The 55,546-nt window shown below is 73.8% G+C and carries 54 protein-coding genes and 3 pseudogenes (2 of these 57 cut by a window edge); 22 read left to right on the top strand and 35 right to left on the bottom strand.

Annotated elements, in window-relative coordinates; genetic code table 11:
* From L3X23_RS02375 to L3X23_RS02365, 3 pseudogenes are all read right to left on the bottom strand, one after another.
* A pseudogene (locus L3X23_RS02375) lies at positions 1-434 on the bottom strand (IS21 family transposase) (its annotated part extends 151 nt beyond the left edge of the window); the annotation flags it as partial.
* 120 nt (positions 435-554) lie between these two features.
* Positions 555-962, bottom strand: a pseudogene (locus tag L3X23_RS02370) (IS5 family transposase); the annotation flags it as partial.
* 67 nt (positions 963-1,029) lie between these two features.
* Positions 1,030-1,383: pseudogene (locus L3X23_RS02365) on the bottom strand (helix-turn-helix domain-containing protein); the annotation flags it as partial.
* Positions 1,384-1,598: 215 nt separating this feature from the next.
* On the opposite strand from L3X23_RS02365, the gene L3X23_RS35065 reads away from it, so the two are divergent.
* Complete coding sequence (locus tag L3X23_RS35065) at positions 1,599-2,162, top strand: DUF222 domain-containing protein (protein WP_255733873.1); 564 nt, start codon at positions 1,599-1,601, stop codon at positions 2,160-2,162.
* Positions 2,047-2,772 (top strand): DUF222 domain-containing protein, encoded by a 726-nt coding sequence (locus tag L3X23_RS35060; protein ID WP_308116859.1) that lies wholly within the window; start codon positions 2,047-2,049, stop codon positions 2,770-2,772. The genes L3X23_RS35065 and L3X23_RS35060 overlap by 116 nt, the downstream gene beginning before the upstream one ends.
* A 759-nt stretch (positions 2,773-3,531) precedes the next feature.
* On the opposite strand, the gene L3X23_RS02355 is transcribed toward L3X23_RS35060, so the two are convergent.
* From L3X23_RS02355 to L3X23_RS02345, 3 genes are all read right to left on the bottom strand, one after another.
* Entirely contained in the window at positions 3,532-4,287 is a 756-nt protein-coding gene (locus tag L3X23_RS02355; RefSeq protein WP_093087748.1) for an IclR family transcriptional regulator, read from the bottom strand.
* Between the two features lie 73 nt (positions 4,288-4,360).
* The gene (locus L3X23_RS02350; protein ID WP_237190471.1) at positions 4,361-5,764 is read right to left on the bottom strand and encodes a GntP family permease; all 1,404 of its coding nucleotides are present in this window, start codon (positions 5,762-5,764) and stop codon (positions 4,361-4,363) included.
* On the bottom strand, positions 5,761-6,249 hold the full coding sequence (locus L3X23_RS02345) for a gluconokinase (RefSeq protein ID WP_237197914.1): 489 nt from the start codon (positions 6,247-6,249) through the stop codon (positions 5,761-5,763). The genes L3X23_RS02350 and L3X23_RS02345 overlap by 4 nt, the downstream gene beginning before the upstream one ends.
* 177 nt (positions 6,250-6,426) lie before the next feature.
* Here L3X23_RS02345 and L3X23_RS02340 point away from each other — a divergent pair, with 177 nt between their 5' ends.
* Complete coding sequence (locus tag L3X23_RS02340; protein ID WP_237190470.1) at positions 6,427-7,125, top strand: FadR/GntR family transcriptional regulator; 699 nt, start codon at positions 6,427-6,429, stop codon at positions 7,123-7,125.
* Positions 7,126-7,131: 6 nt separating this feature from the next.
* Here the strand turns inward: L3X23_RS02340 and L3X23_RS02335 are convergent, their stop codons facing one another.
* The gene (locus L3X23_RS02335) at positions 7,132-7,698 is read right to left on the bottom strand and encodes a TetR/AcrR family transcriptional regulator (protein ID WP_237190469.1); all 567 of its coding nucleotides are present in this window, start codon (positions 7,696-7,698) and stop codon (positions 7,132-7,134) included.
* Between the two features lie 113 nt (positions 7,699-7,811).
* Here L3X23_RS02335 and L3X23_RS02330 point away from each other — a divergent pair, with 113 nt between their 5' ends.
* Together L3X23_RS02330 and L3X23_RS02325 are read left to right on the top strand one after the other, a co-directional pair.
* Positions 7,812-8,741: an LLM class flavin-dependent oxidoreductase gene (locus tag L3X23_RS02330; RefSeq protein ID WP_237190466.1), complete on the top strand. Its 930-nt coding sequence runs from the start codon at positions 7,812-7,814 to the stop codon at positions 8,739-8,741.
* 203 nt (positions 8,742-8,944) lie between these two features.
* The gene (locus L3X23_RS02325; protein WP_237190465.1) at positions 8,945-9,229 is read left to right on the top strand and encodes a hypothetical protein; all 285 of its coding nucleotides are present in this window, start codon (positions 8,945-8,947) and stop codon (positions 9,227-9,229) included.
* 10 nt (positions 9,230-9,239) lie between these two features.
* On the opposite strand, the gene L3X23_RS02320 is transcribed toward L3X23_RS02325, so the two are convergent.
* Positions 9,240-9,983: a GAF and ANTAR domain-containing protein gene (locus tag L3X23_RS02320; protein ID WP_237190464.1), complete on the bottom strand. Its 744-nt coding sequence runs from the start codon at positions 9,981-9,983 to the stop codon at positions 9,240-9,242.
* Positions 9,984-10,165: 182 nt separating this feature from the next.
* On the opposite strand from L3X23_RS02320, the gene L3X23_RS02315 reads away from it, so the two are divergent.
* From L3X23_RS02315 to L3X23_RS02305, 3 genes are read left to right on the top strand one after another with little or no spacing between them, the layout of a single operon-like run.
* Complete coding sequence (locus tag L3X23_RS02315) at positions 10,166-10,813, top strand: HemK2/MTQ2 family protein methyltransferase (RefSeq protein WP_237190463.1); 648 nt, start codon at positions 10,166-10,168, stop codon at positions 10,811-10,813.
* Positions 10,806-11,003 carry a CDGSH iron-sulfur domain-containing protein gene (locus L3X23_RS02310; protein WP_237190462.1) on the top strand — a complete coding sequence of 66 codons (198 nt, stop codon included), beginning with the start codon at positions 10,806-10,808 and terminating at the stop codon, positions 11,001-11,003. The genes L3X23_RS02315 and L3X23_RS02310 overlap by 8 nt, the downstream gene beginning before the upstream one ends.
* Positions 11,000-11,986, top strand: coding sequence for an iron-containing redox enzyme family protein (locus L3X23_RS02305; protein ID WP_237190461.1), 987 nt, complete (start codon positions 11,000-11,002; stop codon positions 11,984-11,986). The genes L3X23_RS02310 and L3X23_RS02305 overlap by 4 nt, the downstream gene beginning before the upstream one ends.
* Positions 11,987-12,085: 99 nt before the next feature.
* Here the strand turns inward: L3X23_RS02305 and L3X23_RS02300 are convergent, their stop codons facing one another.
* Positions 12,086-12,919, bottom strand: coding sequence for a DUF1206 domain-containing protein (locus L3X23_RS02300; protein WP_237190460.1), 834 nt, complete (start codon positions 12,917-12,919; stop codon positions 12,086-12,088).
* A gap of 14 nt (positions 12,920-12,933) precedes the next feature.
* Positions 12,934-13,614 carry an HAD family hydrolase gene (locus tag L3X23_RS02295; protein WP_374204811.1) on the bottom strand — a complete coding sequence of 227 codons (681 nt, stop codon included), beginning with the start codon at positions 13,612-13,614 and terminating at the stop codon, positions 12,934-12,936.
* Positions 13,615-13,676: 62 nt separating this feature from the next.
* Between L3X23_RS02295 and L3X23_RS02290 the strand changes: the two genes are divergently transcribed.
* Positions 13,677-14,687, top strand: coding sequence for a TIGR03557 family F420-dependent LLM class oxidoreductase (locus L3X23_RS02290; protein ID WP_237190459.1), 1,011 nt, complete (start codon positions 13,677-13,679; stop codon positions 14,685-14,687).
* Positions 14,688-14,902: 215 nt separating this feature from the next.
* Here the strand turns inward: L3X23_RS02290 and nrfD are convergent, their stop codons facing one another.
* The 3 genes from nrfD to fdh all read right to left on the bottom strand — a co-directional run bounded on the left by nrfD (position 14,903) and on the right by fdh (position 20,261).
* A complete protein-coding gene (gene nrfD, locus L3X23_RS02285) occupies positions 14,903-15,850 on the bottom strand; it encodes an NrfD/PsrC family molybdoenzyme membrane anchor subunit (protein WP_237197912.1) in 948 nt (315 codons plus the stop codon).
* A gap of 92 nt (positions 15,851-15,942) precedes the next feature.
* Complete coding sequence (locus L3X23_RS02280) at positions 15,943-16,977, bottom strand: 4Fe-4S dicluster domain-containing protein (RefSeq protein ID WP_237190451.1); 1,035 nt, start codon at positions 16,975-16,977, stop codon at positions 15,943-15,945.
* The gene (gene fdh, locus L3X23_RS02275; protein ID WP_237190449.1) at positions 16,974-20,261 is read right to left on the bottom strand and encodes a formate dehydrogenase; all 3,288 of its coding nucleotides are present in this window, start codon (positions 20,259-20,261) and stop codon (positions 16,974-16,976) included. Before fdh ends, L3X23_RS02280 begins: the two co-directional genes overlap by 4 nt.
* A gap of 219 nt (positions 20,262-20,480) precedes the next feature.
* On the opposite strand from fdh, the gene L3X23_RS02270 reads away from it, so the two are divergent.
* The 6 genes from L3X23_RS02270 (at position 20,481) to L3X23_RS02245 (ending at position 26,728) form a co-directional block, all read left to right on the top strand.
* Entirely contained in the window at positions 20,481-20,753 is a 273-nt protein-coding gene (locus L3X23_RS02270) for a hypothetical protein (RefSeq protein ID WP_237190439.1), read from the top strand.
* 204 nt (positions 20,754-20,957) lie between these two features.
* A complete protein-coding gene (locus tag L3X23_RS02265; protein WP_237190437.1) occupies positions 20,958-22,268 on the top strand; it encodes an acyl-CoA dehydrogenase family protein in 1,311 nt (436 codons plus the stop codon).
* Between the two features lie 103 nt (positions 22,269-22,371).
* Complete coding sequence (locus tag L3X23_RS02260) at positions 22,372-22,821, top strand: Rrf2 family transcriptional regulator (RefSeq protein ID WP_237190435.1); 450 nt, start codon at positions 22,372-22,374, stop codon at positions 22,819-22,821.
* Between the two features lie 82 nt (positions 22,822-22,903).
* Positions 22,904-24,208 (top strand): acyl-CoA dehydrogenase family protein, encoded by a 1,305-nt coding sequence (locus L3X23_RS02255; protein ID WP_237190433.1) that lies wholly within the window; start codon positions 22,904-22,906, stop codon positions 24,206-24,208.
* A gap of 152 nt (positions 24,209-24,360) precedes the next feature.
* Entirely contained in the window at positions 24,361-25,395 is a 1,035-nt protein-coding gene (locus L3X23_RS02250) for a helix-turn-helix domain-containing protein (protein ID WP_237190431.1), read from the top strand.
* Between the two features lie 76 nt (positions 25,396-25,471).
* Positions 25,472-26,728, top strand: coding sequence for an acyl-CoA dehydrogenase family protein (locus tag L3X23_RS02245; protein ID WP_237190430.1), 1,257 nt, complete (start codon positions 25,472-25,474; stop codon positions 26,726-26,728).
* Positions 26,729-26,761: 33 nt separating this feature from the next.
* Here the strand turns inward: L3X23_RS02245 and L3X23_RS02240 are convergent, their stop codons facing one another.
* Positions 26,762-27,916, bottom strand: a complete 1,155-nt coding sequence (locus L3X23_RS02240) for a lipase family protein (protein WP_237190428.1) — start codon at positions 27,914-27,916, stop codon at positions 26,762-26,764.
* Positions 27,917-28,037: 121 nt separating this feature from the next.
* Between L3X23_RS02240 and L3X23_RS02235 the strand changes: the two genes are divergently transcribed.
* From L3X23_RS02235 to L3X23_RS02225, 3 genes are all read left to right on the top strand, one after another.
* Positions 28,038-28,724, top strand: a complete 687-nt coding sequence (locus L3X23_RS02235; protein WP_237190426.1) for a response regulator transcription factor — start codon at positions 28,038-28,040, stop codon at positions 28,722-28,724.
* Between the two features lie 176 nt (positions 28,725-28,900).
* Positions 28,901-30,169, top strand: a complete 1,269-nt coding sequence (locus L3X23_RS02230) for a HAMP domain-containing sensor histidine kinase (RefSeq protein WP_237190424.1) — start codon at positions 28,901-28,903, stop codon at positions 30,167-30,169.
* A 118-nt stretch (positions 30,170-30,287) separates the two neighbouring features.
* Complete coding sequence (locus L3X23_RS02225) at positions 30,288-31,034, top strand: phosphatase PAP2 family protein (protein ID WP_237190423.1); 747 nt, start codon at positions 30,288-30,290, stop codon at positions 31,032-31,034.
* On the opposite strand, the gene L3X23_RS02220 is transcribed toward L3X23_RS02225, so the two are convergent.
* From L3X23_RS02220 to L3X23_RS02200, 5 genes are all read right to left on the bottom strand, one after another.
* Complete coding sequence (locus L3X23_RS02220; protein WP_237190421.1) at positions 31,031-32,482, bottom strand: LCP family protein; 1,452 nt, start codon at positions 32,480-32,482, stop codon at positions 31,031-31,033. The two genes, L3X23_RS02225 and L3X23_RS02220, sit on opposite strands and share 4 nt — an antisense overlap.
* Positions 32,463-33,284 carry a polysaccharide deacetylase family protein gene (locus tag L3X23_RS02215; RefSeq protein ID WP_237190419.1) on the bottom strand — a complete coding sequence of 274 codons (822 nt, stop codon included), beginning with the start codon at positions 33,282-33,284 and terminating at the stop codon, positions 32,463-32,465. Before L3X23_RS02215 ends, L3X23_RS02220 begins: the two co-directional genes overlap by 20 nt.
* Positions 33,285-33,383: 99 nt before the next feature.
* A complete protein-coding gene (locus tag L3X23_RS02210) occupies positions 33,384-34,340 on the bottom strand; it encodes a cytochrome c oxidase assembly protein (protein ID WP_237190417.1) in 957 nt (318 codons plus the stop codon).
* Between the two features lie 10 nt (positions 34,341-34,350).
* The gene (locus L3X23_RS02205; protein WP_093087929.1) at positions 34,351-34,503 is read right to left on the bottom strand and encodes a hypothetical protein; all 153 of its coding nucleotides are present in this window, start codon (positions 34,501-34,503) and stop codon (positions 34,351-34,353) included.
* 93 nt (positions 34,504-34,596) lie between these two features.
* The gene (locus tag L3X23_RS02200) at positions 34,597-36,582 is read right to left on the bottom strand and encodes a glycosyltransferase family 39 protein (protein ID WP_374204810.1); all 1,986 of its coding nucleotides are present in this window, start codon (positions 36,580-36,582) and stop codon (positions 34,597-34,599) included.
* A gap of 255 nt (positions 36,583-36,837) precedes the next feature.
* On the opposite strand from L3X23_RS02200, the gene L3X23_RS02195 reads away from it, so the two are divergent.
* On the top strand, positions 36,838-37,152 hold the full coding sequence (locus L3X23_RS02195) for a BMC domain-containing protein (RefSeq protein ID WP_237190415.1): 315 nt from the start codon (positions 36,838-36,840) through the stop codon (positions 37,150-37,152).
* Between the two features lie 21 nt (positions 37,153-37,173).
* On the opposite strand, the gene L3X23_RS02190 is transcribed toward L3X23_RS02195, so the two are convergent.
* From L3X23_RS02190 to L3X23_RS02155, 8 genes are read right to left on the bottom strand one after another with little or no spacing between them, the layout of a single operon-like run.
* On the bottom strand, positions 37,174-39,420 hold the full coding sequence (locus L3X23_RS02190) for a helix-turn-helix domain-containing protein (RefSeq protein ID WP_237190413.1): 2,247 nt from the start codon (positions 39,418-39,420) through the stop codon (positions 37,174-37,176).
* Positions 39,421-39,443: 23 nt separating this feature from the next.
* Positions 39,444-40,475, bottom strand: coding sequence for an alcohol dehydrogenase catalytic domain-containing protein (locus L3X23_RS02185; protein WP_237190411.1), 1,032 nt, complete (start codon positions 40,473-40,475; stop codon positions 39,444-39,446).
* Positions 40,475-41,863 (bottom strand): malate dehydrogenase, encoded by a 1,389-nt coding sequence (locus tag L3X23_RS02180; RefSeq protein WP_237190402.1) that lies wholly within the window; start codon positions 41,861-41,863, stop codon positions 40,475-40,477. The genes L3X23_RS02185 and L3X23_RS02180 overlap by 1 nt, the downstream gene beginning before the upstream one ends.
* Positions 41,860-42,489, bottom strand: a complete 630-nt coding sequence (locus L3X23_RS02175) for a BMC domain-containing protein (protein ID WP_237190393.1) — start codon at positions 42,487-42,489, stop codon at positions 41,860-41,862. The genes L3X23_RS02180 and L3X23_RS02175 overlap by 4 nt, the downstream gene beginning before the upstream one ends.
* Positions 42,486-43,328, bottom strand: coding sequence for an ethanolamine utilization protein EutJ (gene eutJ, locus L3X23_RS02170; RefSeq protein ID WP_237190388.1), 843 nt, complete (start codon positions 43,326-43,328; stop codon positions 42,486-42,488). The genes L3X23_RS02175 and eutJ overlap by 4 nt, the downstream gene beginning before the upstream one ends.
* A 1-nt stretch (position 43,329) precedes the next feature.
* Positions 43,330-44,730, bottom strand: a complete 1,401-nt coding sequence (locus L3X23_RS02165) for an aldehyde dehydrogenase family protein (RefSeq protein ID WP_237190386.1) — start codon at positions 44,728-44,730, stop codon at positions 43,330-43,332.
* A 24-nt stretch (positions 44,731-44,754) separates the two neighbouring features.
* A complete protein-coding gene (locus tag L3X23_RS02160; RefSeq protein WP_237190384.1) occupies positions 44,755-45,078 on the bottom strand; it encodes a BMC domain-containing protein in 324 nt (107 codons plus the stop codon).
* A gap of 15 nt (positions 45,079-45,093) precedes the next feature.
* The gene (locus tag L3X23_RS02155; RefSeq protein ID WP_237190382.1) at positions 45,094-45,372 is read right to left on the bottom strand and encodes a EutN/CcmL family microcompartment protein; all 279 of its coding nucleotides are present in this window, start codon (positions 45,370-45,372) and stop codon (positions 45,094-45,096) included.
* 199 nt (positions 45,373-45,571) lie between these two features.
* Here L3X23_RS02155 and L3X23_RS02150 point away from each other — a divergent pair, with 199 nt between their 5' ends.
* Together L3X23_RS02150 and L3X23_RS02145 are read left to right on the top strand one after the other, a co-directional pair.
* Positions 45,572-46,582 (top strand): hypothetical protein, encoded by a 1,011-nt coding sequence (locus L3X23_RS02150; protein ID WP_237190380.1) that lies wholly within the window; start codon positions 45,572-45,574, stop codon positions 46,580-46,582.
* Between the two features lies 1 nt (position 46,583).
* The gene (locus L3X23_RS02145) at positions 46,584-47,570 is read left to right on the top strand and encodes an HAD family hydrolase (protein WP_237190378.1); all 987 of its coding nucleotides are present in this window, start codon (positions 46,584-46,586) and stop codon (positions 47,568-47,570) included.
* Positions 47,571-47,728: 158 nt separating this feature from the next.
* Here the strand turns inward: L3X23_RS02145 and L3X23_RS02140 are convergent, their stop codons facing one another.
* The 5 genes from L3X23_RS02140 to L3X23_RS02120 all read right to left on the bottom strand — a co-directional run bounded on the left by L3X23_RS02140 (position 47,729) and on the right by L3X23_RS02120 (position 53,504).
* Complete coding sequence (locus tag L3X23_RS02140) at positions 47,729-50,212, bottom strand: pyruvate, phosphate dikinase (RefSeq protein WP_237190376.1); 2,484 nt, start codon at positions 50,210-50,212, stop codon at positions 47,729-47,731.
* 8 nt (positions 50,213-50,220) lie between these two features.
* Positions 50,221-50,841, bottom strand: a complete 621-nt coding sequence (locus L3X23_RS02135) for a hypothetical protein (protein WP_237190373.1) — start codon at positions 50,839-50,841, stop codon at positions 50,221-50,223.
* 71 nt (positions 50,842-50,912) lie between these two features.
* Complete coding sequence (locus L3X23_RS02130) at positions 50,913-52,343, bottom strand: hypothetical protein (RefSeq protein WP_237190369.1); 1,431 nt, start codon at positions 52,341-52,343, stop codon at positions 50,913-50,915.
* A gap of 52 nt (positions 52,344-52,395) precedes the next feature.
* Positions 52,396-52,815 carry a PEP-utilizing enzyme gene (locus L3X23_RS02125; RefSeq protein WP_237190366.1) on the bottom strand — a complete coding sequence of 140 codons (420 nt, stop codon included), beginning with the start codon at positions 52,813-52,815 and terminating at the stop codon, positions 52,396-52,398.
* Between the two features lie 233 nt (positions 52,816-53,048).
* Positions 53,049-53,504, bottom strand: coding sequence for an acyl-CoA dehydrogenase family protein (locus tag L3X23_RS02120; protein ID WP_237190364.1), 456 nt, complete (start codon positions 53,502-53,504; stop codon positions 53,049-53,051).
* 76 nt (positions 53,505-53,580) lie between these two features.
* Between L3X23_RS02120 and L3X23_RS02115 the strand changes: the two genes are divergently transcribed.
* Entirely contained in the window at positions 53,581-53,763 is a 183-nt protein-coding gene (locus tag L3X23_RS02115) for a DUF1508 domain-containing protein (protein ID WP_237190363.1), read from the top strand.
* Between the two features lie 100 nt (positions 53,764-53,863).
* On the opposite strand, the gene L3X23_RS02110 is transcribed toward L3X23_RS02115, so the two are convergent.
* The 3 genes in view from L3X23_RS02110 to L3X23_RS02100 are tightly spaced (at most 43 nt apart) and all read right to left on the bottom strand, a layout consistent with a single transcriptional unit that may run on beyond the window.
* On the bottom strand, positions 53,864-54,664 hold the full coding sequence (locus tag L3X23_RS02110; RefSeq protein WP_237190362.1) for an alpha/beta fold hydrolase: 801 nt from the start codon (positions 54,662-54,664) through the stop codon (positions 53,864-53,866).
* Between the two features lie 43 nt (positions 54,665-54,707).
* Positions 54,708-55,412 (bottom strand): maleylpyruvate isomerase family mycothiol-dependent enzyme, encoded by a 705-nt coding sequence (locus tag L3X23_RS02105; RefSeq protein WP_237190361.1) that lies wholly within the window; start codon positions 55,410-55,412, stop codon positions 54,708-54,710.
* On the bottom strand, positions 55,409-55,546 hold the 3' end of the coding sequence (locus tag L3X23_RS02100; protein ID WP_237190360.1) for a (2,3-dihydroxybenzoyl)adenylate synthase. Its footprint extends 1,527 nt past the window's final position; 138 of the gene's 1,665 nt are visible here — the last part of the coding sequence; its start codon lies off the right edge, out of view; the stop codon is at positions 55,409-55,411. The genes L3X23_RS02105 and L3X23_RS02100 overlap by 4 nt, the downstream gene beginning before the upstream one ends.

Below are 55,546 nucleotides of genomic sequence, written 5' to 3'. Positions count from 1 at the left end.
CACCACAGGTTCGTCCGGCGCCCGCCGATCCGTGGGCCCTCCGCCCAGTCCCACTGCAACCACAGACCCGGCTCGGGCACCCACGGCCGCAGCACCCGCCGCTGCCCGGCGCGCAGCCGCGCCTTCGTCTCGGCCACCGCGCGACGGGTGGTGCGCTCCCCTCCGGTGAAGCCCATCGCGACGATGCGCTCATGCACGATGTCGGCGCGCACCCGCCCGTTGGAGCGGGCCACCAGCTCCTCGATCTTGGCCAGGTAGGCGTCGATCGGTCGGGCCCGGTGCTCGCGGGCCACCACCGGCTCCCCGGTCGCGCGCAGCGCCACGTATCGGGCCACGGTGTGGTGGTCACACCCCGCCAGCTCGGCCGCCGCACGGTAACTGCCCGTGAGGTCGTAGGCCTCGAGAATCTCCACGATCTCCTCGCTCCGCTTCACCGGCAGACCCTCGCCGCCGGTCATCTGCTGTGGATCACCGGGGAGATATCTGGCCGTCAGCGGGGAGAACGCCGGCCATCACCGGGGCGGTAAATGGCCGCCTATGGGGAGCTTGGACTGGCCGCTGTCACCGCGGTCGGTCGGCGAGGGCCCCGTTAGCTCGCCGCGGCGTTTGGCCCGCACGCTCACGCTGTCCACCGCCGCGCGCGACCAGTCCAGCAGGTCCTGCTGGGCGAGGCGGTCGAGCATCACCCGGTGCAGCTCCGCCCAGACCCCGGCCTCCTGCCACTCGCGTAGCCGCCGCCAGCAGGTCACCCCGGACCCGCAGCCGAGCTCGGCGGGCAGAGCGTTCCAGCTGATCCCGGTCTTGAGCACGAACACGATCCCGGCCAGGGCAGCCCGGTCCGGCACCCGCGGCCGCCCCGTCCGTCCCCGCTTGGGCTTGCGCTGTTGCTTGGGCAGCAGTGGCTCCACCAGTGCCCACAGCTCGTCGCCGACCAATCGCTCGACACAAGATCGTCTCACCATTGCCGGACATGATCAGCTACCCGCGGCGATCCACACAGGACCGACACTCCGACTTCTGAAACGAGGTCTTACGCGGCTCGCGGCGGGCGACACCGGTCTCGCGGAAGATCCGCGCCAACGACGCCGTCGAGGGCACCGAGGCCAGGCCCATCGCGGCCATCTTGTCGTGCACGCTGATCGGGCCGTGGTCGAGCCCGGACGCCTCGAGCGCGGCCCGCACCGCGACCGCCTGGGCTTTGACCTGCTCGGTCAGCGTCGACGGACTCGACCGCGGCCGCCGCGACCGGGGCTCCAGCACGGCCGCTGGCCCCTCGGCTCGGACACGCTTGCGCAGCGCGTAGAACGACTTGCGGGAGATGCCGTGCTCGAGGCAGAACGTCGAGACCGCCCCGCGCGGCGCGTCGTCGGGCCACTGCGAGATCGCAAGTCGGACACGGGGATCGATGGGTTCCTGGGCGGGCACCGCCGCAGCCTCGCGGCCGAAGTGTCACCACCAAGAACACCCACAGTGTCACCGATGTCCTGATGCAGACTCGTCACCTATGTCCTGAGACATGGCACGGCGAGACATGACGACTGCTCCAGCTCTTCGAACATATGTTCGCTTTGTGTCGGTTGAGCTGCTATGATGGCTGCATGACCACGACCCTCGCAGACCCTCCGACGGTGGCGGGTGTCGTGTCGTCGCGCGAGGAGCGGGCCGCGGGGTTCGCCCGGATCGAGCGGCTGGTCGCGCTGCGGAACCGGATCGACGCCGAGATCGCCGAAGAGGTCCGGGCGGCGGCGCAGCGGGAGGTCGAAGCTCGGCTGGAGGAGGCGCTGGTCGATCCTGAACGGGTCGAGGCGAGCATCGTCGGGCAGCTCGGGCTCGCCCTGCGCATCTCGCCGACCCGGGCGCGCACCCAGTTGCGACTCGCCCGCGATCTGCACGCCGGGCTGGACAAGGTGCGGGAGGCGTTCGCGGCCGGGGAGCTGGACGAGCGTCGGGTCGCCGCGATCGTCGCCGCCGCCCGACACCTGAGCTCTGACGAACGGACCGAGCTGGATCAGGCGCCTCGCCGCGCACGATCTGCCGCTGCTCGGGGTGCGGCGGATCGCCGACCTGGCCCGGACGGTCGCGGCGGCGGTGGCGCCGGAGACCTTCGCCGAACGAGCCCGGGCCGCCCGCCGGGATCGGCACGTCACGATCTCTCCGGCTGAGGACGGGATGGCGGTGTTGCGGGCGCTGTTGCCGATGGAGCAGGCCATCACCTGTTATGCGGCGCTGCGCAAGGCGGTCACCGAACACTGGGTCGGCGCCGAGCCGGTCACCCGCACCCGCGGACAGATCATGGCCGACACACTTGTTGCCCGTCTCACCGGACAAGCCGCCACCACGCCCGCTCAGGTGGAGATCCAAGTCCTCGTACCCGTCGAGTCGCTGCTGGACCCCGACTCGCCGCTGCCCGCGGAGATCCCCGGGTTCGGACCCACCGACCTCCTCGACCACGCCACCTGCGTGGGGTGGCGGCGGCTGGTCACCCGGGACGGCATCGTGATCGGCGGTGAGTCCCGTCGCCGCGGCTTCGGCGGGGTGCTGGCGGACTGGATCCGGGCCCGGGACCGGGGCCGGTGCACCGAACCGGGCTGCGACGCCCCGATCGCCCACCTCGACCATCGCAGGCGCTGGTCCGAAGGAGGGCCGACGAGCCTGGGCAACGGCCGCGGTGCCTGCGCCTTCCACAACCAGGTGCGTGAACAACCCGGCTGGCACCTCACCGACCACACCACCACGACCCCCACCGGCCGCCGCTACACCCTGCGCTCATAGCCCGGCGCCCAGAGCGCACACCTTCCGCACGCCCACGTCCTCCACGTGGCGGATTCCGCAGCTGCCCGGGCACGGCTGCGCGCTCGTCGCCGCGGGCCTCGACGAGCCGGCGACCCTCTGGTGTGTACCGCGCAGGCCGGCAACGGCGCCCGCGTGCGACTGGACCCGCGAGTCCCCCACCACGGACACGCGAGTCGGACAGACTTCGAGGCGGCGACGTCCGGTCCGCGCGCCCTGGCGGCCGACTCGCGGGCCGTCAGCGTCCGGCTCGCCGGCGTCCGACTCCCGGGCACCCCGTCCGACTCGCGAGCCCTGGTGTCCGATTCCCGACCGCCCCGTCCGACCTGCGAGCCCTGGCGTTCGACACGCGAGCCCTGGTGTCCGACACGCGAGCCATGGTGTCCACATCGCGTGTCCATAGTGGGGACTCGCGGGTGTGAGGTGCGGGTCTCGCGGGGTCAGACCGTGTCGGGGTGGGCAGCGGCAGCGTCGTCGCCGGCGGTCTCGAGGACCAGAGCGGGGAGGCCGGGCGGTGGGCCAGGCCGGGACGGCCGCGAGCAGGCGGGCGGCGACCAGCCGGATCTCGCCGATCAGCGGGGCCGCGGAGCTCGGCGCCGAGCGCGACGAGCGCCGCGGTGCGCGAGCCCGGCTCGGCCCCGTCCTCCCGCACGCGCAGCCGCGCCTCGTGTCGGCGTCGGGCACTCGGGTGGTGCGGGACAGGCCGAGCGCCGCGCGCCACACCGCGCCGGTGCGGCACGGTCAGGCGGGCGCGCTGCTGGACAGGGAGCGGGCCGCCTGGATCAGGGCGGCGACTCGGCCGTCGTCGATGGTCTCCGGCATCCGGTTCACGGTGCCGACCAGGGCCAGGGTGGCGGCGAGGGCCCCGTCGACGCCGTAGACCGGTGCGGCCACGCAGCGCAGGCCGTCCGCCTTCGCATCGCTGAACGCGACCCCCTGCTTGCGGATCGCCGCCCGCCTGCCCAGCAGCGCCTCGCGCTCGGCCTCCGGCACCGCGCTCGTCGCCCGGGCGAGGGCGCGGTCGTCGGAGAGGTGGGCGAGGAAGAGCTGCCCCTGCGCGGTGCCGATCGGCATGGTCGACCCCACCGCGAGGGAGATCCGGATGAAGCGGCTCTGCTCGTCGTGCACCCGGGCGACGAGCGGCCCGCTGCCACCCCACACCGACAGGGTGGAGGTCTCGTGCACCGTCTCGGACAGCTCCCGCATCACCGGGTCGGCCCGCTCGATCAGCGGCAGCCGGTCCAGCGCCAGCAGGCCGACGCGGGAGAGCAGCGGCCCCAGCGAGTACCCCTGCCCGGTGGTGTGCACCAGCAGCCCGTGCTTCACCATCGCGGCCAGGTAGCGGTACGTCGTGGAGCGGTTGAGCCCGAGCTCCGCGGTGGCCGTCGGCAGGTCGATCAACGACCGCTCCCCGCTGAACATCCGCAGCACCCCGGACACCCGGGCGAGCACCTGGAGATCGCGGCCCTCGCCCGGGGCGGCGGCCCCTTCGCTCATCCTGCCCTCCGGTCCGACGTGACGATCCCCCCATCATCGCCTACGCCGCCCGCGGGAGACCCCAGGGACCCCGCTAGACGATCAGCCCGAGCAGCAGCACGAACACCAGACCCGCGACCGAGATCAGGGTCTCCATCACCGACCAGGTCTTCAGGTTCTGCCCGACGGTGAGCCCGAAGTACTCCTTGACCAGCCAGAACCCGGCGTCGTTGACGTGCGAGAAGAACACCGAGCCCGCACCGATCGCGAGCACCAGCAGCGAGGTGGTGGCCGGGTCCAGCGTGCTGACGAGCGGCGCGAGGATGCCGGACGCCGTCACCGTCGCGACCGTGGCCGAGCCGGTGGCCAGCCGGATCAGCACGGCGACGCCCCAGGCCAGGAGCAGGACGGACACCCCGCTCCCCGCGACCCAGCCCGCGATGAGCCCGCCGATCTGGGTGTCGACCAGGACCTGTTTGAAGCCGCCGCCCGCGGAGACGATGAGCAGGATGCCGGCGATCGGCGGCAGCGCGGTCTCCACCGAGCGGCCGACGCCGGCGAGGCCCATCCCGCGCCCCAGCGTCACCATCCCGACCAGCACCGCGAGGAGCAGCGCGATCAGCGGGGTGCCCACGAAGTCCAGCACGCCGCGGATCGGGGTGTCCCCGGGCAGGAAGATGTCCGCCAGCGCCTTGCCCATCATCAGCACGACGGGCAGGAGGACCGTGGCGAGCGTCGTCGCGAACATGGGCCTGCGGACCTCGGTGCGAGTGGTGGTACCGCCGCCGCTCGTGGGCTCGTCCGGCTCGTCGGACTCGAACAGGGCGGGCGGTGGGACGTCGACCCAGCGGGCGGCGTAGCGAGCGAAGAGCGGGCCCGCGATCGCGACCGTGGGGACGGCGACGATCACCCCGAACAGCAGGGTGATGCCCAGGTTGGCCCCGAGTGCGTCGATCGCGACGAGCGGGCCGGGGTGCGGCGGCACGAGGCCGTGCATCGCGGAGAGGCCCGCCAGGGCCGGGATGCCGACCCGGATCAGCGACAGCCCCGAGCGGCGGGCGACGAGGAAGATCACCGGCATCAGCAGCACGAGGCCGATCTCGAAGAACATCGGGAGCCCGATCAGCGCCCCGACCGCGGCCATGGCCCACGGCAGGGTGCGCGGGCTCGACCGCCCCACGAGGGTGTCGACGATCCGGTCGGCGCCGCCGGAGTCCGCCAGCAGCTTGCCGAACATCGCGCCGAGCGCGATCAGCGTGCCGACGCTCGCGGCCGTGCTGCCGAAGCCCTTGGTGAAGCTCGTGACGGAGTCGGCCAGGGGCATTCCCGCGATCCCCGCGACGACCAGTGAGCCGATCGTCAGCCCGAGGAACGGGTGGATCTTGAAGCGGGTGATGAGCACGACGAGCACGGCGATGCCGATCAGCGCCGCGGCGACCAGCCTGCCGCCCGAGGCGGTGGGGGCCGCGGCGTCGGCCGCGAGGAGGAGGGTGCTCATGCCGACACCGCCCCGGTCCGCAGCGCGGTGGCGGCGGTCTCGACGAGGACGTCGACCGGCTGGTCGAGGTCCACGGTGATGCCCCACTCCTCGGCGGTGAGGGGCTCGAGCGTGGCGAACTGCGACTCGACGAGCGAGGCGGGCATGAAGTGCCCCGGCCTGCCCGCCACCCGCCGCGCGACGACCTCGGGCGAGCCGTCGAGGTGCACGAACACGGTCCGGGCGGAACCCGAGCGCAGCACGTCCCGGTAGTCGTGGCGCAGCGCGGAGCAGCTCAGCACCCCGCCGGTGGGCTCGTGGGCCGCCAGCCAGTCGGCGAGCGCGTGGAGCCACGGGACGCGGTCCGCGTCGGTCAGCGGCGTGCCCGCCGCCATCTTCGCGACGTTCGCCTGCGGATGGAAGTCGTCGCCGTCGGCGAAGGGCACGCGCAGGCGCTGGGCGAGCGCGGCGCCGACGGTGGTCTTGCCGGACCCGGAGACCCCCATGACGGTGACCAGGGGTGGGGTCTCGCTCGCGGTGGGGAGTGGCACGTCGCTGTCCTCTCGGCGTCGTTCGTTGACGGCTTCGTCGAGCGTGAACGATAAGTAGTATTTATGCAACGCTGGATCGAATCAGATCCTACGAATTGGCGTTCGACCTGCTGCGAGTGTGATGATTCGCCGGTGTCGGAGCCGAGGGAGTCGCTGCACGGAGACGTGCTCGACCAGCTGGGCCTGCTCGTGACCGGCGGCGGGCTCGCCGCCGGACAGACGGTGCTCACCGAGGAGCTGGGTACCCGGTTCGGCGTGTCCCGCACCGTCGTGCGCGAGGCCGTGCGGGTCCTGGAGTCGATGGGACTGGTGACGAGCAGGCGCCGGGTCGGCGTGACCGTCGCCCCGCGCTCGCAGTGGCAGGTCCACGATCCGCGGGTCATCCGCTGGCGGCTCGACGGGCCCGGCCGCGAGGAGCAGCTGCGGACCCTCACCGAGCTGCGCGGCGGCGTCGAGCCGGTGGCCGCCCGGCTCGCCGCGACCCACGCGACGCCGCAGCAGTGCGGCGAGCTGACCCGCGCGGTGATGGACATGGCCGTGCACGGGCGGGCCGGCGAGCTGGAGCCCTACCTGGAGGCGGACGTCCGCTTCCACTCGACGCTGCTGGCCGCCTCGGGCAACGAGATGCTGGCCGCCTTCTCCGGCATGGTCGCCGAGGTGCTGGCGGGCCGCACCCGCCACGACCTCATGCCGAGCCGACCGGAGCCTGCCGCCATCCGCCTGCACGCGGACGTCGCCGAGGCGGTCCAGGCGGGTGACGCGGCCGCCGCGGAGACCGCCATGCGCGGCATCCTCGCCGAGGTCGACGACGCGATGCAGCGCACCGACTGAGCCCCCTCAGCCGGCGGGCGCCAGCCCGGTCACCGCGAGACCGAGGAGCCGGCGGGCGCTCGTGCCCGGGTCGGCGAGGTGCTCGGCGGCCAGCACGATCCCGACGACCAGCGTGATCAGCTCGGACACCGTGACGTCTGCTGCGACGGCCCCCTCGGCGACCGCCTTCCGCAGCAGCGGATCCGCCGCGTCGGCGAGCAGCACGGCGCAGCCGCTGCTCGCGGGCGAGTCGGCGAACGGCTCACCGTCGAGGAGCGCGGGCGCGAGGCCCCGCGCGGTGACCGAGTACTCGAGGAGCTCGTCGAGCCAGGTCAGCAGGGCCGCCCGGGGCTCGGGGGCCTCCGCGAGGGCGATCGCGCTGCGGCGCAGGGCCTCCACACGCTCTCGGGAGACCGCCTCCAACAGGGCGCGACGGGTGGGGAAGTGCCTGCGCACGGTCGCCGAACCGACGCCCGCGACCCGCGCGATCTGCTCGAGCGAGGCTCCGGCCCCGTGGGCGGCGACCTCGGCTTCGGCGACGCCGAGGATGAGCTCGTGGTTGCGCCGCGCGTCGGCGCGTCGGGGTGCGGACACGGAACCTCCTCGGGGACGCGGACAGGGTGGGTGCGAAACGGCGGGGTCCGCCGTATCGTAGCGTTCACCGAGAAACGGCGGGCCCCGCCGTTTCCGTGTCGAGGAGGTGTGCCATGTCCGTCGTGGAGCAGGCGAAGCGGTCCCTGGGCCCGGTCGGCGCCATGCTGCCGAACGTCCCCTTCGCCCCGCAGCCGACCGTGCCCGACCAGCGTGTGGCCGCGCGCGACCTGGAACGGGCGGGCTACGCGTCGATCTGGACGAACGAGGGGGTCGGCGGCAAGGACGGCCTGACCCAACTCGCGATCCTGCTCGCCGCGACCGAGCGCGCGACCTTCGCCGCCGGCGTCCTGAACATGTGGGCCCGCGCCCCGGAGACCGCGCACGGCGGTGCGACCTACCTGGCCCAGGCGTTCCCCGGCCGGTTCGTCGCCGGGTTCGGCATCGGCTACCCGTTCCAGGCCGAAGCGGTGGGCCGCGAGTTCCGTCGACCCGCCGCGACCGCGCGGGCCTACCTCGAGCGGATGCCCGTCGAGGTGCCCATCGCCCCCGAGCTCGACGCACCGTACGCCCGGGTGCTGGCGGCCAACGGCCCGCGCATGCTCGAGGTCGCCCGGGACGTCGCGGACGGCGCGATCCCCACGCTGCAACCGGTGGCGCACACAGCGCAGGCCCGGGCCGTGCTCGGGCCGGATCCGCTGCTGGCCGTGGGACTCCCCGCGCTCGTCGGCGAGGACCGGGACACCGCGCGCGAGGGCGCGCGGGCGTTCCTTCGGCAGGTCTACGCGGCGGCTCCGGCGTACGCGGCCACCCTGCGCGACCTGGGGTTCGCGGAGCGGGCCGTCGACGAGGTCGCCGACGAGGTGCTCGACGAGGTCGTCGCCTACGGCACCGCGGACGACATCGCCCGGCAGATCGCCGCGCACCGGGCGGCGGGTGCCGACCACGTGCGGGTGAGCCCGGTCGCCGCGGACTTCGCGACCGGGGTCGCGATGCTGCAGCACCTCGCCCCGGCGCTGACGGGCATCGGTCGGCCCGCGGTCTGACCGGGGCGGTGTGGGCGCGGGGCGCCCGGGTAGCACCCGGACATGAACTCCCCCGCACCCGCCGCTCGCCGTCGCCCGGCCGTCCTGCAGGCAGTCCCGGCCCTGGCGGCCGTCCGAGTGGTCGGCGCGTGACACCGGGCCGCTGCGGCCGCCGGGTCGGACACGGACGGTTCGAGCCGGGTCCGCGGGGGAACCTCTCCGGGGTGACAGGTGTCGACGGCGGCCCGGGACCCGAGGCATCGATGCTCTCCGCCCACGCGCTCCGCGCCGGTCTCGCCCTCAGCGACATGAGCATCACCGACCTGTGGCTCGCCTCGGTCGCCCTCGGCGCGACCATGACCCTCGACGACCTCGCCGCCACCGTCGCGCTGCAGCGCGAACCGGCGTGCCTGGAGCACGACATGGTCGCCGCCGCGCTCAACGACTGGTTCGTCGACCACTGGGGCCGCCAACCGGTCGCCTACTCCGACGAGCTGCGGCCGCCCTGAACCGCCCGCCTCAGGTCGGGAAGCCCCGGTGCGCGGCCACCCGGTCGGCCAGGTCGGCCAGCTTGACGTTGCGGTCCTGCGAGTACTGCCGCAGCAGCGCGAACGCCTCGTCCGGCCCCAGCTCGTAGCGCGCCATCAGGACGCCCTTGGCCTGCCCGATGCGGTCGCGGTTGGTCAGGGCGTCCCGCAGCTGTTCGATGAGCCGGGTCTGGGCGAGCGCGATGCTCGCCAGGGCGGTCAGCAGTGCCACCGCGGAGCCGTCGACGTCCCCGAAGGCCTCCGGAGCCTCGGCGTAGAGGCTGAGGGTGCCCAGCAGCCTGTCGTCCGCCGCGAGCGGCAGACAGAGCACGGACCGCACGCCCAGCCGCTGCGCGGTCTTGGCGTACGCGGGCCACCGGTCCTCCTCCACCGTGTCCCGGACCTGCACCACGACCTGGTCGGACGCCGCGGTCAGGCAGGGTCCCTCGCCCGTCTCGGTCTGGAGACGGTCCAGCTCCGCGGGGGCCGGGCCGGTCGCCGCCACCGTCGTCAGCCGGTGGCGGGCGGAGACGACGATGACCCCCGCCGCCGTCGCCGGGCCGACGATGTCCACGGCCTGGTCGCAGATGGCCGCCACCAGGTCGTCGACGCTGCCGCTGCGGGCGTGCAACGTCCGGGCGAGGGTCTCGGCCCCGCGGCGGGCCGTCGCGGTCAGCGTCTGCTCCAGGTGGTCGGGGCGCTCCGCCACCCCACCGGCGTCCGGTCGTTCCGCCACAGTGGACTCCTCATCACGGGATCGCGATGGGCGGTCTCGTGGCTGAACCCGCGCCGATGACGGGTCCTGTCTACCGAAGAACACCGGGGCGCGCAGCGCGGCGCCTGCCGGCGGGTTGGACCCGCGACGCGCGGGTAGCCCGCACTCTCGCCACCTCCACCACAGCACCAGGGACGACGCTCGTGATCTTGCTCTGCCCGCCCGGCGTGTACCGGGCCCAGTCGGACACCGACCTCCTCGCCGGCCACCTCACCGGGACCGCCACCGGACGCGACGTCCTCGATCTCGGCACCGGCACCGGGGCCCTCGCCCTGGCCGCGTGGCGGGCGGGCGCGGCATCGGTGACCGCGGTCGACCTCGCGCGCCGCTGCGTCGCGACCACGCGGCTCAACTGCCTGCTGCGCCGCGCCCCGGTCCGGGTGCACCGCGGCGACCTGTTCGCCCCGGTCGCGGGCAGGCGGTTCGGGATGATCGTCGCGAACCCGCCCTACGTGCCGTCCGAGGCCGCCGTGCTGCCGCGACACCGCGCCGCCCGCAGCTGGGACGCGGGCCCCGACGGACGCGCGGTCCTGGACCGGATCTGCGACGCCGCCCCGGACCACCTCACCGACGACGGGATCCTGATGATCGTGCACTCGCAGGTCTGCGGCCCGCAGGCCACCCTCGACCGGCTCGAACGCCGAGGCCTGCACGCGACGGTCGTGGACCGCTCCCGGATCCCCTTCGGCCCGGTGATGCGCTCTCGGGCGGGCCTGCTCGAGCGCCGCGGGCTGGTGGCGCCCGGCGACCGGCTGGAGGAGCTCGTCGTCGTGGAGGCCCGCCGTGGCTGAGCCGACGCACCCGACACGCATCACCCTCACCGAGGAGGGCCCCGCCCTGGTGACCGGGCCGGTCGAGCTGGCCCTGCCCGACGGCACCATCGTACGGTCCGACCGCGCCGTGACCGCCGTGTGCCACTGCCGCCGCAGCAGGCGCTACCCGATCTGCGACGCCTCCCACCGACGCAAGGAACGCGCATGACCACCGCCCTGGCGGGCCAGGTGCTCCCCACCGCCCGCGGACCGCTGTCCTCCGCGGTCCTCGACGCCCTGCGCGGCGGCCGACCCGCCGCCGTCGACCCGGCCGCCGCGGACCCCTACGGCGACGACCTGCAGCTCGCCCTGCACTGCTGCTACGAGCTGCACTACCGCGGCTTCGCCGGGGTCGACGACGCCCTGGAGTGGGACCCCGACCTGCTGGCCCTGCGCCGCGGCCTCGAGACCCGCTTCCTGGCCGCGCTGCGCGCCGACGTCCGGCCCGGCGCGGACGTCGACGCCGAGGTCGAGGCCCTGCTCGTCGAGCCCGTGGGGCCGCACGTGCGCGGGGTCTCCCACCACCTGCACCGCGCGGGCACCGTCGAGCAGCTGCGCGAGTACGTGGTGCACCGCTCGATCTACCACCTCAAGGAGGCCGACCCGCAGGCCTGGGCGATCCCGCGGCTCACCGGCGCGGCCAAGGCGGGCCTGGTCACCGTGGAGCACGACGAGTACGGCTCCGGGCGCCCCGAGCGCATGCACTCCCGGCTGTTCGCCGAGATGATGACCGAGCTCGGCCTCTCCGACCGCTACGGCGCCCACACCGACCGGGTGCCCGGGGCGACCCTCGCCGAGGTCAACCTGATGTCGCTGTGCGGCCTGCACCGCCGCCTGCGCGGCGCGTCGGTCGGCCAGTTCGCGATGGTCGAGCTGACCTCCTCGCCCGGCTCGGAGCGGCTGGTGCGCGCCCTGCGACGGCTGGGGTGCGGACCGGCCGCGATCCACTTCTACGACGAGCACGTGGAGGCCGACGCCGTGCACGAGCAGGTGGTGCGCCGCCAGGTCCTCGCCCCGCTGCTCGCCGCCGAGCCGGAGCTGGCCGCGGACGTGGTGTTCGGGATCCGCGCGAGCCTGTTCCTCGGCGAGCGGATGGGCGAGCAGGTGCTCTCCTGCTGGGAGCGTGGGGAGAGCAGCCTGCGGCCCGCGTGATCGACGCGCGGCGCTGGGCGGTGGACCGCAGACCGAGGCCGACCACCCCGTCCTCCGCGCCACCCGACGTCCGGGCGGACCGCGCTCTACCGGGGCGCGTCAGGCGCGGCGCAGCGCCGCGTCCGCGACGCAGTAGAGCCCGAACGCCCCGAAGCCCAGCGCCACGGCGACGACGAGGAACGGTCCGAGCGGGGTCTCGGCGAGGGCCCGCAGCGCGGCGTCGAGCCCGCCGGCCCGCTCCGCGTCCGAGGCCACCGCCGCGGTCACCACCAGGATCCCGACGACGGCCAGCGCCACCGCCCTGGCGACGTGCCCGAGCGCGCCGACCACCTCGATCAGGCGCCGCACCGCCGGGGGCACCCGCCGGACGTCCAGGTCGCCCATGAACGTCCGCCGGACCCCGGTGTAGGTCATGGTGACCGCGACGATCCCGATCACCACCCCGCCGAGCAGGACCAGCAGCCTGCCCGCGGGCAGCACCAGGACGTCGGCCACCGTCTCGCGTGCGCCCGCGTCCCCGGAGCGCCTGCCGGAGAACAGGAACGCCACCGTCACACCGGCGAGGGCGAGCATCGCGGCGGCCTTCGAGACGGCGCCGACCCGCTTGCGCACCCGCTCGCCGCCGGAGACCCAGCGAAACCCCCACCACGCCGCCGACAGCTGCCAGACCGCGAACGCGACGAGCCCCACGGCGATCACCACCAGGCCCACCGCCCCGGCCCCGGTCGCGGCGATCTCGGCGACCGCGCCCTGGGCGTCGGCCGAGCCCTCCGGCGCCCCCAGCGCCGCCCGCACGGCCAGCCAGGCCACCACGAGGTGCACGACGCCGTAGGAGACCAGCCCGATCCGGCCGAGCAGGTCGATCGCGGGGCCGGGCGCGTCGGAGCGGCCCGCGCGCACGGAGCGGCGGAGCCGCCGCAGGGAGAGGGTCACCCGCACACCCTGGCCTACCCGCGCAGCTCGCGGACGAGGCCCTCCTGCAGCTCGGGGAGGGAGTCGTACACCTCCCGGGCGCCCGCCTCCCGGAGCTCGCCCGCGGAGAACCCGCCGGTGCGCACGCCGAGACCGGGCCACCCCGCCCGGCCCGCCGCCACGAAGTCCCACACCGAGTCCCCGACCATCATCGCCCGCCGTCCGTCCACCCGCTCGACCGCCGCGTGGAGCAGGTCCGGCTCGGGCTTGGTCCGGTCGACGTCCTTGCTCGTCGTCCACGCGTCGGCCAGGTCGCGGCCGTCGAACAGGTCGAGGTAGACGTCGACGTGCTCGGGCGCACCCGAGCTGGCCAGGACCACCCGCACCCCGGTCCCGCGCAACGCGGTGAGCAGGTCGCGGACGCCGTCGAAGGCCCGGATCTCGGGGAGCTGGGCCTCGAACTCCTCGGCCCAGGCCGCGCGCACGTCGTCGCCGTGCTCCTGCTCGAACCGGGACCCGGCCACCGCGGGCACGATCTGGTCACCGCCCATCCCGATCGCCCGGTGCAGCCGCCAGACCGGCAGCACGACGTCGAACCGCAGGAACGCCCGGTACCAGCTCAGGGCGTGCTGGTAGTTCGTGTCCACGAGAGTGCCGTCGACGTCGAGCACGACGGTGTCGATGCGTTCCACCATGCCGCCGGGTACCCGGGACACGACCCGGTACTCGGCGGCCCGGCCCCGGGTGCGAGAGGCCGGATCGCGGGTAACCGACCGCCATGACCTCCTTCGGCTACACCCTGATGACCGAGCAGCGCGGGCCGCGCGACCTCGTCGCCGACGCCGTCGGGGCCGAACGCGCGGGCTTCGACTTCGCGGTGATGAGCGACCACTACTTCCCGTGGCTCGACGAGATGGGCCACGCCCCCTACGCGTGGAGCGTGCTCGGCGCGGTCGCCACCGCCACCGAGCGCCTCCCCCTGATGACCTACGTGACCTGCCCGATCATGCGCTACCACCCCGCCGTCGTCGCGCAGAAGGCCGCCACTGTGGCCCTGCTGTCCGAGGGCCGCTTCACCCTCGGGCTCGGCTCCGGGGAGAACCTCAACGAACACGTCGTCGGGCGGGGATGGCCCACCGCCGACGTCCGCCAGGACATGCTCGACGAGGCCGTCACCGTCATCCGCAGGCTCCTCGCAGGCGGGTACGTCACCCACGAGGGCCCGCACTACCGCGTCGACTCCGCCAAGATCTGGGACCTGCCCGAGGGCGGCGTCCCGCTCGCGATCGCCGTCTCCGGCGCCCGGTCGATCGACCGCTACGCCCCGGTCGCCGACGCCATGGTCGCCGTGCAGCCCGAGCCCGGCCTGGTCGAGCGGTGGGACGCCGCCGCCGGGACGGACCTGCCCAAGATCGGGCAGCAGCCCACCAGCTGGGGGCCCGACGCCGAGGCCGCCACCGACCGCGCCCACGCGCTCTTCCGCTGGTTCGGCGGGGGCTGGAAGGTCAACGCCGAGCTCCCCGGCACCGCCGGGTTCGCCGCCGCCACCGAGTTCGTCCGGCGCGAGGACGTCGCCGCGGCGATCCCCTGCGGCCCGGACGTGTCCGCCCACGTCGAGGCGGTGCGCCCGTTCGTCGACGCGGGCTTCACGCATGTCGCGCTCGTCGAGATCGGCGGGGAGATGCAGCCCGACTACCTGGAGTTCGCGCGGACCACCCTGCTGCCCGCGCTGCGCGAGGAGTACGGCGAGGCGAAGGACTCCGCGATCACCACGCGGCCCTGGGCGTAGCGGACGCGTAGCCCGCCGCGTCGTGAGGACGAGTCGACCACCATGTTCCCGGACCCCGTGCCCACGACGACGAGGCCGTGATGAGAAGACGCCATCGGCGCCGGGGTACCTCTCGCCCGGCCGCGACCCGCCGTCGTCCGGCGCGGTCCGGCGCGGTCGACCTGCGGCGCTCGTGCGTGGTAAGTGGTGCCAGAGCACCACTTACCACGCACGGGCTAGCCGCGTTGCGGGATCACGACGTAGCGGGGGTCCTTCGTGGACTCCACACCGGCCTCGAACACCCCGAACCGTTGCAGCGCGCTGCCGGCGAGGAGCGCCAGACCCGAGGCCGCGGCCCCGGCGCGGCCGCGCCGGGCCACCGTCAGGGTGCCGACCAGGCCGGCCGCGGTGAGCACCTCGGAGGCGCGGCGGAGCCGGGCGACGTGGCCCGTGCGGTAGACCTCGCCGACCAGCCCGAGCCGGTGTTCCATGATCCGCGACGCGAGCAGCTCGGTGGCCGCCCCGGCCGCGGCGAACCCCCGGGCGCCGCCGGCCTCGGCCACCGGCGCGGCCACCATGCCGAGGCCGCCGCCACTGGCCGCGGCGGACCCGGCGAACACGAAGGGCAGCTCGTCCCGGACCTCGTTCCACGCGGGAACGGCGGTGTGCGACAACAACACCGCGGTGTAGGACGCGACGCCCGGCGCCGTGGCCGCGGCGCCCAGCCCCGCCGGGCGCGCCAGCCGTTGCAGCAGACGGGCGGGCCAGGTCCGGCGCCACCGGCGCGGGACGAGCTCGGCGACGGCGGCGGCCCCGGCCCCGGGTCCGTAGGCGCTGAGGATCCAGGTGCCCACGCTCATCGGCGAGGTGGGCTTGAGCACCCGCAGCATGTGGTGGAACCGCGCGGGGCGACCCAGGTCCGTGACCAGGAAGTACAGGCTCGCCAGCAGGCCGCCCAACGACCCGAGCCGCGCGGAGCGGCGCAACGCGGCGCGGCCCGTCAGGTCCGCCCCGGCCGCGACGACCGAGGATCCCGCCGCGAGGCCCCCGCAGAACAGGTAGGCGGCGATCTTCCACTCCCACACCGGCGGCTTCAGGACGGGACGGCCGTAGTAGGACTCGAACTCCGCCTCGGGGACGACCGTCTGCTCCCCGCCCTGCCGCCTGCGGCCACCCTGGAACATCTCCGCCTCGCGGGCCGCGCTGCCACCCGCGTCGCTGGGCCGCTCCGCGACGACCCCGGCCTCGGCGGCGGTCCGCTCCTCGTCCGGACCGGTCACCGCCGCCCCTCCCCCAGGAACGCGGCCACGCCCGCGACCGCGAACGCCGCCGCGGCCAGCCCCGCCCGCTTCCACATCGCCGCGGCGTCCCGGGTGGGGACCACCGGGTTCGGCGGCAGGCCGTACACCTCGGGCTCGTCGAGCAGCAGGAAGAAGGCGCCGTCGCCACCCACGCCGTCGTTCGGGTCGTGCCCGTAGAGCCGCGCCTCGGGCACCCCGAGCTCGTGCAGCTGTTCGACCCGGCGCGCGGCACGTTCGCGCAGCTCGTCCAGCTCGCCGAACTGGATGGAGTCGGTGGGGCAGGCCTTGGCACAGGCCGGTTCGAGCCCGCCGGAGAGCCGGTCGTAGCAGAGGGTGCACTTCTGCGCCCGGCCGTCTCCCTCGCGGCGGTCGATCACGCCGTAGGGGCAGCCCGAGACGCAGTAGCCGCAGCCGTTGCAGATGTCCTGCTGCACCACGACCGTGCCGAACTCGGTGCGGAACAGGGCGCCGGTGGGACACACGTCCAGACAGCCCGCGTGGGTGCAGTGCTTGCACACGTCGCTGGCCATGAGCCAGCGGAAGTCCGTGCGCGACTCGGCGCCGGTCGCGTCCCCGGGCCGGTCGAAACCGGGCATGCCGAGTGCCTGCGGCTCCGTCCGCCCCGGCAGCGGGCTCGTGCCCAGCTCGGCCCCGCCGCGCGGCGCCTCCCGTAGCCGCGGCTCGACCGCGACCGCGGTCTCCGGGATGCCACTGGGTCCCGTCGGCAGGCCCGCGAACCCGGTCTCCTGGTGGCCGAGCCTGCGCGGCTGCTCGACGAACGCGACGTGCCGCCACGAGTCCGCCCCGAGCGCGCCGGTGTTGTCGAAGGACATGCCGAGCAGGTCCAGGCCGTCCTCGGGGACGGCGTTCCACTCCTTGCAGGCGACCTCGCAGGCCTTGCAGCCGATGCACACCGAGGTGTCGGTGAAGAAGCCCACCCGCGGTGGCGGGTCGACGTGCCCCGCGTCGGCCGCGACGTCGTGCAACGGACCCGACCACCGGTTGCTCATGAGTCCTCCTCGACGTGTGGCGTCCCGATCGCCGTGGCGATGCGCGTCCCCGTCTCGACGGTGACCCCCGCCGCGGCCCGGACCTGCTCCAGCAGCGCGGTCAGCGCCGCCCCGCGCGGCCGGGGGCCCGGCCGCACGTCGCAGGTCGCGACCTTGCTCTCCTGGATGAAGACGTTCGGGTCCTCGACGACGCCGAACAGGTCGTTCACGACGTCCCCGCGCACCAGGCCCGTGTGGCCGAAGTGGTAGGGCAGCCAGACCTGGTGGATCGTGCGGCCGTCGATCCGCAGCGGCCGCATCCGGTCGGTGACCATCACCCGGGCCTGCACCGCCGCCCGGCTGGTGACCACGTGCGCCTCCCCCAGGTGCTCGAGCCCGCGCTCGCGGGCCAGCTCGGGCGAGACCTCGACGAACAGCGCGGGCTGCAGCTCGGCCAGGTACGGCAGCTGCCTGCTCATCCCGCCCGCGGTGTGGTGCTCGGTGAGCCGCGCCGCGGTGAGCACGTACGGGAAGGCCTCGCTCCCGCCCTCGGGCGGAGCGGGGTTGGACGGGTTGTCCGGGCGCCCGTAGACCACGCGCGTCGGGTTCCCCTGCTGGGTGTAGAGCGGGTTGCGGATCGGCGACTCGTGCGGCTCGTAGTGGGTGGGCAGCGGGCCGTCGAGCACGCCGTGCGGCGCGAACAGCCAGGCCTTGCCGTCCGCCTGCATGATGAACGCGTCGTCGCCGCCGAGCGCGTCGGGCCCGGTGGACCCCTGCGGCGCGACGTGCCCGGGCGGGGTGTTCCGCGGGAAGTCCGGCACGTCGTGCCCGGTCCACTCGCCCCGCTCGGCGTCCCACCACACCAGCTTCTTGCGTTCGCTCCACGGCCTGCCCTCGGGATCGGCCGAGGCCCGGTTGTAGAGGACCCGCCGGTTGAGCGGCCAGGTCCAGCCCCACTCGGCGTCGTAGGGGCCCTGCTCGGTGTGGGGCGTGCGGCGCGCGGCCTGGTTGACGCCGTCGGCGTAGACCCCGGTGTAGATCCAGCAGCCCGCCGACGTGCTCCCGTCCGCCTTGAGCGGCAGGTAGCTCGACAGCAGCTCGCCGGTGGTCAGGTCGTAGCCGTTGATGCGGCGCAGGACGTCGTCCGCCGACGGCTCGTCCCACGGTCCGGGCCCGTCCGGCCCCGGCTCGGTCGCGTAGTCCCAGGCCAGCTTCTGCATCGGCAGGTCACGCTCGTCGGTGGAGTCCGCGAGCCGCTCCCGGACCAGCCTGCCCAGGTGGTAGGCGAACCACAGCTCGGAGCGGCGGTCGCCCGTCGGTTCGAGGGCCTTGGTGCGCCACTGCAGCATCCGCTGGGTCTGGGTGAAGGTGCCCTCCTTCTCCACGTGCGAGGCCGCGGGCATGAGGAACACCTCGGTGCGGCACCGCTCGGGGACGATCTCGCCGGTCTCGACCTCCGGGGAGTCCTGCCAGAAGGTGGCCGTCTCGATCTCGTTGAGGTCACGGACGACGAGCCACTCGAGGGCGGCCAGCCCGAGCCGCTGCAGCTTGCCGTGCGCGGAGCCGACGGCGGGGTTCTGGCCCAGCACGAAGTAGCCGAACACCTTCCCGTCGATCATGTCCATGACGGTCCGGTAGGTGCCGTGGTCCCCGTTGATGCGCGGGAGCCAGCCGAACCCGAAGTCGTTCTCCGGCGTGGCCGCGTCTCCGAAGTACTCCTTGAGCAGCGAGACGAGGTGGGCGTCGACGTCGTAGCCGTACCCCTTGTGGCCGCCCGTGCGCTGGTCGGCGATCCAGGCGGCGAGGTCGGAGTGCGAGTCGTCCGGCATGGCCAGGTAGCCGGGCAGCAGGTTGAACAGCGTCGGGATGTCGGTGGAGCCCTGGATGCTGGCGTGCCCGCGCAGCGCGAACACCCCGCCCCCCGGCCTGCCGATGTTGCCCAGCAGCAGCTGCAGGATCGCCCCGGTCCGGATGTACTGCGCGCCCACGCTGTGCTGCGTCCAGCCCACGCTGTACACCAGCGCCGTGGTCCGCTCGCGGTTCGAGTTCGCCGTCCAGGCCCGGCACACCTCGAGGAACTGCGCGCGCGGCGTGCCGCACACGCGTTCGACCATCTCCGGGGTGTAGCGGGCGAAGTGCCGCTTGAGGATCTGGTAGACGCACCGCGGGTCCTGCAGCGTCGGGTCGCGCGGGACCTCCCCCGCCGTGCCGCCCCCCGCTCCGCCGGCACCGGACTGCAGCGGCTGGGTCTGGGACCGGGCCCGCTCCTCGTCCTCGACGCCGGGCTCCGCCCCCTCGTAGAACCAGCTGCTGCGGTCGTAGGTGGCGGTCTCGGGGTCGTAGCCGGAGAACAGCCCGTCGAGGTCCTCGGTGTCGGCGAAGTCCTCACGGACCAGGAACGAGGCGTTCGTGTAGGCCGCGACGTACTCGTGGAAGGCGAGATCGTTCTCGAGCACGTAGTTGATCACGCCGCCGAGGAAGGCGATGTCCGATCCCGCGCGCAGCGGCACGTAGGTGTCCGCGACGGCGCTGGTGCGCGTGAACCGCGGGTCGACGTGGAACACCCGCGCGCCGCGGCCCTTGGCCTCCATCACCCACTGGAAGCCCACCGGATGGGCCTCGGCCATGTTCGAGCCCATGATCACGATGCAGTCCGCGTTGGCGAGGTCCTGCTGGTAGTCCGTCGCCCCGCCGCGACCGAAGGAGGCCCCCAGACCGGGGACGGTGGCGGAGTGTCAAATACGGGCCTGGTTCTCGATCTGGATCGCACCCATGGCGGTGAACAGCTTCTTGAGGAGGTAGTTCTCCTCGTTGTCCAGGGTCGCGCCGCCCAGCGCGGCCAGGCCCGTGGTGCGGTTGAGCCGGTTGCCCCTGCCGTCACGGTCCTGCCAGCCGCGGGCCCGCGCGTCCACGACCCGGTCGGCGATCATCTCCATCGCCTCGTGCAGGTCCAGCTCGGTCCACTCGGTGGCGTAGGGCGCCCGGTAGCGGACCTTGTCCAGCCGCTGCGGCCCGGTGACCAGCTGCAGGCTCGCGGAGCCCTTCGGGCACAGCCGCCCGCGCGAGATCGGCGAGTCCGGGTCCCCCTCGATCTGCACGACCTGCTCGTCTCGCACGTACACCTTCTGCGCGCAGCCGACCGCGCAGTAGGGACACACGGAGCCCGCGACCCGGTCCGCCTCCGCGGTGCGCGGCACCATGCCGCGATGCCGCGGCGACTGGGCCGCCGCCCCGCGGCCCAGCCGGTCGGCACCGGTGAGCTGCCTCAGGACCGGCCACGCGCGCAGGGACCTCCGCACCGTCATGATCCCCACCTTGCCACGAATCCGACGGCCCAAACCTCCGCGGCGGACGGGATCGGCGGGCGGCGCGGCTGGTACCGTCCCTGGCATGCGCACCCGGGACCTCCGCGTCTCGCTCGAGATCATTACTCGGCGCGCCGGCTGAGCCAGGAGGCCGGTGCGCGCGACGCGCCTGCCCGGGACCTGGTCCGGATCCCCCCTTCCCGCTCGAGGAGATCCGTCATGGCCGACACCCTGGACCGTCCCCTGCCCGCCGCACTCCCCCTGCACCACACCGTCGTCGCCGAGGTCACGGCCGGGCTCGACGGCGTCCTGCGGGTCACCACCATGCTCCGCGGCCGCCGCTACCGCGTGCGCGACCTGACCGTGGACGTGCACGAGGGCGCCCGGGCCAGCGAGCTGCGCACCACCGTGCTGCTCACCGCGGACGAGGCCACGCTCCTGCTGGAGCGGCTGCGCCGGATGCCCGCGGTCCTGGCCGCCCGCACGGTCTGATCGTCCGCGTCGGGCCCGAGTGCCCGGGCTCACACCGGCTCCGCCGGGGCTGTGAGGTGCGCGGAACATTCCGCAACCCCAGCGCAACGGTTCAAATACGCACCGGCAATGCGGATTCGCGAGCGTTCTCGCGTTCGCCGCGGAGCCGGCCCGCACGAGGGCGAGCACCACCCACTGGACACTGTCGACGCCATCGGAGCTCTCATGACCATCAACTTCACGATGTCCGACGAGCAGAAGAAGCTGCAGTACGACGTCCGCGCGTTCGCCGAGAACGTCCTCAAGCCGATCGTGGCCGAGGCCGACGCGGAGCCCGACCCGCTCAAGGGCTTCCAGATGACCAAGCCCGCCTACATCGAGGCCTACAAGGCCGGCATCGCGATGTGCATGCTGCCCGCGGAGTACGGCGGCGGCGGGGTCTCCTGTGTCGATCTGACGATCGCCGCCGAGGAGATCTGCGTGGTCGATCCCGGGTTCGCCTGCACGGTCCTGTGCAACGGGCTCGGACTGATGCCGGTCGCCTGGTACGGCACCGAGGAGCAGAAGGCGAAGTTCCTGGGCGCCGCGACCTCCGACCCGACCGGCGAGTACCTCGGCGGCTGGACGGCGAGCGAGCCCCCCGGCAACCCCGCGGGCACCGCGAACTTCGACATCCCGCTGCCCCGGCCCGCAGGCGTCGGGCTGATCGCCGTCCGGGACGGCGACGACTACGTGGTCAACGGCCGCAAGTACTGGCCCTCCTCGGCGGGCTGGGACGAGCGCGGCGTGAACGCGGGCACGCTGATCGTGCGCACCGACTCCGAGAAGGGCGGTACGGAGGGCCTCTCGGCCCTGGTCCTGGAGCGCGACACCCCGGGTGTCACCTACCGCCACCTCGACAAGACCGGGCACCGCCTGGCGTCCAACGCCGAGATCGTGTTCGAGAACGCCCGGATCCCGGCCGCGAACCTGCTGCCCGGTGCGGCCGGGAACGGCGACCTGGTCATCAACCGCAACTTCGCCTGGTCCGGCCCGATCGCCGCCATCGCCGCGGTCGGCATGGCCCGGGCCGCCTACGAGATGGCGCTCGACTTCGCCAAGGGCAACACCGCCGGCGCGCTCAAGCCCATCATCGGCTTCCAGAACGTCGGCTACGTCCTCGGCGACGTGGCGTCGAAGATCGAGATGGGCCGCTACTTCTCCTGGCGCGCGGCGGACTACCTGGACAAGCACGACCAGCACGCGGAGCTGGTCGGCGCGATGAACAAGATCCAGGTCACCGAGATGATGTTCGACTGCGTGTTCAAGTGCATGCAGATCGTCGGGGTGAACAGCCTGGAGACCAAGAACGGCTTCGGCAAGATCCTCCGCGAGGCCTCGGTGCTGCCGATCTACGACGGCGGCAACATGGGCATGCAGCGCCGCCGCGTGCACGGCATCCTCGCCGACCCGCTGTTCAACCCGCGGGCCATCATGGAGGACGACTACGTGAAGTTCGAGAAGCACCACGAGTCGATTGACACGATCGTCGCCTGACGGCGTCCGGGCCCGACCCCGCCTCCCGGGCGGGGTCGGGCCCCCTCGCAGGCGGGGGTGCCGGGGTACCGTTCGTCCGGAGAGCCGAGAGACGAGCGAGGGCATGAAGCACACGAGCCACGCGGACTACGCCCTGCGCGTGCTCCTCTACCTGAGAGTGGCCCCCGGACGGCGCGGGTCGGTGGGCGAGATGGCCGAGGCGCACCGGGTGTCCCGACACCACCTCGACAAGGTGGTCAACCGCCTGGCCGCCGCCGAGCTCGTCGAGACCACGCGCGGCCGGGGTGGCGGGGTGCGGCTGGTCCGCGACCCGGCGACGATCACCGTGGGCGCGGTCATGCGCGCGATGGAGTCGGACTTCGCCGTCGTCGAGTGCCTCGGCCCCGCCCGCTACTGTCGCGTGGCTGGGGTCTGCGGGGCGCGCAGCGTCTTCGCCCGCGCGCTCGACGCGTACTTCGCGGTGCTCGACGAGGCGAGCCTGGAGGACATCGCCGAGAACGACCTCGGCCTGCGCGGCGCGCTCGGTCTGCTCCACGGCGCGGGCGGCGCCTGACCGCGCCCTCCCGGGCCGACGCCCCGGCCCCGACGACCCGGCCCCGACGACGTGGCGTCCCGACCGACCGTGGAGGAACGCTGTGGCCGTCGACTTCGACCTGACCCCGGCACAGAGGAAGCTCAAGTACGAGGCCCGCGAGTTCGCGCACGAGGTGCTCCGCCCCGCGGCCGCGGCGGCGGACGCCCTGGCCGACCCGCAGCAGGCCTTCGTGGCGATGCGGCCGGTGTACGAGCAGGCCGCCGCCCGCGGCATGACGACGATGTTCCTGCCGAAGGAGTACGGCGGCGGCGGGGCGTCGAACGTCGACTTCCTCATCGCGATCGAGGAGCTGTGCGCGGTGGACCCGGGTTTCCCGACCGTCCTCCTGGTCAACGGCCTCGCCCTGCTGCCGCTGCTCACGTTCGGGACCGAGGAGCAGCGCGAGACCTGGCTCCGCAGGGCCACCGGCAACGAGCGGGGCGGGTTCCTCGCGGGCTGGGCCGTCAGCGAGCGCGGCGGCACGGCCAACTTCGACCACCCCAGCCCGCGCGCGGGCATCCAGCTCCTCGCCGAGCACGACCGCAAGCGCGGCGAGTACGTCCTGCACGGCGAGAAGCACTGGCCGTGCAACGCGGGCGGCTGGGACCTCGGCGGGGCGGACGTGACGCTGTGCGTCGTCCGGACCGACCGGCACGGCGGCGGCAAGGAGGCGCTCAGCGCCGTCCTCGTCGAACGGGGCACGCCCGGCGTGGAGTACGAGGTGATCGACAAGATCGCGCACCGCACCTGCCAGAACGTGACCATGACCTTCCGGGGCGCGCGGGTGCCGGAGACGAACCTGCTGGCCGAGGGCGCGGGCGACCTGCTGATCAACCAGAACTTCACGTGGTCGGGGCCGATCGCGGGGATCGCGGCCGTCGGCGTCGCCCGGGGCGCCTACGAGTTCACGCTGAAGTGGGCGCGCACCTTCACCGGTGGCGGCTCGGCGCCGATCATCGGCCACCAGGCCGTGGGCAACCTGCTCACCGAGATCGCGAGCAAGATCGAGGCCGGGCGCTACTTCTGTTGGAAGACCGCGCACTACATGGACGCCCACCCCGGCCAGGGGCACGCGCTGGGCGGGATGAACAAGACGTACTGCGGCGACCTCATGCAGAGCGTCGTGTTCGACTGCATGCGGGTCGTCGGGGTCAACGCGTTGGACCGCAAGTTCCCGATGGCCAAGTTCTACCGCGAGGCCGCCGTGTTCTCCCTCTACGACGCGGGCAACCTCGGGATGCAGCGCCGTCGGGCCTGGGGTGTCATGGCCGACCGCGCGTTCACCCCGGACACCTTCGTCGACGGCGCCGCCCTGCCGTTCACCCGCTCCATGGAGGGCTACGGCGTCATCGCCGAGCAGCACTGAACAGACCGAACAGACCGAGCAGCGCCCCTCACACCGGCACCGCGGCCGCGGTGAGGAGTTCTTGACCGACCGTAGCGTCCGAGGGGTGGTGTCGGTCTCGGTCACACGGCACGATCGCCCCCAGTCCACCGCGGCCCGGGGAGGCGAAGGCGATGCGTTACTGGACGACGAACGACCGCCCGGTGGCCGAGCAGTTCAGCTACTGGCGCGAGGTCATCTGCCAGGCCTTCACGCCCTTGACCTCGGACCGCACCGCCACGCACCGGGCGACCGGGCCGGAGGAGCCGGGGCTCACCAGCTGGGTGCGGTCCTCCCCGCTGACCTCGACGAACTGCGCCGAGGTGTCCTCCCGCACGCAGCTGATCCGCCACGGCGAGGCCGAGGTCCGGCGCACCGATTCCCACCAGGTCTTCGTCAACCTCCAGCTGGCCGGTCACTGCGTCGCCCGCCAAGGGGGTCGGACGTGCGTCGTGCCGACCGGCGGGTTCGCGCTGTTCGACACCACGAGCCGCTACGACCTGGAGTTCGTCGAGGATCCCGGTCTCCGGGAGTGGCGGGTCCTGTCCTTCCGGGTCCCCCGCGAGAAGCTGGCGCCGCTGCTCGCGGACCCCGAGGGGGCGACCTCGATCACCCACGACGCCCGCGCGAACGGCCTCGCCTCGATCGTGGCCTCGACGATGATCTCGACCTGGAAGAACCTCGACTCGCTGGACGTCGCCGGCATCGACGCCGCGGAGTCCGCCTACACCGCCCTCCTCGCGGCGGCCGCGAGCGGCAACGACCGGCTGCGCGACACCAGCCGGGACTCGCTGGACGCGACGCTGCGCGCCTCGATCAACCGGTACCTCGCCGCGAACCTCCGCACCGCGACCGATCTCTCGGCCGCGCGGACGGCGCGGCGGTTCGGCATCTCCGTCCGTAAGCTGCACAGCCTCTACGCGGGCGGCGAGCGCACCTACGCGCAGACGGTCATGGCGCTGCGCGTCGAGGGCTGCGCCGAGGAGCTGACCCGCGCCACCGCACGCCTCTCCCTGACCGACACGGCCACGCGGTGGGGGTTCTGCGACCTCTCGCACCTCAACCGCGTGTTCAAGGCCCAGCTGGGCTGTCTGCCCGGCGAGTACCGCGCGCGCAGGCGCGAAGGTGTGCACATCGGTTCCAGTCCGCTCGCAGTCTCGTCCAAGTAGGAGCGGCTCCCCTCGTCCGACACTGCGACCGTCGCTCCGGCCGGCCGGGCCGGAGCCGGTTCACGAGGGAATGGCCATGCCACTGGACTTCAGCCTGGACGAGCAGCAGCTGCAGGTACGTGCGGGTGCACGGCAGTTCGCCGACGGTGTACTGAGCGGGGTCGCCGCCGCACTCGCGGACATCCCGGGCCCGGAGGAGCGGTTCTACGCGATCAAGCCGTTCTACCAGCAGATGGCCGATGCCGGGTTTCTCAACGCCCTGATCCCCGACGAGTACGGCGGCCAGAAGTTCAGCTCGCTCGCCTTCGTCCTCGCCGCCGAGGAGCTCTCCCGGGTCGACATCAACACCCCGACGGCCATCCTCGCCACGGGGCTCGGCCTGGCGCCGATCATCCACTTCGGCACGCACGAGCAGAAGGAGCGGTTCCTCCGGCCGTTCACCGACGGCACCCCCCGGCTGGCGGCCTTCGGGTTCACCGAGGTCACCGGCGGCGCCAACTTCGACTCCGTCGACCCGAAGGTCGGCGTGCAGACCTTCGCCCGGCTCGAGGGCGACGAGTGGGTCATCAACGGCGCGAAGCACTACACGACCAACGGCACCGGCTGGAACCGGGAGCTGCCCGACATCCTCACCCTCGTCGTGCGCACCGACCCCGACAAGCCGCCGCACGAGTCCCTCGCGGTCATCGTCATCGAGAAGGGGACGCCGGGGATCGAGGTCACGGGGATCATCGACACGGTCGGGCACCGCGCGACCATCTCGCCGCGCCTGGAGTTCACCGACGTCCGGGTGCCCGCGGGCAACATCCTCGGCAAGCCCGGGGACGGGATGGAGATCGTCAAGACGGCGTTCTCCTGGACCTGTGCCCCGATCGGCGCCGCCTGCGTCGGCCGGATGCGGGCCGCGTTCGACTACGCCTACGAGTTCGCCAAGACCGACAACCGCTCCGGCCCGCACCCGGTGATCGAGTACCAGAACGCGGGCTACATGCTCGCCGACCTCAAGATCCGCATCGAGGCGGCGCGCTACCTGTCCTGGAAGGCCGCGGACCACTTCGACAAGACCGGCGGCAAGGACCGCGAGCTCGCCAACATCACGAAGGTGTTCGCCTCGGAGACCTCGGTGCAGGTCGTGTACGACGCCATGCGGCTGGTCGGCGTCGACGCCTACACCGACCTCACCCCGATCGCGGGGATCATGCAGGACGTCCTGTGCTTCCCGGTGTACGACGGCGGCAACATGGGCGTTCGCAGGCGGCAGCTGCACGAGATGTTCCAGCACCCCGGCTACGACCCGGGTGCCGTCGCGGAGAACCGTCTCTCCACGGGCTGACTCCGCCGCCGCGGCTCGACCTGCTCCCCCTCCTCAGCAGGTCGAGCCGCCCGGCGCGGCCAGCCACCGGATCAGCTGCGGGACGACGTCGAGGGCGATGGAGCCGTGGTCCGCGCCGGGGACCACCACGGACGTGAGCTCCGCGCCCGCGGCGCACTGTGCGGCGACGAACCGTGCGGTGGTGTCGGGGCGGACCAGGGTGTCCGCGCCGCCCTGCGCCACGAACACCGGCACCGGGATGCGGTCCCGACCCGGGGTGTTCTCGCGCAGCAGGCTCGCCCACGGCTCGACGGTCGCCGGGTCGGCCCGCAGGTCGTGCCCGACCAACGGCCCGGCGAGGGCGTGGAGCCGGTCGTTCTGGCCGATCAGGCACAGGGCCGCCATCTGCGGGACCGCGGCCGCGGCCTCCGGGGTCAGGATCGCGTCCAGCGGCGCACCGTAGTTCGCGGCGTAGGCGGCGAACGCGTAGGCACCGATCGTGACCCCCGAGACATCCCCGATGTCCGCGTCCAGCAGCCCGGCCAGCTCGACGGCGGGCGCCGCGGCCGCCACCCCGCGCAGCCGCAGCTCGGGCGCGTAGGTCGCGGCGCGCTCGGCCGCGAACAGCACGGCGTGCCCGCCCTGGGAGTGCCCCCACAGCACCAGGCCGTCCCCCGCGCCCGCCTCGGGCACGGCGCGGGCCGCGCGGGCGGCGTCGAGGACGGCCTGGGAGGACGTCGTGCCGATCAGGTAGGTGGGCGCCGTCGGGTAGTCGGTCGCCGCGACCACGTAGCCGGCGGCGAGCAGCTCCTGCAGCCCCTCGATCAGGCTGAACGGCGCGTCGCCCGCCGAGGGTGCGCACCGCGGCGCGGTCCCGGTCGTCGGGTGGGCCCACGAGACGACCGTCCGGCCGCCCGGGGGCGGGGCCGCGGTGGGGGCGACGACGACGCCCGAGACGGCGATGTCGGCGCCCCGGTCGTCCCGGGAGTGGTAGAGCACCCGCCAGGCCGCCGCTCCGTCCGGGGCCCCGAGCAGGCGTTCCGAGCGGATCAGGGTGCCCGGCGCGGCCTCGGGCAGCGGATCCGGAACCCGGTAGAAGGGTGCCGAGGTCGCACCGTCGGTCACCCCGTCGACGACGCGGCGCTCCAGCGTCGAGCCGCACCCCGCGGTGAGCAGCAGCAGGACCAGCACCGCGGCCGCGGCCCTCACCGCCGGCCCGATGGGAACTCGGCCTGCCGGTCCGGCAGAGCGACGGTGGGGCTCACTCCGGGGCGGTCGTCTCCGCGCCCGGTGTCGTTACGGCCCGGGCGGGTCGCCGTAGGCTCCCGGCATGGCCCGGCTGCTGCTGGTGGAGGACGACGACACGATCGGCCACGCGCTCTCGTCGAGCCTGGCCGCGCACGGGCACGAGATCGCCTGGCACACCCGTGGCCGCGACGCGCTCGCGGAGGCCGCCCGCGGCCCGCTGGACCTGGTGCTGCTGGACCTGGGCCTGCCCGATCTCGACGGCGTCGCCGTGTGCCGTGGGCTCCGCGCGGCCCAGCCCGACGCGGTGGTGGTGATGCTGACCGCGCGGGCCGAGGAGATGGACGTGATCATCGGCCTGGAGGCGGGCGCGGACGACTACCTGACCAAGCCGGTCCGGCTCGCCGAGCTGCACGCCCGCGTCCGCGCCCACCTGCGTCGGCGGGCACCCGCGACCCCGGGCGGACCGCCCGCGCTCGGTGACCTGGCCCTCGACACGGCGGCCCGCCGGGTCACCGTCGGCGGCACCGAGGTCACGCTGCGCACCAAGGAGTACGAGCTGCTCGCCCGGCTCGCCGCCGAGCCCGGCGTCGCCGTCAGCCGCGAGACGTTGATGTCCGAGGTGTGGGACGAGCACTGGTTCGGCTCGACCAAGACCCTCGACGTGCACGTCGCCGCGCTGCGCCGCAGGCTCGCCGAGGCCGGGGGCTCGGCGCGGCTGCCCACCATCGTCACCCTGCGCGGGCACGGGTACCGCCTGGACCCGCCCTGATTTTGCCGTCCGCTTGCCCCGCGTGGAACCGGCCCGAACCCTGCGGTTCCTACCGTCGACCCCGTGCAGACCCCGCTCGCCCCGTGAGGGCGACCGAGCGAGACCGGGAGCGGACGACCGCGGTGCGACCCGCGGCCGTAGCCTCGTCCCGACCGTCCGGCCGTGAGGGGGTGCCCGTGCGCAGGCGCATCGTCGTGCTCACCCTCGCCGCCGCCGCGCTGGCCGTCGCCCTGTTCGGCATCCCGCTCGCCGGGATCGTGGTCGCCTACGTCCAGAACGACGAGCGCGGCGAGCTCGCGCAGGTCGCGGACGTCGCGGCGCTGAGCGTGGCAGTGGAGCTGGCGAAGGGCCAGGACCCGGTCCTCCCGACCTTCGGGTCCGGTCCCGACGTCGCGCTGTATGCCCGGGACGGCACCCGTGTGCTCGGGCGCGGACCGGCCACCGCGGACCAGTCGGTCGCGGACGCGCTGGCGGTGGGCCGCGACTCCGACGACGACTGGATCGTCGCCGTCCCGGTCACCGGGGACGACCCGCGGGCCGGGGCGATCCGCGTCACCGTGCCCCCGACGGAGTCGTACGCGAAGATCGGGCTCTCCTGGGCCGCGATGCTGGCCCTCGCCGCCGCGGCGCTGGCCGCGGTCTGGTTCGTGGCCCGCCGCCAGGCGGGCAGGCTCGCGGGTCCCCTCGAACAGCTCTCCCGCGCGGCCCGGCGCCTCGGCGACGGCGACTTCACCGTCCGCTCCCCCGCCGTCGGCATCCCCGAGATCGACTCGGTGGGCGCGGACCTGGACGCCACCGCCCAGCGACTGGGCGACCTCGTGGCCCGCGAACGCGCCTTCACCGCCGACGCCTCCCACCAGCTCCGCACCCCGCTCGCGGGGCTCCGGCTGACCCTGGAGACCGCGCTGGAGGACCCGGACACGGACCCGCGGGCGGCCATGCGTGAGGCCGTCCGGGCCGCCGACGGGCTCCACCGCACGATCGAGGACCTCCTCGCGCTCGCCCGCGACACCGAGACGGTGCGGACCGCCCTCGACCTCCCGGCCCTGCTCGCCGAGCTCGACCGCGGGTGGGCGGGACACGACCTGCGGATCGCGGCCGATCCCGACCTGCCCGCGGTGTGGGCGTCCACGGCCGCGGTCCGCCAGGTGGTGGCGGTGCTCGTCGACAACGCCGTCCGCCACGGCCGGGAGCCCGTCACCGTCGCGGTGCGGGACCTCGGCGGCGCCGTCGCGATCGACGTCGCCGACCGGGGCGACGGCATCGTCGTCCCCGAGACCGAGCTCTTCGCCCGCCGCGCGCCCCACGCCGCGGGACACGGGATCGGGCTGGCGCTGGCCCGCAGCCTCGCCGAGGCCCAGGGCGGGCGGCTGGCCCTCACCCGCACCACCCCGCCGACCTTCACCCTGCTGCTGCCCGCGGACCCGGACTTTCCCGAGCGCTAACCGTCCCCTGGTCGGGCCCGCACCCGCCGGTTCGTAGCGTCGACGACATGACGACGCCGCCGTCCTCCGCCCCCTGCCGTTCGACCCGCGGACGGGCCCTCGTCGCCGGGACCGCGCGATGAGCACCGCGGACGCGACCCTGGTCCTCGGCCTGTCGCTGATGGCCGCCTGGCTGGTCGCCGTGGTCGCGCTGCGGCGCCGCGTGCCGCCCGGCGTGCTCGCCGGCCTCGGTGTCGCCGCCGTCTGCTTCGCGCTGTACGCCGGGGTCGTCGACGCCGTCGCCGACCCGGCACCGCTCGCCTGGGCCGACGCCCCCGTGCTCGCGTGGCTCGTCGCCCATCGCACCCCCGGGCTCGACACCCTCCTGCGCGCGGTCAGCACCGTGGGCGGCACCCTCGGCATGACGGTGCTGGCGGCGGCGGGGGCGCTCGTCCTGCTCGTGCGGCAGCGGATGCGCCACGCGCTCCTCGTCGTCGTCGCGGCCGCGGGCGCCGGGCTGCTCGTGACCCTCACGAAGAACCTCTACCAGCGCGAACGCCCACCGCTCGGGGTCCGCCTCACCGTGGAGACCACCTACTCGCTGCCCTCGGGGCACGCGCTCGGCTCCGCCGTCGTGCTCGGCGTGCTGGCCGTCGTGGCGGTCCTCGGGCTCCGCTCGGCCACCGCCCGGGCCCTGGTCGCGGCCTGCGCGGTCCTCGGCACGCTGATCATCGGGTTCAGCAGGCTCTACCTCGGCGCCCACTGGCTCACCGACGTCCTGGCGGGCTGGCTGCTCGGCGCGGCCTGGCTCGCCCTCTGCGTCACCCTCGTGCGTCCGCGGACGACCCGAGCGTCGGACCTGGAGGAGCAGGCGGTCGCGCGCTAGTTCACGCAGGGCACGCCCGCCGCCGTCAGCGGTGGGGTCGCCGGTGGGGTCGCCGCGCCCGGGGGCGCGGTGGGTGCAGTGGGCGCGGTGGGCGCGGTGTAGTCGGCGCCCAGCCGGACCACGAGCCGGTGTGCGGGCACCGAGGGGTCCGCGACGACCGGGATCCCGCCGAGGTCGCCCGCCAGCACCGCGGCCGCGGGGTCCGCGGCGGTGTGCGCACGGACGCTGGACGTGCGGGTCGCCCCCGTGGTGGCGGTGCTGCCCGCGGTCGCACCGTCGGCCACCGCCAACGCCTCGACCTGGGCGGCGAGGCCGGTGCGGGTGGTGCCGTTCAGCGTGTCCACGGTGGTGCCGCCCAGCCCGGGCGCCGCCGGTACCGGGTCGTCCGAGCCGGTGGTGGGCGCGGTGAGCCCCGCGACGAACGCGCGCACGGCCGACGGGTCGACCTGCACCGCCTCGCCGTCGGACGGGGTCCGCAGCGCGAGGCTGCCGGTGGGGATGGTGCGGAAGTCGATGTTCCCACCCGACAGGCCCTGGGCCTGGGTGGCGAATCCCAGCACGTCCCAGCCCTGGTCGAGGACGACGTACCGGTCCACCGCCGCGACCAGCCGCGACAGCGTCCCGGGATCGGCCAGCGTGTGTGCGGACAGCAGCTCGTGGGCCAGCCCCGCCATGAACGCCTGCTGTCGCACGATCCGGTCGAGGTCACCGCGCGGCAGGCCGTGGCGCTGGCGCACGAAGGCCAGCGCCTGCGCCCCCTGCAGGGTCTGCGGACCCGCGGGCAGGTCCACCCCCGAGTAGCTGTCGCGGGCGGGCGCCTTCAGGCACACCGGCACCCCGCCCAGCACGTCGGTGATCTCCGCGAACCCCACGAGGTTGATCTCGGCGAAGTGGTCCACCGAGGCGCCGGTGAGCTGCTCGACGGTGTCGACCAGCTCCCGCCTGCCCGCCTGGTCGGCCTGCGTCGTCAGGTCGGCGCCCTGGACCCCGGACGCGCCGAGCCGGGCGAGGGCGTCGGTGCGGGCCCGCGCGTAGGCCGAGTTGATCTTATGCCGGCCGTAGCCGGGGATGTCCACGTAGGAGTCGCGCGGGATCGAGATCGCGGTGGCCTGCGCGCCCGGGTCGTCCGGGATCCGCACCAGGATCAGCGTGTCGGTGTTCAGGGTGCCGGTGTCGCTGCCCGCGTTCAGCTCGTCGAGCACCTGCTGTGGCAGCGGGTTCCCGTGCCCGTCGGTGCGGCTGTCGAGGCCCACGAGCAGGATGTCCGTCGCGCCGTCGGCCGACCGGGCGCCGCTGAGCACGTCGCTGGTCGCGAGCGAGCCCGTCAACGAGTGGTACACCGACCAGCCGTAGCCGGTCAGGACCAGGACCAGCGCGGACAGCGCCGCGACCGCCACCCGCAGGAGGGGGACCCGGCGCCGCCCGCGCTCAGGCGGTGCCGGTGGCACGGCTGGTCCCGAACATCTCGTCGAGGGTCACCGGCGTGAGCCCCCGCTGCCGGATCAGGTCCGTGATCTGGTCGAACAGGCCGAGCACCGTGGAGTGGTTCGCGTGGCCGAGCACGATCCGCCCCGGCGTGAGGTACTTCTCCGCCTGCGACATCAGGAACTCGGGGGTGATGGTCGTCGAGTCCGAGTAGGAGCCGTTCCACAACACGGAGCGGGTCCAGCCGGCGTCCGCCGCGACGCCGTCGACCCGCGCGTCGTGCAGGCCGTACGGCGGGCGGTAGTACGGCCGGGTCGTGATGCCGAAGACCCGCTGCACCCAGTCCTCGTTGCGGGCGAGCTCGGCGCGGACGTCCCCGTCGGCCAGCGTGGTCAGCTTCGGATGGGTGAAGGTGTGGTTCATGACCTGGACCTGACCGGCCGCGACCAGCGGGGCCAGGACCGCGGCGTGCGGCTCCCACTCCCGCGCGTAGGTGCCGTTGGGGCTGAAGGTCAGGTGGGTCCCCGTCCGGCGCGCGAACTCGACGTACCCCGCCACGCAGTCCGCGCAGGTCCCGTCGTCCACGGTCAGGGCGACCCGGGAGCCGTCGGCCGGACCGGAGGAGACCGTCGTCGACCGACCGGGCACCGCGGCGGGGATCGGCGGCAGCGCCGGGACCGCCGGGGCCGCCGGTGTGGGGCCTCCGGCCGGCTGCCCGCCGCCGGTCGCGGGCGCCGAGCAGGCGGCCAGGCCGAGGCCCAGCAACCCCACGAACGCCCGCCGCGGCAGGCCGCGCCTGCTCCCGTCCCGACACCCGGACCCCATGCCCGACCTCCCGTCGCCGATCACCCGTGCCGGAGGGTAGGAGCGGCGTCCCCACCGTTCGGTCAGCGGCGGGTTAACGCACGGCAAGACGCGGCCGGGTCACGGCAGCGGGCGCCGGAAGCGGTCGGCGAGCTGCGGGTCGTCCTCCCACCACAGCCGCGACGGGACCGGGCCCGCCTCGGGCTCGGTCTCGGTCTCGGCTGCCGCGGCCGCCCGGTCCAGCTCGGCGTCCACCCGGCGGCCGTGGGCCTCGTCCTCGCGGGCCATCCGGGCGACCACGACGCCGATGAACGGCAGACCCACGACGTCACCACCCGCCCACAGCACGCCGGCCCCGAGGACCTGGTCGGTCCGCAGGTCCGGCCCCCACTGCCTGCCGAGCGCGGCGTAGAAGCCGACCGCGATCAACGGGCCGAGCCACACGACGAGCCCGAGCACCGCGTCCCCGATCATCTCGACGATCGTGATCGCCAAGGTGACCAGGTGCGACCCCGCACGCGGGACGGGATCGATGCGAAAGCGCGTCCAGAAGTACACGAACCCCGACAGCGCGAGCACGGTGCCCGCGACCGCCGACACGGCGGCGCTGCGCAGGGTCTGCTCGTAGAGCGGGCTGAGGTAGAGCACCAGGATGGGCACCACCAGCACCAGCGACACCACCGGCGGCAGGGTCGCCCACACCGCCGGTCGGGAGTGCAGCACCCGGCTGCACCGCCGCCGCGCCCCGGCGGGCATCGTGGCCGCCAGCAGGGTCAGCGGCGCGGCGGCGGCCAGCAGCATCGGGACGACCATCAGCAGCAGGATGTTCTGCGTGGCCCGCACCCAGAACAGCACGTCGGAGTACACACCGAGGAACGAGCACCCGATCACCAGCAGCAGCGCCACCGCCACCGCCGCGCACCACGACCGGGACCGCGGCCAGCCCGGACGCCGCCGCACACCGGCCGCGTAGCCGCCGCCCAGCACGGCCGCCACCGCGACGACGCCCGGCTCGAACCGCCACGCCGTCCCGACCCGTGCCCAGGTCAGCGGCGGGACCGCCGCGAGCGCACTCACCGCCGGGTCGTCAGCGCATCGCACGGCGGCGGACCGCCCCGACGACACCGGTCGCCACGAACAGGACGATGCCCACGATCGCGAGCCAGAACAGCGACTTCACGATGAATCCGACAACCACGACGACCAGCCACAGCACCAACAGCGCGACGATGATCCCCATCGTGACCTCCTGAGTCGAACGGTCGGCGCCCTCGTCGGCGCCGTCGCCGAGTCTGCTCCGGACGGGCCTGCGGTGCAGGTCGACGGGTCCGGCTCATCGGGCGGTCAGGTCGTAGACGGTCTGTCCGCCGACCGTGTCGGCAGCGTAGTGCTGCTGGACCCACTGGGTGATGGCCGCACCCACTCCGCCGCCCCGGGTGCCCCCGCCCTCGGGAAGGACGAGGTAGTGGACGAGCCCGGCCTGGACGTCGGCCTGGAACTCGGCCAGCGTGGGCGCGCGGTCGGACCCGGTGAACCCGCCGACGGCCATCACCGCGGTGCCGCTCGCCAGCTCCAGCGAGGCCGCGGCCGACGAGCCGACGGTGGCCGCCGACCAGCGCGTCCCCGCGGTCTCCAGCAGCGTCGCGACCTGTCCGTTCGGGACGGCGTCACCGAACCCACCGCCACCGGCGGCGAGCCGCGCCCGACCGGCGGCGGTCGCCGCTCCCCCGGCCGCACGGAAGGCGGCGCCGCCCGTGGCGACGGCCGGGCCCGCGGTCACGCCGCCACCGCGGTGGGGGGTCAGCGCCGTCTCGACGGCGTAGGCGGCCGGACCGGCCACGCCGACCACGACGGCGGCGGCCAGCACCGCGGCCCCGAGCCGTCCCCGCAGGGCCGACGGGATCGCGAGCACGATCCACAGCAGGAGCCCGACCACCACACCGAGCAGCAGGACCGTCCAGCGCAGCCACGGCAGGAACTGCGGGGTCCGGTCCAGCAGCACGAAGGACCACACCGCCGTCACCACGGTGGTGCCGGAGAGGACGAGCCTCCCGAGGAGCGTCGCCTGGGCGAGCCAGGCCTGCCTGCCGCCCACCACCACGAGCCCGACGATGCCGGGCACCAGCACGAGCGTGTAGTACGGGTGGAAGGTGCCCTGCATGAGGCTGAGCACCACCGCGCCGACCACGGTCCAGCCACCCCAGAGCAGCAACGCGGCCCGGGTGAGGTCGGTGCGCGGACTCCGCCGGGTGAACCACAGCCCGGCCACCAGCAGGATCAGCGCCGCCGGGAGCAGCCAGGAGACCTGTCCGCCGACCTGGGACTCGAACATCCGCAGGATCCCGGCCTGGCCCCCCATCCCACCGAAGCCGCCGAAGTCGCCGACGCCACCGCGGCCGCCGGGCCCGCCCGCGGCGTCGGCGGCGGCCTCGGCGGCCGCAGCGCCTCCCCCGCGGCCGCCGAACAGGCCCTGGCCGAAGATCCGGCCGAGGCCGTTGTAGCCGAAGGCCCGGCCGAGCTCGCTGTCGTTCGTCGAACCGCCGATGTACGGGCGGGCGGCCGCGGGCCACAGCGCGACCGCGAGCACCCACCAGCCCGCACCGACCACGATCGCCGCCCCCGCGCCGAGGAGCTGCGCGATCCGCCTGCGGAGCGCCGTGGGCGCCGCCCACAGGTAGGCGAGCGCCAGCCCCGGGACGACCAGGAAGGCCTGCAGCTCCTTGGCCAGGAACGCGAACCCGATCGCCAGCCCGGCGAGCAGGATCCACCGGGTGCTCGCCCGCTCCAGCGCCCGCACCATGCAGTACCCGGCCACGACCAGCAGCAGCACCAGCAGCGCGTCCGGGTTGTCGTACTTGAACATCAACGCCGCGACGGGGGTCAGGGCCAGCAGCGCCCCGGCGAGCAGTCCCGCACCCGGCCCGGCCACCCGCCGGACGGTCGCCCACAGCAGCGCGACCGCGGCGACGGCCATCAGTGCCTGCGGCACCAGCATCGCCCACGAGGAGAACCCGAACAGCCGGGTGGACAGCTCCATCACCCACAGCGAGGCGGGCGGCTTGTCGACCGTGATCAGGTTCTCCGGGTCCAGCGAGCCGAAGAACAGGGCCGTCCAGCTGCGCGTCCCCGCCTGCACCGCGGCCGCGTAGAACGAGTTGCCGTAGCCGGTGGCGCCGAGGTTCCACAGGTACAGGACCGCGGTCCCCGCCAGCAGCGCCCCCAGCACGGGCCGCTCCCACCGCGGTCGCCCGGGCCGGGCGGGCGGTGCCGCCGGTCCGGGCTCGTGCCGCTCGTCCAGTGTGACGCCCACCGTGACCACCTTCGACGCGTCGGGGAGCGACGCGGGGACCCGCGTGCCGTGGCACGAGCCTCGCCCGGCCCGGTGTCGATCCGTTGTGCCCCGGCTGTGGGTCTGCTGTGGAGATCGGCCGCCCGTCCCCTCTCCCGTGGACAGTGCCGCCCTCGCCTGCTGTCCCGCGGGGACAACGGCGAGCGGTGTCCCGCGCACTACCGTCGACGGTCAGGACGGACACGGCGGTCCGTCCGGCGAGCGCCGTCACCAGGAGGAAGATCGATGGCAGTCGAACGGCGGGCCGGTGGCGCCCTGGGCATGATCGAGACCAAGGGACTCGTGGGCGCGCTCGAGGCCGCCGACGCCATGGTGAAGGCCGCGAACGTGCAGATCGAGGGGTACCGCACGCTGCGCAACGGGCAGGTGTCGGTGCTCGTCCGAGGCGACGTCGGAGCGGTCAAGGCCGCGATCGACGCGGGCCGCACGGCGGCCGCGCAGGTCGGCGAACTCTACAGCAGCCACATCATCCCCCGCCCGCACGGCGAGACCGAGGGGATCGTGGCGCAGGCGGTGGTCCCGGTCTCGCCGGACGAGTGACCCCGGCCGGACCGGGGTCGGTCAGGTCGGCTCGGGCCGCAGGTCCGGGAACCCGTCGTCCGGCGTGCCGTCGGCCTGGACGGCCTGGTTGACCTGCATCAGGCGCAGCGCGAAGTCCGCCCGCATCCGGTCCTCGTGCCTGCTGAGGTCCAGGCCGGTGAGCTGGCGGATCCGCTCCAGGCGGTACCGCAGGGTCTTGTGGTGCACGTAGAGGCGCTCGGCGGCGACCCGTTGGGAGCAGTCCGCGTCGAAGAACGCGCGCAGCGTGCGGATCAGGGAACCGTCGTTGTCCCGGTCGTAGGCGAGCAGCGGGCCGGTGACCTCCTCGATGAAGGTCTGCAGGTCGGGGTCGTCCCCCGAGCCGAGCAGCAGCCGGACGATGCCCAGCTCCTCGTAGAGCAGGACGCTCTCGCCACCGAGCCGCTTGGCGGCGGCCAGGGCCGTCCGCGCCTCGTTGAGCGCGCTCGGCAGGTCGAGGACCTCGTGGTGCTCGCGGCTGATCCCCCAGGTCATCTCGAGCTGCGGCCACTCCTGGTGGACGGCCGTGGAGTAGGCGGTGACGAGCTCCTTGGCCCCGACCCGGTCCAGGTCGGCGGCGACGGCCACCACGGTGTCGCCCCGCAGGCTGGCCAGCGCCAGCCCGCGGCCCTCGAGGGTGCGCACCGTGCGCAGCACCTGGCGCCGCAGCCGGTCGGTCTGGGAGGTGTCCCAGCCGTGCTCGGCCGCGAGGTCCGCGACGTTCTCGACCCGGCCGTGCAGCACCCGGAGGCCGCCGCCGAGCCCGATGCCGAGCTGCTGGGCGCGGGTCCGGGCGGCGAGCCGGTGCTCCACCGGACCGCCCAGCAGGTCCCAGAGGACCTGCTCCGCCGCCTCGGCGCGGGCCCGGCTCGCCGCGCGCTCGCGCAGCAGCGCCAGGGAACACGCCATGGCCACCTGGGTGGCGACGGTGTCCATCATGTCGTCCGACTGGCCGTCCTGGAGCAGGATCACGTGCCCGACCTGGTCCCCGTCGGCGTGGACGGGCCGCGCCCACAGGGTGCCGCTGCGGGTCACGGTGCGCGGACGGCCGCCCCCGGCGACGGGCGGCACGCAGGCGGGGAGCGAGGTCACCAGGCGACGGCCGCTGTGCGAGGCGACCAGGCCGCCGTCCGGACCGTAGACGCCGATCTCGGTGTCCAGCTCCGCGGCGACGGTGCGCGCGATGGCGGGGAGCCCGCCGCCCCCGATCACGGTGCTCAGCAGCTCCTTCTGCAGCGCCGAGGTCCGGTTCAGGACGGCGACCTGCTGTTGGAGCGCGTCCCGGGCGCGGGCCGTCTCCGCGACGGCCTGGGCCTGCTCGTCGTGCAGCCGCGCGTTGTCGATCGCGATGGTGGCGAAGTCGGCGAGGATCACCATCCGCCGGATGTCCCGCTCGGTGAAGATCGACTCTCGGCGGCGCCAGACCTCGAGGACGCCGATCAGCTCGCCGTGCAGCCGCAGCGGGACCGCCAGCGCCGAACGGGCCTCCTCCTTCGCGGCCAGCGACATGAAGTCGCGGCTGATCGTCGAGTCCTCGAGGTAGCTGTCCACCTTGGCGGGTTCGCCGGTGAGGAAGACGAGGCCTGCGACCCCCTGGCCGCGGTGCATCCGCAGGCGGGCCGTCTCCGAGGCGCGGTTGCCCACGCAGGCCCGCATGCGGACGACGTCCTCCTCGCGGAGCATGACCCCGCAGATGTCGGACTCCAGCAGCCGCAGCGTCCGTTCGCTGATGGAGCGCAGCAGCTGGTCGACGTCCCGCTCGGAGAGCAGCTGGCGCGAGACCTCCTGGATGACCTCGGCCTCGACGGTGACCACGTCGGCCTCGCTGCCGGCCGCCTGCCCCATCACCAGCAGGCTCAACCAGACGCACCCCTGGCGGAGGGCGCCGCGCGTCGCGGCGTCGACCGGGTCGTCGGGGTCCCAGCAGAGGGCGACCGGACCCGGCCCGCAGGCGATGAGACCTGCGCGGTCGATCGTGGTGTCGACGCGTGGCGGCCCACCCCGAGGCAGGCCCGCGAAGCCGGTCCCGGAGCCGGCGAGCTTGCGCCACCGCCGGTCCATCCAGCCCGCGACCGTGACGGGCGTGCCCGCGAGCAGCGACGCGCTCGCCGCGAGGTCCCCCGCGGCCTCGGCCAGGTCGGTCGGGACGGTCTCCAGGAGCCCCAGCAGCCCCCGCCACGTCTTGTCGCTCGTCCGGTCACCCCGACCCGCGTCCGCGGGGAGGGTGACATCGGCGGACTCGACGGCCAACTCCACCACCTCCACGGGGCGGGTTAGAAACTGATCAGCGACTTGAGCGTACGGCGCTCGGCCATCCGCCGATACGCGTCCGGCGCCGCGTCCAGCGGCACGGTCTCCGAGGCGACGACGGTCGGGTCGATCGCGCCGGAGCGGACCAGCGCCACCAGCTGCTCGCCGTCTCGCATCAGGTCGCCGATGGCGAACCGCAGGGTGAGCTCGTCGGCGAAGGCCCGCCCGGCGGGCATCGGCCAGGTGTCGGTGTGCACGCCCACCGACACGATCCCGCCGCGGCGCCGGACCAGGGCGAACGCGGTCTCCAGGCCACGCGGTCCGCCGATCGCGTCGATCACGGTGTCCGCCCCCCGCCCGTCCGTGACCTGGTCGACCACGGCCCGCGCGGCGTCCGGCTCGGCGGTGACCGAGCCGTGGCGGCCCGCGAGCTCGCGGCGCGCGTCCACGGGCTCGACGAGCACGACCACGCCCGCCCCGCAGGCCTGGGCGGCCAGGGCGGCGAGCTGGCCGACCGGGCCGCCCCCGACCACGACGACGGTGTCCCCGGGCAGGAGCTCGGCGCGGCGCACCGCCGCGTACCCGGTGGCCAGGGTGTCCCCGAGGAACACCGCGGCGTCGAGGCCCACCCCGGCGGGGACCGGACGCAGCACCGTGTCGGCGAACGGCACCCGGACGAACTCCGCCTGCGCACCCGCCAGCGGTGGGCCGAAGCTCTCGCCGGTGCCGAAGAAGCGCCGCTCGGCGCACTCCCAGTGATCACCCCGGCGGCACCACCAGCACGTGCCGCACGCGGTGAAGTCCGCCCCGACGACGACGTCGCCGCGGCGATGCCCGCGCACCGCCGGGCCCACCTCGGCGATCTCGCCGACGAACTCGTGCCCCAGCACCGTCCCCCGCGGGACGTGCGCGGCGTGGGCCACCGTGTGCAGGTCCGTCCCGCACACGGCGGCCCGGCGGACCCGGACGACGGCGTCTCCCGGGTCGACGATCAGGGGTTCGCCGACCGACTCGACGGACACCCGCCCGTCGCCCGCGAACAGGACGGCCTTCATCACGAGGCCCGGGCGAGCTGCTCGAGTCGTTCGCGGATCCGCTCGGCCGCGTCCCGCAGCGCCGCCAGCTCCGCAGGCTGCAGGTCCAGCTGGACGATCTCCCGGACCCCGGCGCGGCCGAGCCGCGCGGGCAGGCCCACGTAGACGTCTCGGATGCCGTAGCTGCCGTCCGCGAGGACCGCGGCGGGCATGACCTCGCCGCTGTCGGCGTTCATCGCGAGCACCATGCGCGCCGCGGACATGCCCGGCGCCATGAACGCGCTGCCGGACTTCAGCAGGCCGACGACCTCGGCCCCGGACCCGCGGGCGCGGTCGACGATCGCGTCGAGCTCGGCGGCCGGGATCGCCGACGTGATCGGCCGCCCCTCGGCGGTGGCCTGCGAGAGCGGGATGACCATCTCCTCGCCGTGGCTGCCCAGCGCCCAGGCGTGGATCCGGTCGGCGCGCGCGACCCCGGTGAGGGAGGCCAGCGCCTGGAACCGGGCGGTGTCGAGCACCCCGGCCATGCCGACCACCCGCTGGGCGGGGAACCCGGAGGCCACCCAGGCGTGCTGGGTCATCTCGTCGAGGGGGTTGGTGACGACGACGATCACCGCGCGCGGGGAGGTGGTGGCCACCCGGCCCGCGACGTCCCCGACGATCGCGGCGTTCGTGCTGATCAGGTCGGACCGGCTCATCCCCGGCGTGCGGGGCCTCCCGGCCGTGATGATCACGTAGTCGGCGGGTCCGGCGGCCTCCACCGAGCCCACCCCGCGGACGCGGGTGGCGAAGCGGCCCAGCGCGGCGGTGTGGGTGAGGTCCAGGGCCACGCCCGCGGCGCGGCCCTCGTCGATGTCGACGAGGACGACCTCGTCGAACACGTCGGCGTCGGCCAGCCGCATGGCGGCGATCATGCCGACGTTGCCCGCGCCGACGACGACGACCCGTCCGGTGCCGCCGTTGCGTCCGGACGAGCCCCGTCCGCCGACGCCGTCCACCCGGACCGCCGCGGGCAGCGCCGCGCCGCGGCGGAACAGCGCACCGGACGGCGGCCGGATGGGCCGGGGCAGCGAACCCAGCCGGGCGGAGATCGCCACCGGGTCGGGGACCCGACCGACCGGCGACGGTCGGACCGGGGCGGGCGCCGCGCTCGGCGGCGGGACCGACGCGATCGCGCTCCCCGTCGGTTCCCCCGGCCGCGACAGCGGCTGTGACATCGGCTGCGACACCGGCTGCGGCACCGGCTGTGACACCGGCCGCGGCACCGGAGACCCGACCACGATCTCCACCGCCAGCTCCCGCGCCCGCTCCCGGGCCAGCGGGGTGACGACGTCACGGGGGCCGACGTACAGCGTGCCGTCCGCGGTGTCGGCGGCGCTGTCCACGGCGGCGGCCCCCCAGACGGTCATCGCCTGTCCTCCCGACCGTGCATGCCCTCCAGCGCGGCGACCGCGGCGTCCCGCGCGGTCTGCACCTCGCTCTCGGTCCCGGACAGGAACATCCGGCCGAAGCGCCCGACCGCGCGCAGCTCGATGACCGTGATGTTCGCGGCCTTCTCGGCCTCGTTCGCGGCGATGGAGATGTAGGCCGCCGGGGCGACCTCCATGACGAACAGGCTCTGCCCCGGCATCAGCATGGATCCCTTGCGCCACTTGTTGAGCAGCTGCGCCTGGTAGGGGTGCACGTTCGTGATGAACTGGGTGGAGGCGATGGACGGCTTGATCCGGTCCGCCTCGGTCATGCCCAGCTCGTCGAGGATGGCCTGCCCGGAGGCGAGCACCTCGGCCTGCTGCTCGGAGTGGATCTCCAGCAGGCCGAACTCGCGCTCGATGATCTGCAGGGCCGGGCGGACCCCGGCGGCCTTGAGCGCGATGTCCGCGGCCCGGAAGACCTCGTTGCCCGGGGCCATCTCGATGTAGAGCTCGGCCATCCCGGCGAGCGGGACGTCGCCCGGGCTGGTGGCGGCGATGTGCGCGGCACACTGCGGCTGCATCCGGTCGACGAACGCGTAGGTGCGCAGGGTGGGAGTACTCACGCCACCGACCTCGCGATCCCGATCGGGGTGATCAACAGGGCGTGCGGGTAGGTCACGACTTCTCGCTCCAGGTACTCGGCCAGCACGTCCCCCGCGCCGGCGATCATCAGTGCGCCGCCCGCCAGGTGCAGCGGCAGCTCCTCGTCGCCGACGGTCAGCGCGCGCACGTTCTCCGCGATGCGCTGCAGACCGGGCACGAGCAGGGGGAAGGTCTCGCGTGGATGGGTCCGCTTGTACGGTTCGGCGTCCTCGAGGGGGATGCCGAGCGCGCCGGCGAGCATGAGGTCGAGATGGTGGCCGCCGCCCGCGCGGTCGTCGAGGGCGACCAGCTCGCCGCCGCGGAAGACCCCGACCCCGGTCGAGCCGCCGCCGACGTCCACGACCACGCCGTCGACGACCTCGAGCGTGCGCTGCGCCGCGCTGACCTCGTCGACGAGGGTGACCTCGTCGAACCCTGCGGACTCGCAGACATAGGTGCAGGCGCGGGCGTCCTTGACCGGGATGCAGGGCGGATAGGCGGTCGCCGCGGAGCCGAGCTCGACGCCCAGCCCCTCCTCGGCTGCCTCCTTGAGCCGACGGACGGCGGACGTGGCCTTCGCGAAGTCGACCACCACGCCGTCGCGCAGCGCTCCGGACGGGTGGCTCCGGACCCAGACCGGGACGTCCGCGCCGTCCTCGTCCACGGCGAGGACGACGAGCACGCAGCTCGCCGTGCCGAGGTCCACCCCGACCCGCAGCCGCCCGAGGCCGGCGTCGGGGATCGCGGCCGAGCCGCGGTCGGCGAGCTCGGCCGCGGCGGTGAGCAGCGCGGCGGTGTCCGGCACGGTCGGGGCCCTCATCTCACAGCTCCACGGGGTCGTAGACGGTCCGCCAGGGCCGGACCTCGTGCGCGATCCGCTTGATGTTGATCAGGTGCAGGGGTGTGACGTTGTCCGAGCAGATCGAGCCGCTCCACGAACCGGTCCCCAGCTGGAACGAGGGGTCCACGTCGGTCGAGTAGCCCATCCCGCCGAACAGCGCCGGCGTGTTGATGACGATCCGGCCCGCGGGCAGCGCGCCGAACGGGGCGATCTCCTCGGGGTCGGAGGCGTGGATCGCGGTGGTGTGGCCCTCGCCGTCGAGCGCGAGGATCTCCCGGCACCGCGTCCATCCCGCCGCCGGGTCGGCGACCCGGTACACGGACAGGACCGGGCCGAGGATCTCCCGCGACAGCGGGGTGCCGACACCGACCGAGTCCAGCTCGCAGGCCAGCACCCGGGTCGAGCTCGGCACGGTGAACCCGGCCAGCTGCGCCAGCCTCGACGCGGTCTGCCCCACCGACGCCGGACGCATCGCGCCCCGCTCGTCGAACAGCAGACGGGCCAGCGCCTCCTGCTGTGGCACGTTCATCCAGTAGGCACCCTTGGCCTCGAACGCGGCGAGGAACTCGTCGGCGACGGCGTCGACCACCACGACGGACTGCTCGGCGACACAGGCGGTCCCGTTGTCGAAGGACTTCGACGTGATGATCATTTCCGCGGCCTCCGCGGCGTCGGGCACGCTCTCCCCGACGTAGGCGGGCACGTTGCCCGCCCCGACCGCGATCGTCGGCTTGCCCGACGAGTACGCCGCCCGCACCATGCCCGGCCCACCGGTGGCCATCACGAGGGCGATCTCCTCGCGCTGCATCAGCTCCCGGGTCGCGGGCAGCGTCGGGTTCTCCAGGCAGGAGACCAACCCCTCGGGCGCGCCTGCGGCGACCGCCGCCTCGGCCATGATCTCCGCGGCCCGCAGCGTGCACTTCGCCGCACGGGGGTGCGGGGCGTGCACGATGGCGTTCCCGGACTTGACCGCGGCCAGACTCTTGAACAGCGCCGTGGACGTCGGGTTGGTCACCGGGATGATCCCCGCGATCACCCCCATCGGCGTGCCGATCGCGGTCACCCGGGACTCGTCGTCCACCCACAGGACGCCGACGGCGCGCCGCTCCAGCATCCACTTCGCGACGAAGCCGGTGTTGTAGCGGTTCTTGTAGATCTTGTGCTCGTAGACGCCGTAGCCGGTCTCGTCGACGGCGAGCCGGGCCAGCTCCTCGGCCGCCTTCGTGCCCGCCAGCGCCATCGCCCGGACGTACCGGTCCAGGGTCTCCTGGTCGGCACCCTCGAGCTCGGCGAACGCGCGACGGGCCGCGCGGGCCTTCGCCCGGACGTCCGCCAACCCGGCCAGGTCGGCGTCCAGCGTCGCATTCTGGGATGCGGTCATCGTCTCACCTCAGGGTCGGCTCGCTCAGCCCTTCGGGCGGGTCAGGACGGCCAGGATCCCCTCGGTCTCGTCGTGCGGACGCGGGATCACGTGCACCGACACGACCTCGCCCGCCTTGCCCGCCGCGACCGCACCGGCGTCGGTGGCCGCCTTCACCGCCCCGACGTCCCCGCGCACCATCACGGTGACCAGGCCGCCGCCGATCTCGCGGTGTCCCACGATCTGCACGTTGGCCGCCTTGACCATGGCGTCGGCAGCCTCGACCGCACCGACCAGCCCCTTGGTCTCGATCAGGCCCAGCGCGCCGCGCAGGGCGGGCGCACTCGTGGCAGTGGTAGTCGTCGCCATGTCTGTCTCCCTCGGTCAGGACTTGCTGTAGGTCACGGCGCCGGAACGGATGACGGTGTCGGCGATGGCGACCACCGCGCGGTCCGTCGGGATCGCGGCGCCCGCCGCGACCCGGGCGGCCCCGCCGGTGGCGACGAGGACGATCTCGCCGACCCCGGCGCCGACGACGTCGACCGCGACGTAGCCGGGTCCGCTCGGCTCCTCGGTATCGCGCACCAGGAGCAGGGTGAGCCCCTCGAGGCCCGGCTCCTTGACCGTCGAGACGACCTGACCCAGCACTTCGGCCAGCTGCATGCCGGGGCCACCTCCGTCGGTCGGCTCACCGCGGCGCGCTCGGTGCGCCGCTGGTCGGGACAGTAGGGCGGGCCCCGCGGTACGGGCCTTATCCATGAGGGACAACATCGGCCGGTGCCGTTGTCCTCGACCGTCCTTCACCGGCGCGTCGGCGCGGGGCAGTGTTCTCCTGCGAAGTCCCGACCGAGGAGGTTCATCGGTGATCCGTCCCGAGGATGCCCAGTTCCACGCTCCGACCAGCGACGACCCGCTGTGGGCGGAGACCAACTACTTCGGCCTCTACGCGGGGCAGGACACCGACCGGCCGCTGAACATCGGCATCTACGGCCTGTTCCGGGAGCCGCTCGGCGTCGTGGGCTCGACGGTCTCGGTGAACGGCAGGCGGGTCCGGGCGCCGTGGGAGGCCGACTACTGGGACGCCTGGGAGCACCTGGTGGTCCCCCAGCCGTCGAACCTGCTCGACTACGAGCTGGCCAACGGTCTCAAGGTCGTGGCGACGGACCCGAACAAGGTGTGGGACGTCCGCTACTCCGACCCGGCCGCCGACCTGGAGATCCGCTTCCGGTACACGGCACTGCACGAGCCGTACGACATCAACGACCCCGACATGGACCCGATGGCCGCGAAGAAGGACATGTCCAAGACGTGGGGTCACGCCTACGCCGGGCACTTCGACCAGAGCGGGCACTACGAGGGCGAGATCCGGCTGCGCGGCGTGACCACCCCGATCGACTGCGTGTCCACGATGGACCACAGCTGGGGGGTGCGGGCCGAGCGGCAGACCTCGCGGCTGAGCTGGATGCACGCCCACGTCGGGCCGGAGCTGCTGGTCCACGGGCTGTTCGACTTCGACACCGAGAACGGGCCGGACGGCGAGTCGCCCCTGCGGCTCACCCACGGCTACGTGCTCGACCACGGCAAGCTCAAGGGCCTCAAGGCGGGCTCCGGTGTCACGCAGCGGTCGCACCTCTACCCGGAGCGGATCGAGATCTCCGTGACCGACACCGAGGACCGCACCTGGGAGGCCGCGGGCGAGGCGCTGACGACCTTCCCCTGGCAGTCGCAGCCGGGCGTCGTCGGCCACAACAGCCTGCTCCGCTGGACCCTCGACGGGCAGACCGCGTACGGCGAGTGCATGGACTTCGTGGGGATGGGCGAGCTCGGTTCCGTCTACGGCCGAGTGTTCGACCGCGTCCACAGGGGATCCTGACGTGGCGCCGGGCCTGCCGCCCGTCCAGGCGGTGATCTTCGACCTGGACGGGACGCTCGTCCAGACCCGGATCGCCTCCTGGGAGATCTTCGAGCAGGTCAACCGCCGCTACGACCTGGGCGTGGACGAGCCGGAGCAGTACTTCGACCTGTTCCGCGGCAACGTCTACGAGTCGATCGCGAAGCTCTGCCGCACCGAGGCCGAGGCCGACGAGGTGAAGGACGCGTTCCTGACGCTGCTGCGCAGCGACTACACGCCGCCCCTCGTGCCCGGGGTCAGCGACGTCGTGCGGCGGCTGGCCTCCCACGCGACGCTCGCGGTGATGTCGTCGAACGCGATGGGCGTCATGCGGCGGGTCCTCACCCACAACCACCTCGCGTTCTGCTTCGCGCACGTGTTCGGCGGCGACGTGACCCCGGACAAGAAGACCGCGATCCGCACGTTCCTCGCGGACTCCGGCAGCGGGTTCGGGCGCCGGTGCGCCGCGGACTACGACGAGGCGGGCGACCGCCCCACCCCGGACCCGGCAGGCACCGTGCTGGTCACCGACACCGCGGGGGACGTCCGGGACGCGCTCGAGGTCGGGATCCGGGTCGTCGGCGTCTCCTGGGGCATGCACTCCGTCGAGGCGCTGACCGCGGCGGGCGCGGAGTTCGTCGCGCTGTGGCCGCAGGAGATCGTCGCGCACCTGCTCGGCGACGCGGCAGCCGCGACCGGCGCCTGCGCCGTGCCGAGCAGCTCCGAGCCCGTGCGGGAGCCCGCCGACGTGATCGACGAGTCGCTCGTCGCCGCGGCCGCGCGGATCCGGCGCGAGCGGCGGCAGCAGGCCGCGGACGGGTTCGGCGACCGCACCCGGGAGGCCGCGGACCAGCAGCGCGATCGTGGCTCGTGGCCCGAGACCCGGCTCCCCCGGTCCGGCCCGGCCCCCGCGCCGCGCCACGAGTCCGACGGCGAGCTGCTCCGGGCGCTGGCGCGGATGATGCGCTGACACGGGCGCACCCGACCCGCGCGGTGGAGGGGCCGTTCCCCCTCGGGGATCCCGGTGGACTCCGCGCCGGGTCGGGCCTGCGGTGTCGTCGACATCCGCGGGCTGCGCGACGGACTCCTCGTTCCGGAGTGGCCGCGCAGCCGGCGGATCGGGGCGGTTCAGCCGCCCAGCGCAGCCTTGCCCAGCGCGAGCATCAGCGGCCGGGCCTCGGCGGCGTCGACGGCGAACCGCCGGAAACCCAGCTCGTAGAGCTGCGCGGCCGCGTCCTGGGGGACCTCGCCGGTGAGCCGGACCCCGACCGGGCAGGCGTCGGACTGCGCGGCGGCGACGGCGCCCAGCAGCTCCCGGACGACCGGATCGAGCGTCGTGCGCGGGTCGATCGCCAGGAGCCCGCGGCGCAGGTACTCGTCCAGCGGTTCGGCGGTCAACAGCTGCCGGGCGGGGATGCCGAACACCGCGGACTGCAGGGCACGGGCCTCCACCCAGACCACGCCGCTCGCCTCGGCGAGGCCGGCCGCGCCGCGGGCGGCGCGGGGGCTGGTGAGGTAGGGCCCGACGGTGATCCGGCCGCCCGCGGCCTCGGCGAGGTCGCGCAACGCCGCGGCCTCGGCCGGGTCCGAGAGGTGCCGGACGGCCAGGTGCACCCGGGCCGGGCTCAGCGACCGGTCCAGCGCCGTGGCCAGCCCGGTGAGCTGGGCCTCGATCAGCGCGGGCACCCCGAGGGGCACGGACAGCTGCGGGTGCCGCGTCGTGACCGCGGTCTGCTGCAGCAGCTCCCGGGACTCGTCGGCGACCAGGTCGATCGCCCGGACGCCCACCTCGATGTCCCCCGCGGCCGCGAGGAGGGGCGTGAACTCCTCGGCGATCAGCTCGGTGATCCGCTCGAAGCTCCCCTCCCCCTCCAGCAGCTGCTGGACCAGGCCGTCGAGGTGGCCGTTCGCCGCCAGCACGTCGTCGACCGCCGTGACCAGGCCGACCGCGCCCGCCTCTCGGGCCGTCGGCACGTCGCCGGGGAGCGTCACCCGGGCGAGGATCCCGCACCGCGAGGCGTCCGCGGCTTTCGCCAGCACCGTGCCCAGCGCCCCGGTGGCGGCGGCCGGGGTCGAGGTCGAGATGGTGCCGGTGAACAGCTCGCCGGACGCCCCGTCGAGCGACACCTCGTCTCCCTCGGAGAGCACCCGGCCGTCGACGGTCAGCGTGCGCGCCGCCTCGTCGACGACGATCGCCCCGGCGCCCACGACGCACGCGGTGCCGAGCGCGCGGGCCACGACGGCCGCGTGGCTGGTGGAGCCGCCGGTCGCGGTGACGATGCCCTGGGCGGCGATCATGCCGTGGAGGTCCGCCGGGCTGGTGACGGCGCGGGCGAGGATGACGTCGCGGCCGGCGTCCGCGCAGTCCTTGGCCCGGTCGGGGTCGAGCACGAGGGTGCCGCCGACCTGGCCGGGGCAGGCCCCGATCCCGGTGGTGAGGAGCCTGCCGTCGGCGCGCGCCTGCGCCACCTCGGCCTCGTCGAACCCGGGCCGCTGGACCTGGCGGACCTGGTCCGGGGTGACGGTGCGGAGCGCCGCCGCCGGCGTGACGTCTCCTTCGGCGAGGAAGTCCGCCGCGATCCGCACCGCCGCCTCCGGTGTGCGCTTGGCGCTGCGGACCTGCAGGAGGTACAGGACGGACCGCTCGACGGTGAACTCGATGTCCAGGACGTCCCCCTGGGCCTTCTCGAGGTCGGCGCAGGTGCTGCGCAGCTCGTCGAGCACCGGCGCCGCCAGTGCCTCGACGACCGGGTCCGGCGTGCGGGTCCCGGCGACGACGTCCTCACCCTGGCTGTGCGCGAGGTACTCCCCGAACAGACCGGGCTCGCCCGTCACCGGGTTGCGGGTGAACACCACGCCGGAGCCCGAGTCGGCCGACAGGTTGCCGAAGACCATGGACTGCACCACGACGGCGGTCCCAAGGTCGTGGGGGATCGTGTGGAAGTCCCGGTAGGTGCGGGCGCGGCGGGTGTTCCACGAACGGAAGACCGCCTCGACGGCGCCGAGCAGCTGGTCTCGCGGCTCGGCGGGCACGGAGTCCCCGGTGTCGTCCGCGAGGGCCTGCTCGCAGGCCGCCCAGACGCGGTCGTAGACCGCGCCCGGGTCCTCGTCCTGCTCGACGGCGTCCACCAGGGCGCCGATCCCCTCCCCCGGGTCGAGCGCGCCCAGCACCGTCTCCGAGTACATGGCGTGGAAGCGGGCGATCAGGTCGGCGACGAAGCGGCTGTCTCCGGTGGCCTCGGCGAGCGCCACGGCCGCGGCCCGGTTCAGGCCGAGGTTGAGGATCGTGTCCATCATGCCCGGCATCGAGATCGGCGCACCGGAGCGGACGGACAGCAGCAGCGGGAGCGGCCCGCCGCCGAACGTCTTGCCCGCCTGCGCCTCCAGCGCCGCCAGCCGGGCGAACACCTCGTCCGCCAGGCCTGCCGGCATCGCCTTCTCGCGCAGGTAGCTGCGGCAGGCACCGGTTCCGATCACGTACCCGGGCGGCACCCGCAGACCCTGCTGCGTCATGCGGGCCAGGCCGCTCCCCTTGCCGCCGAGCCGGTCGACGTCCGCGGGATCGGCCTCGGCGAAGGCCAGGGTGAACGACGTGTCCGAGGGGCTCGTCACGGTCGTGCTCATTCCTTCCGTTCCCTGCCCAGCGTGCGCAGCAGGTCCTCGTGGAACTCGAACCAGATGTTGTGCACGGAGTCCAGCGTCGGCGAGGACACCAGCTCGTGGCGACCCTGGTCGATGCCGTCGACCGCCGTGGCGAAGCGCGTGGGATAGCGCGCGAAGCGCGGATCGTGCTCGGCGAGCGCATCGAGCAGCGGCCCGAGCCGGGCGATCAGCTTGTCGAGCCTGCCGATGATCTTGTCGTCGTACTCGGAGTCCGAGTGGTCGTTCGCGACCTTCCGGCCGCCCACGTCGATCTGCTGCCAGGCCGACATGGTGGTCAGGAACTGGGTGTTCACCGTCTCGAACCGGTCGACGAGCTCGCCGACGCCCGCGTCCTCGCGGACCACGCGGTAGTGCTCGTCGGCGGCCGCCTTCAACGCCGGCTCGGCCTCGTCGGTGGGCAGCGCCGACCCGGCGGCGACCACGACGAGTCCCTGGTCGGCGAGCCCGGCGAGGACCGCCTCGACCTTCTCCGCGCCGATGCCGGAGGCCGCGGCGACGACCTGCGGGGAGGCCATCTTCTTCAGCGCCACGACGTTGAGGACGTCGTAGTCGGTCTTGTCCAACACGAGTGGGGTCATGGGATGCCCTTCGGGACAGGACCGGACGGCGCGGCAGAGGGGGCTGCCGCGCCGTCCGGGGGAAGCGGACCTCAGAGCCAGCGGCCCTTGGAGCTGCGCAGGTTCGCCTTGTCGGAGAAGGGCAGGTAGCCGGCGCCGGAGAAGATCTTCGACGGCACGGTCTCCTGCGCGAACCCGCGCTTGGTGATGTCGTAGTAGTAGTTGGACACCCGCTGGTCGATCTCCCAGAGGTCGTAGTCCCGCACGGCCTTCTCGTACGTCCCGGCCTTGCGCAGGTGCGGCAGGATCATGTCGATGTAGTAGACGTACTGGCCGTTCCAGATCAGGTCTCGGCGGCACATCTTCGAGGTCTTGGTGTACAGCTTCAGCGTGGCCTGCTGCACGCGGCCGAGGTGCTCCGCCAGATCGTCGATCTTGATCGGGTTCACCTCGCCCATCGGGGTGTCCCACTTCCGGCGCGAGAACACGGCCCCGCCGATGATGGCCTCGATGTAGTTCTTGGGCCGGGTGAAGGTCGTGGAGATGTCGTTGACCCGGATCTCCTCGAGGCCCATCTTCTCCGGGTCGATGATCATGGCGAGGGTGTAGGAGTAGGGCAGGCCCGCGTCCTCGCTCACGTCCGACCAGTGGTAGATCTCCTCGTTGACGAACAGGTCCCGCAGGATGAGCAGGTTGCCGTCGGGCAGCTCGTAGGGGCCGGTGTCCCCCAGGCCGAGCCGGTTGTCGTAGTGGTGCAGGAAGGCCAGCAGCTCGGTGGCCGCGTTGAACTGGGTGAACGACTGGTGCTTCGGGCTGTTCGGCTCGAGGGTCTCGATCTGCCCGACGAGCTGGTCGAGGAAGTCCTGCTCGTGGATGCGGCAGCGGTAGCGGTCCTGGCTGTTGAGGATGAACCCGTCCTGCCGCTTGCCCCACAGCACGCGCTGCATGAACTTGAGGATCTCGTTGGACTCGGCGACGTAGTCGTCCGGCCCGATGGCCTCCAGGGCGAGCAGGCCGCAGCGCCCCATGCCGAACCCGACGGCGCCGATGCACCAGTCGTGCACGGAGTTGACCTTGGTGCCGATCTCCCGGCGCGCGGAGGCCCCGATGTCCAGGACGCCCTGCGCGCCGACCTCGTCGGTCGTCATGCGCAGGATCTCCGGCCACCGGTAGAACTCGTGCATGAAGGCCAGGATCTCGTACTCCTGGCGTGGGATCATGCCGCTCACGCCCTCGGTGGCGCGCATGACCAGCACGTCCCAGATGTTCCAGGCGAGGTAGTTGTTCAGGTCGTTGAGCTCGTCGATGCTGAACTGCGGGTTCAGCACGTCGTCCCTGGAGACCTTCTCGAGCACTTTGCTCCTGGCCCGGGCCTTGAGCATCTTGTCGCCCTTGATGCCGTCCGTGACGGGCTCGAGGCCGACGAAGTTGCCGGTGTAGGTGAGGTCCTGGAAGCGGAGGCCGTCGTCGCCGTCCTCGTACCGCTTCTTGTAGCTGGCGCGCTTGCCCTCGGTCGTCGTCATTGACTGGCTCCTGTGTCTCGGGCTCGGCTGGGTGGCGGGTGGGCGGCGGCGGTCAGTCGTCCGCGACGACGCGTCCGACCTCGTGGTCGGTGCAGTCCAGCCGGACCTTGCGCCCGTCGAGCGCCTTGGCGATCTCGTCGAAGTGCTCCGGCGGGGTGCTGCCGACGACGTAGCGCGACTCGGAGGAGGTCAGGTAGGCCGTCATCACGCAGGGGGTCTGGAACTCGCGCGACAGGATCCCGAGGTGGGACTCGGGCGCGCCGGACATCGTGATCACACCGATCGCGCCCATACTGAGCGCCGGGGCCAGGAAGGTGGTCGTCCCGCCCTGCACCAGGAGGATGTGCTCGGCGAGCTTGCCGGACTGGATCAGGGCGATCACGTCCGCGGGCGAGGACAGATACTTGACCGTCCCACTCGGGGACTTACCGGTGTCGAAGACGTTGTAGCCCTCGGCCAGCACCTCGGCCATCAGAGTTCCTCCTTGAACTGGGGTCTCACGTCGCCGCCCCGCGGCCGACACCGCGCCTTGGCGTTGCGCTGGTCACAGTGCCCTGAGATCACAGCCTCGCCGATGGACCGCGCAGATAAAACTCTCCGACGGCATTGTCTTGGCGGGACAGGTGTGTCTCCGACCGTCGGCCCGCCGACACGACGACGGCGTGCGGGCGATCCGCCCGCACGCCGTCCGCGTCGCGCCGCTCGTCAGGTGCCCGTGGAGAGCCGGTTCTCCGCGAGGGCGAGGTGGTCGTAGCTGGGCTCCATGAGCTGCTCGTGCAGCGCGCGGCGCCGCACCCCCATGTTGCCGCCGTCGTAGACCGGGAAGCACAGGACGTCCTGCATGATCCCCGCGATCGGCGTCTTGTCCCCGTAGCCGTCGACGCCGACCAGCCGCATGGCGTCGTAGACGGTCTGCACGGACAGCTCCGACGCGTAGACCTTGGTGATGTCGGCCAGCTCGCGGTCCTTGCCGTCGGTCTTGTCGAAGTGGTCCGCGGCCCGCCCCTCGGACCACCGGGTGCAGCGGGTCCGGAGATCCGGTTGCGCCCAGCCGCAGTCTGCAGTGGAGGGTGGGCCGCGACGAGGATCTGCGTGCGGGATTCCTTGTCTGTGTGTGCACGGTCGCGCCGTCGGCGGGCCACCCGGGCGCTCGCCCGACACTCCACCCTGCCGCGTTAGGCCATTCGGCCTAGTCTGGCGCCGGTTACTGCTCGTCCACTGCAGACAGGAGAAGCCGATGGCAGGCAAGTTCGAGATCTACCAGGACCGCGCCGGGAAGTACCGCTTCCGGCTCAAGGCCTCCAACGGCCAGATCGTCGCCTCCGGCGAGGCGTACGAGTCCAAGTCCAACGCCAAGAAGGGCGCCGAGTCCGTCCAGAACGCCGCGGCGGGCGCCACCATCGTCGAGGTCGAGTCCTGACCGAGTGCGGCGCGCCCGGCAACACGGGCGCGCCGCGGGGCTCGGCCGAGCGCCGGCCTCGAAGGCCGCGGTCGAGCACGGGGACCGCGGCCCGCTCCTCCTACGACACCGCGGCGCGGACCACGGCGGCGAAGCCCTGCGGATCCACGAGGTGGGCGAAGTGGTCCAGGCCGGGGAGGTCGGTGACGGTCGCCTTCGGGACGACGTCCACGAGGGTGTGCGCGGACCGGTAGAGGAAGGGCGTCGTCGCGGTGCCCGCGATGAGGTGGGTGGGCGCGGTGATCGCGGAGTAGTGGGTGAGGTCGGCGCCCAGCGCGTCGATCTGCTCGAGCTCGCGCACCCAGGTCGGGGTCAGCGGCACACAGGCCTCCCAGAGCGGGGTCTTGCGGATCTCGGGGATCGCTTCGGCGGGCACGCGGACGAAGTTGACCAGCGCGAACTCGAAGGCGGCGTCGAGGTCGCCCGCCTCGACCAGCTCCCGGTAGGTGGCGAGCCCCGCACCCGCGACCGGCCCGTCGACGGCGAGCGGCGGCTCGAAGAGCACCAGGGTGCCGTCCAGCCCGCGCTTCTCGGCGAAGGCGAGCGTGCAGAGGGCGCCGAAGGAGTGCCCGAGCAGGTGGGCGCCCGGCCCGGCCACCGCCATCATCGCGGCGATGTCCGCGACCTCGGCCGAGAGGTCGTAGTCGGCGGCGTCGCCCGAGTCGGGGGAGTCGCCGCGTCCGCGCCGGTCGTGGACGAAGCAGGTGAAGTCGGCGGCGAGGTGGTCGAGGGCGGGCAGCCACTGCTCCTTCGTGGCCACGCTGCCGTGGGTGATGACGAGCGCGGGACCCGAACCTCGGCTCAGGTAGCCGAGGGTCGTGCCGTCCGCGGAGGTCGTGGTGCCGGTCGTGAGGTCGGACATGGGTTCACCCTTCGTTGGGCAGTGCGGATGTCGGGAGACGAGCTCAGAGCCAGCGCGGCAGCGCGGGTCGGTCGGGAGCCGGGACGCGGCCGGTGAGCCAGCCCGCCAGCTCGGCGGCGGGGGCGCGTACGGCCACCGCCCGGTCGGCGCCGTCGGGCGCGCCGAGGGTCCACGTGCGGTCGCGGTCGGTCGGGGTGAGGACCACCGCGGGGCAGTCGTCCTTGGCGGACAGGGCCGCGCCGACGTCGTCGAGCAGGAGATCGACGACGCCGGGCGGAAGGTCGTCGACCGAGGCCCCCAGGTCGACGGCGTGCAGCCAGACCTCCCGGATGCGCATCCAGGGGACCTCGGCCGCCGGGATGGCGCGGCCGAGCGCGCTGCGCACCTGCGCCCGCCACTGGTCGGGGGTCAGCGCGTCGAGCGCCTCGTCGAGCCGCGCCGCCGTCTCGGCCAGGTCCCGGCGCAGCGTGGCGGCCGGCAGTCCGGCGGAGCGGTCGATCTCCGCGGCCCGCTGGGCGGGGTCGGCGTACATGGGTGTCTCGACGCCGGTCCGCGCCCAGGTGGCGAGCCGGGTCAGGGCCTCGGCGTTGCGGGCCACGTGCCCCACGACGTGCGCCCCGGTCCAGCCCGGCAGCGCGGTCGGGCGGGCGAGCTCGGTGTCCGTCCGCTTCTCGACGACCGCGAGCAGGTGCGCGGTGCCCTCCCGCATCCACGGCAGGGTCGCCGCGGTGTCGTGCCTGCCGCTCATGCGGGCGCTCCGCTGAGTCGGTCGGCGATGTCCGCGCGGAGGGCCTTCTTGTCGATCTTGCCGACCTTGGTCGCGGCCAGCTCGTCGACGAGCACCAGGTGCTCGGGCAGCTTGAAGCGGGCCACCCCGATCGC

This window comes from Pseudonocardia sp. WMMC193 (assembly GCF_021728735.1).
Lineage (GTDB): Bacteria > Actinomycetota > Actinomycetes > Mycobacteriales > Pseudonocardiaceae > Pseudonocardia > Pseudonocardia oroxyli.
Note: the sequence above shows the minus strand (reverse complement) of the source record. Positions and strands in the feature narration are given on the sequence as shown.

Excerpts from the sequence above, each read along its gene's own strand:
- L3X23_RS35065 (WP_255733873.1), top strand. The coding sequence starts at position 1,599 with ATGACCACGACCCTCGCAGACCCTCCGACGGTGGCGGGTGTCGTGTCG.
- L3X23_RS02355 (WP_093087748.1), bottom strand. The coding sequence starts at position 4,287 with ATGAGCGAAGGGGCCGCCGCCCCGGGCGAGGGCCGCGATCTCCAGGTG.
- L3X23_RS02350 (WP_237190471.1), bottom strand. The coding sequence starts at position 5,764 with ATGAGCACCCTCCTCCTCGCGGCCGACGCCGCGGCCCCCACCGCCTCG.
- L3X23_RS02345 (WP_237197914.1), bottom strand. The coding sequence starts at position 6,249 with ATGGGGGTCTCCGGGTCCGGCAAGACCACCGTCGGCGCCGCGCTCGCC.
- L3X23_RS02330 (WP_237190466.1), top strand. The coding sequence starts at position 7,812 with ATGTCCGTCGTGGAGCAGGCGAAGCGGTCCCTGGGCCCGGTCGGCGCC.
- L3X23_RS02305 (WP_237190461.1), top strand. The coding sequence starts at position 11,000 with ATGACCACCGCCCTGGCGGGCCAGGTGCTCCCCACCGCCCGCGGACCG.
- L3X23_RS02290 (WP_237190459.1), top strand. The coding sequence starts at position 13,677 with ATGACCTCCTTCGGCTACACCCTGATGACCGAGCAGCGCGGGCCGCGC.
- nrfD (WP_237197912.1), bottom strand. The coding sequence starts at position 15,850 with ATGTTCCAGGGTGGCCGCAGGCGGCAGGGCGGGGAGCAGACGGTCGTC.
- L3X23_RS02280 (WP_237190451.1), bottom strand. The coding sequence starts at position 16,977 with ATGAGCAACCGGTGGTCGGGTCCGTTGCACGACGTCGCGGCCGACGCG.
- L3X23_RS02270 (WP_237190439.1), top strand. The coding sequence starts at position 20,481 with ATGGCCGACACCCTGGACCGTCCCCTGCCCGCCGCACTCCCCCTGCAC.
- L3X23_RS02265 (WP_237190437.1), top strand. The coding sequence starts at position 20,958 with ATGACCATCAACTTCACGATGTCCGACGAGCAGAAGAAGCTGCAGTAC.
- L3X23_RS02260 (WP_237190435.1), top strand. The coding sequence starts at position 22,372 with ATGAAGCACACGAGCCACGCGGACTACGCCCTGCGCGTGCTCCTCTAC.
- L3X23_RS02250 (WP_237190431.1), top strand. The coding sequence starts at position 24,361 with ATGCGTTACTGGACGACGAACGACCGCCCGGTGGCCGAGCAGTTCAGC.
- L3X23_RS02245 (WP_237190430.1), top strand. The coding sequence starts at position 25,472 with ATGCCACTGGACTTCAGCCTGGACGAGCAGCAGCTGCAGGTACGTGCG.
- L3X23_RS02235 (WP_237190426.1), top strand. The coding sequence starts at position 28,038 with ATGGCCCGGCTGCTGCTGGTGGAGGACGACGACACGATCGGCCACGCG.
- L3X23_RS02225 (WP_237190423.1), top strand. The coding sequence starts at position 30,288 with ATGAGCACCGCGGACGCGACCCTGGTCCTCGGCCTGTCGCTGATGGCC.
- L3X23_RS02215 (WP_237190419.1), bottom strand. The coding sequence starts at position 33,284 with ATGGGGTCCGGGTGTCGGGACGGGAGCAGGCGCGGCCTGCCGCGGCGG.
- L3X23_RS02205 (WP_093087929.1), bottom strand. The coding sequence starts at position 34,503 with ATGGGGATCATCGTCGCGCTGTTGGTGCTGTGGCTGGTCGTCGTGGTT.
- L3X23_RS02195 (WP_237190415.1), top strand. The coding sequence starts at position 36,838 with ATGGCAGTCGAACGGCGGGCCGGTGGCGCCCTGGGCATGATCGAGACC.
- L3X23_RS02185 (WP_237190411.1), bottom strand. The coding sequence starts at position 40,475 with ATGAAGGCCGTCCTGTTCGCGGGCGACGGGCGGGTGTCCGTCGAGTCG.
- L3X23_RS02180 (WP_237190402.1), bottom strand. The coding sequence starts at position 41,863 with ATGACCGTCTGGGGGGCCGCCGCCGTGGACAGCGCCGCCGACACCGCG.
- eutJ (WP_237190388.1), bottom strand. The coding sequence starts at position 43,328 with ATGAGGGCCCCGACCGTGCCGGACACCGCCGCGCTGCTCACCGCCGCG.
- L3X23_RS02165 (WP_237190386.1), bottom strand. The coding sequence starts at position 44,730 with ATGACCGCATCCCAGAATGCGACGCTGGACGCCGACCTGGCCGGGTTG.
- L3X23_RS02160 (WP_237190384.1), bottom strand. The coding sequence starts at position 45,078 with ATGGCGACGACTACCACTGCCACGAGTGCGCCCGCCCTGCGCGGCGCG.
- L3X23_RS02155 (WP_237190382.1), bottom strand. The coding sequence starts at position 45,372 with ATGCAGCTGGCCGAAGTGCTGGGTCAGGTCGTCTCGACGGTCAAGGAG.
- L3X23_RS02135 (WP_237190373.1), bottom strand. The coding sequence starts at position 50,841 with ATGACCCCACTCGTGTTGGACAAGACCGACTACGACGTCCTCAACGTC.
- L3X23_RS02130 (WP_237190369.1), bottom strand. The coding sequence starts at position 52,343 with ATGACGACGACCGAGGGCAAGCGCGCCAGCTACAAGAAGCGGTACGAG.
- L3X23_RS02125 (WP_237190366.1), bottom strand. The coding sequence starts at position 52,815 with ATGGCCGAGGTGCTGGCCGAGGGCTACAACGTCTTCGACACCGGTAAG.
- L3X23_RS02115 (WP_237190363.1), top strand. The coding sequence starts at position 53,581 with ATGGCAGGCAAGTTCGAGATCTACCAGGACCGCGCCGGGAAGTACCGC.
- L3X23_RS02110 (WP_237190362.1), bottom strand. The coding sequence starts at position 54,664 with ATGTCCGACCTCACGACCGGCACCACGACCTCCGCGGACGGCACGACC.
- L3X23_RS02105 (WP_237190361.1), bottom strand. The coding sequence starts at position 55,412 with ATGAGCGGCAGGCACGACACCGCGGCGACCCTGCCGTGGATGCGGGAG.